Below are 57,671 nucleotides of genomic sequence, written 5' to 3'. Positions count from 1 at the left end.
ATTCGAACCCACGACATAGTGATTATGAATCACTCGCTCTGACCATCTGAGCTACACCGCCACTCATACAGAATGATACCACAACAAACTGATCCGTTCAAGATTCATTTCAGATCTTCAAAGTTCATGATCTCTAAAATGTCGCCCCTCATTACCAATCGCATAGATTCCTTTTCTCTCCAACGACATACCTATCTTGTTCGCCAAGTTATTCCATTGTTTGTTCTTGAACTTTTGTATTCTTTTTTCTGCTGATTATAGACTAGAGTTTCGCCTCAAAAAGATTACACCACCGTTCAACCGACCAGTATCAAGATGAGGTCGTTCACGTTGGTTCCAGTCGGTCCTGTGACGAGGAGATCTTTCGCGATTTTGAGTGCGTTGTAAGAATCGTTCTCCTCCAAAAACTTCATCGGATCAAAGCCTGCTTTCTTGATCCTCTCCACAGTTTTCCCATCCACCAAACCGCCCGCAGCATCGGTGGGACCATCGGTACCGTCGGTGCCAACCGAGCAGATGACGACATCGTCAAGGCCAGCGATCTTGATCGCCGCTGACAATGCGAGCTCTTGATTCCTTCCTCCTTTTCCCCTGCCTTTGACGTGAACGACCGTTTCTCCACCCAAAACGAGTGCGCAAGGTTTTTTCAAAGGTCGATCGTGCAAGACCAACTCTTTCGCGATCGAGGCGATGAAGAAACCTGCCTCTTTCGCCTCACAGTCCAGATTCGTTGTGAGTATAGTACTGTTGTAGCCAAGACCTTCAGCAACTTCGACAGCTTTTTCACACGCGATCTTCACACTCCCAACGATATGGCTCTCCACGTTCGAAAGACTCTTTGGGGTTTCTTCGCTCAGCTCTTTCAAAACATTTTCTTCAACTGAAATGTTGTATTTTTTCAAAATTTCTAACGCCTGTTGACTCGTGCTCGAATCTGGATGTGCTGGACCTGAGGCGATCACATCGAGTTTGTCGCCGAGAACATCCGAAAGGATCAGACAAACAACGCGTGCTGGAAAAACCTTCTGAGCGAATCTGCCTCCTTTCACTTCGGAAAGATGCTTCCTCACAGCGTTGATCTCTTCGATGCTCGCTCCGCTCTTTAGAAGCTGGTTGGTGAGCTTTTGGAGTTGATCGAGCGTGACGCTACCTTTTGGTTTTTCAAACAGTGAAGAACCTCCACCCGAAATGAGTAAAAGTACCGTATCGTTTTGAGTCAAGTTTTTTACCAACTGTAAGGCCCGCTCGGTGGCCTTCATTGTGTTTTCGTCCGGTACTGGATGGCCCGCTTCGTAGATCTCTACTCCGTCTATGTCACCTTCACTGTGGTTGTACTTGGTTATGACGATGCCTTTTTTGATTTCATCCTTCAACACATCCTTGGCAGCTTTGGCCATACGCCAAGCGGCCTTGCCTATGGCCACAAGAACAACGCTTGAAAGTTCGATTTGTTCAAGCTTTTGTTTCACAGCGTTGTCTGGAAGCGCATGTTCAATGGCGCTCTGAACGACCTTTAAAGCATCCTTCCTCAACCGCTCGATCATACCTTTCTCCCCTCTGAACTTTGTAGAGTGCGCATATCAAACGAAAGCATTGTATCATCAAAGCCGTGTGCACGTTCGTCGAACGATAACAACTTGAATCGATCTGATGCAGTGCAGAGTGGACACGGCCCCAAAACGCTTCAAATGGTTTTCTTAACTATTTCTCCCTCTTTCACGACCAAAGAAACGTTCTTTTCATTCAAAAGTGTCTCAACGTTCTCGATGGGATTTTCATTCAGAACTATCAGATCTGCAAATTTACCTTCCTCTATCGTACCCACCTGCTTCGCCAAGCCAACCGCTTCTGCGGCAATCTTTGTGGCCGAGATCAAGGCTTCTTCGGGTTTCATGCCGAGCTTTTCGACAAACAGAACGATTTCGAGTGCGTTGTCACCCTGCTTGAAAGCCTTAACACCTCCAAGGAAGTCTGTACCCGTTGCGAGCTTCACACCACGTTGATAAGCCAATTTGATGTTTTCAACGTGCGCCCTGTAAACCTCTTCAGATTTTTTGAGACCCCATTCTGGAATACCGATCTCTCTTCCATAGCGCATGATGTGCTCGACTATGGAGAGTGTCGGAACGACTATGGCATCTAGTTTCTTCGCTATCTCACAGCATTCTTCGTCTATGTATATTCCGTGTGCGATCACCTTCACACCGGCAAGGAGCGCATTTTTAATGCCTTCTGTACCTTGTGCATGGGCATGAACGAACTTGTTGGCATGCCTCGCTTCTTGGACGATCGCTTCGATCTCTTCTCTGGTGAATTGGATGTACTCAGGTCTGTCGCGCTCGGAAAGCACACCACCTGTCGACATGATCTTGATGAAGTCTGCACCACAACGAAGGGCATACCTGGCAGCCTTGCGACATTCATCCACACCATCGCAGATCAGTGAACCAAAAGGTGTTTTGAATTTCGAATTTCTCGGATCAACATAATCGATGGGCAGATAGTGAGCATCTCCGTGTCCAAAGGTCTGCGAAAGCGAATGACCCGCCGCTACGATCCTTGGTCCCAAGATCGTCTTCTCTTGTACGGCTTTTTTCAAATTCACCGCGATGGATCCGCCCGCATCTGCGATCGTGGTGAAACCAGCGTTGATGAGAGATTCCAAATCCTTCACTGCGCGGGCCACGAGCGTTTCGTAAGGAACTAAAAGATGCTCCTTGATCGAATCACCGCTCCTCATACCAGTGAGATGCAAATGCGCATCGATCAAACCTGGCATGAGGAAACGATCCGAAAGATCGATCTTGGTGAAATCGGCAGGGATCGAGATCGATTGAGACTTTCCCACTTTGACGATGCGTCCCTTCTCAACGAGCACGACACCTTTTTCTACGATTGAGCCGTTGCCAACGAACACGGTGGCGTTGATCAGAGCGAAACGATCCACACGAACACCTCCTTCGATTTGCAGTGCGAACTTTTTAGTTATGATAACCCAGTATAGTTTCTTCGTCAATACCTTTGCAAGCCCATCGAAAACGAGGTGAATCAAGACAACCGTGATCGAACCGAAAAGGCTCGTTCAAAACCATCGCATTCGCTTGCGAAGGTGATAGTGCTGAACAGATGTGCTATACTAAACTAGAAAAATACCTGTTTGGAGGTGGCGAATGTGAAAAATCAACTGTTTCTTTTGATCTGTTGTGTGGCTGTACTTTTCACAACTTTTTCCTGCATGGTCCCGCAGAACGATAACACAATCCAGAACAATCCACCCAACGTACCGAGTAGTCCCAGCCCAGTGGATGGTGCCAAAAATTTATCCAGATACAATGTAATTCTGAGCTGGGAATGTAGCGATCCAGATCTCGATCCATTGACGTTCGAGGTTTACTTCGGCACAGATCCAACACCAACGAATTTGGCCACGATCACCACTCAAAAAAGTTACAGTCTTGGAACGTTGAACTTGGGTACCACTTACTATTGGAGGATCGTTGCTAAAGACGACAAGGGTGCAAAAACGTCTGGCCCCGTTTGGAGATTCACCACCACTTCTTGTCCACTTTGTCAATGAGTTTTGAAAAATTCAGTGCAAGTCGCATGCGATCTTTATAAGTTCGTAGTTGCGACTTCCAAGGCCTATCTGTTCTGCATAGGAAAGTTGCGTTTCCCAATGCACATTTGGGTGGGCTCTGAGGAAAGGATCTTCGTGTGTTGATTTCAAGATCAAGTCCAAGCTGGCTTGATCGATCGCAACGGGATCTGTACTCATGGTGATACCGACATTCGGTGCAACGGCAGGTCTGTTCATATGCCAACAATCGCAGTCTGGAGAGACATCCATGATGAAGTTGATGAAAACAGCTCTTTTGTCTTTCAAAACGGCTTTCGCATACTCGACCATCTTTTTGCTCAAAAGTTCTGTTGAGTTGTCCCAACCGGGATTCACCGCACCGTAATTACACATGGCTATACATTGGCCACAGCCAATACAAAGTTCGTAATTTATCTTCGCCACCTTGGATACACTCATCGCACCTGTGGGGCAGAATTTTTCACACGTTCGACAGGCCACGCAGTGATCCTCTTCAACTTCGGGTTTAGAATCCGAATGTTGTTCCAATTTTCCTTGCCTTGAAGCGCAACCCATACCGACGTTCTTCAACGCTCCGCCGAAGCCAGTCTGCTCGTGACCTTTGAAATGAGTGACGAAGATCAGAACGTCGGCGAGGGCTATGGCTGAAGCGATTTTCGCTTGCTTGATGTAGTTCCCATTCACTTTCACAGGTACATAGTCGCCACCTTTCAAACCGTCGGCTATGATGATTGGTGCTCCCACCACGTCCATGGTGAAACCGTTCAAATAGGCATTCAAAAGATGGTCCACCGCGTTGCTACGATGACCCACGTACAACGTGTTGGCGTCCGTGAGGAACACCCTCGCACCAGTCAACTTGAGCTTGTCCACGATGATCTTCAAATACTGTGGTCTCACGAAAGAAAGGTTCCCATACTCCCCGAAATGCAACTTTATGGCGACGAACTCGTTCTTTTTCACAAGGGAGTTCAACTCGATTTTTTCCAGCAAAATATCGAGCTTCTGTAGCAAATTCAAGTTGCTGTTACTGCTCATATCGGTAAAATAAACGATCGACAAAGATGAACCCTCCTCAGTAGAGTCTATATTCTTCTACCATGCTGGCAAAAAGTTGAGATTCTTCGTTCCAGATTTTATCAAAATCTTTTGACGTGGCCCCTTCATCGATCGCTTTTCTGTAAAGATCATCACCGATGAGAAGATCGAAATAGTACCTCTCCGTCTCATCGTGCACGTAACTGTCCCATCTGAATTGGTCCGGATGGATCCTTTTGAGGATGGCGATCAAATCTATCGCAAGGTGGAGTGGTTTGATCCTCCTTTTGTCCAACACGAAGAACTCTAAACCATGACAAACCTGACCTGCCAACTTGAAAGCGTAGGGGACAAACGTTCTTTCTCTGAAAGCAACACCATCGTGATGAAACTTCCTCATCTCTTTGTAGAGGCGCTGAGAATCGATCCAAGGAGCTCCGATGTACTTGAACGGATGGGTCGTACCACGACCCACAGAAACGTTCACACCCTCAAGCAAGCAGAATCCCACATAAAGGACCGCATGTTCAAAAGAAGGTAAATTCGGTGAAGGTGTGTTCCACAGCAAATTCGTTTCGTCGTAATAGCCGTCTGGATCGTAGTTCTCCATAGTTACAGTTTCAAGTTCTACGTTCATACTGAATCGTTGATTCAAATAATTCGCTAGTTCTGCAGGAGTCAGACCGTATCTGAGCGCTAGTCCATAGCCTCCAACGAAACTTTCAAACTCCCTTTTTATCGTTGGACCCTCAACTTTTCTTGAAAGAGGGTTCGGCCTGTCTAAAACGATGAACTTGACTTTGCTTATTCCACATTCTTCCATACAGTAAGCCATCGTGTAAATGTAAGTGTAGAATCTAAGACCAACATCTTGAATGTCATAGATTAAAACATCCAGATCGGAAATCATCTCTCGTGTGGGTTTGATCCTGTCACCGTAGAGTGAATGGACGACGATACCATACCTTGGCTCAATTGAATCTGAAACTTTCTCACCGTCAGCTGCGGCGGTGAACACACCGTGCTCTGGTCCAAACAACTTCACAAGTTTCAAACCTTTTTCAACGAACAGGTCTATGTTCCTTCTCAATTCACTGTCGATACCCGTTGCGTTGGTGACGAGTCCCACCCTCGAACCTCTGTACCGATCGATGAACCGCTCGAGAAAAACGTCCAAACCGAGTTTCACCTTCTTTTTCACTTGATCGCCCCCTGCGTCATGCCAGCAATGAAGAAGCGTGAGAAGATCAAAAACATTATCACCGTTGGAGCTATGGAGAGTGTCAATCCTGCAAACAAGAGTGGCCATTGGATTGAGTATTCTCCGAAGAAAATGGATACAGCTAGAGTTATCGTCGCTTTTGAACGATCGTTTATCAAGATCAATGGGAAGAAGAAATCGTTCCAAACGTTGACGAAGGTGACTATCGCTATTATGGAGAGTGCCGGTTTTATGAGTGGAAGGATCACTCTGTAATAGATATATCCAACATTCGCACCATCTATACGCGCAGCTTCGCACAGTTCGTTCGGCACCGCATCGATGAAATTCTTGAGGATGAAAATCGAAAACGGTAAATTGACCGAACTGTAAACAAGGATCAATCCTAGCAAGGAGTTCGTCAATCCCATGTTCCTGAGCAAGATGAATATGGGTATGACGGCAAGCCTTGCAGGCAGAGCGAGCCCCAACATGGAATATAAAAAGATGGTCCTTCTGAAATTGAATTCGTATTTCGAGACCATATAGGCGAACATGCTCGCCAACGTTGCAACTATCAAAACCGTGACGCCTGCGACAAACAAGCTGTTTCTATATCCTACACCGATGTTGGCGAACTTCCAAGCTTTGGTGAAGTTGTCGGGACTGAACTTAGACGGTAGTGAAAAAGGTTTTAAAAACAGCTCCCGCATGGTTTTGAAAGAGTTGAGAACCATCATCGTGAAAGGAACGAGTATGATCAAAGCATATATGGAAAGAAACACATAAGAAAAAAGCTTTCCAATCTTGCCGAATCTGATCATGATCTTTCCCTTCTTTCGACGAGAAAAACATAGAGGATCGAAAGTGGCATGACGATTGCAAAGATGAACACCGTAACTGCGGCACCGAGTCCCATATCGATGTAGGCGCTACCGAGCCCCCCAAACGCCGTGCGGTAAAAGACCGTACCAAGAACGTCTGTTCTCCTGAAAGGTCCTGCTTGAACACCAGTCATGGCATAAACCATGTCGAAAACGTTGAAGCTACCTATGAACAGAAGTATGAGCAAAGTTCTGAAAGTTGGTACAACCAAAGGAAAAATTATCTTAGAAGCGATCTTCCAGTTATTCGCACCATCTATGTAAGCTGCTTCGATCAGATCGGGGGATATGTTCAACATCGCCGCCAATATGACCAGCACGTAAAAGCCAAGGTGCCTCCAAGTGTTGACCAAAATGATACTCATCAATGCCGTGGCTGGATCGCCCAACCATGGTCTTGCCAAGCTCTTCAAACCGACAAGTTTGAGAAAACTGTTCACCAGACCAATTTGAGGATTCAAAAACAGATTCCACATGAAACCAACGATGACGAGCGGAATCATGTTCGGCATGTAGACAACCGTTCGAAAAACTTTCGCTCCTCCAAGTTTACTCGCAAGCAAAAAGGCTATCAAGAAACCAAGCCCTAGTTCGAGAGAAGATGCCACGATGAAAAAATAGATGTTGTGAAAAAAGGCGTTGAAAACTTCTTTGGAGAATCCCCCAAAAAACATTTCTTTGAAATTCTTCAAACCCACGAAATTTTTCGGTCCAACGCCTTTCCAGGAATAAAAACTCAAAACGAGACTGTCGAACAGAGGATAAACAACGAAAAGAGAATAAAGCACAAGCGCAGGAACAATGAACAAAAGAACGTACCTCACCTTCACCTTCATTCTTCTTCACCTCAAGAAAACCCCAGCCTTACGGCTGGGGCGTTCACGTTCACTTTCCGAGCCTCTTTTTGAGTGGCTCATACCACTGGGATATGGCTTCTTGAGCCTTCTTGGAGAGATCTTCAGGAGTGATCTTGCCAGCGTACATTTCCTGCATACCAGGGCTCAGAACGTCATCGTAAAGCGAAGGTTTTTGAGTGACGAACACAGAACCAACCCAGTACACGTGAGGAGATGCGTGCTTCTGATAAACCTCCATGACTTCTTCGAACAGAGGATCTCTCGGCAGTTGTGCTCCAGAGACAGCAGGAATGTTGAGGGTGATGTTAGTAAAGATGGTGCCGAATTTCGGTGTTGCGCAGAAGCGGAGTATCTCGATGGAATCTTGTAGATTCTTCACGTTGGATGTGAGCGTTATTGCACCATCCATATAAACGTAAGCGTAAGGTTTTCGATCCTTCGAAAGGGGTGGTACCATGAAGTATCCAACTTTGATGTCTGGGTTCAAATTCCTCCAGTTCTGATATCCCCAAATTCCATAGAAAACCATGGCTGCTTGGCCAAAGGCAAAAGCTGCGTCCATATCGGTGGTGGCGTTCGCAAGAAATCCATCCTGATAATAGACCTTCAATTCGTTGAGCCTTCGGTTCAAATCTGTGAACTTGGGATCCAAAAAGTCCGTTTCACCGTCGATGAGTTTCTTGATCCACTCAGGTCCAAGTACACTGACTCCACACATCGCATGTTGCATCGTCAATGTCCAAGCTTCTTTGCCAGGGATGAAGAATGGTGTTATACCGTTCTTTTTCAGAGTTTTTGCGATTTCGACGAGTTCGTCCCAAGTCTCGGGTTCTTTGAGCTTGAATTTGTCAAAATATTCCTTGTTGTAGAATATCCCAACCACCTGCACAGCGAACGGCACACCGTACTTCTTACCTTGATAAGTCACAGATTTGAGGATCGTTTCAGAGAAATTTGAAAAGTCTACGTACTCATCGACGGGTAGATACAGCTTGTTCTCGATCATCGTCTGAGTTCGACCACCGGGTAACCTTCTGGAATAGACAATGTCTGGACCAGTACCAGTTTGCAGCGCCACAGCGATTTTTGCGTCGTACTCCGTCGGTGTGATGGCCATGAAGTTGATCTTGATGTCTTTACCCATCTTTCTGAGTTCCTGTTCCACCTGTTTCCAAACCTCGGCGTCCTGACTCCTCCAGCTCCAGATCGAAACTTCACCAGCGATCACTACGATGCAAACAAGGGCGGCCACCAAAAATAACAACCTCTTCATACTTTCACCTCCTGAGGGGCAGTTCAGATTTATTATATCAAATGCACAATTGAGTATGTTACGTATATCGAAAAAGCAAAAAGGCGTGCCTCCACACGGCACGCCCGGATCTCACACAAAAACTGATTTAACCTGCGAACTGTATGGCTTGTCCAGCCACTATGTACCAAGTGACAAACAATGCATTGACGAACGCACCGACGTAAATGCTTCCTGTTCTGCGATAGAAGAATGAGGATATCATCCCAGCCACGGCTGTCAAGAAAACGAATTGATAGGCCACAATTCCCAACAGTGGCTGGGTTGGAAAGTACAGTGTTTCCGTCGTGAGAAGCTTTCCAACCTGCAGAGCAACGAGAATAGCTATCCCAAGGCAGTTCGCAAGGGCAGAGGAGAACATCCAAACGGTGGTGGTAACCGCTTCGTTTTTGAATTCCTTGGCTTTGAGTTGTCCGTTCAACACCAAGGAATTCACGAAAGCAAACAATGCAAACGGTGGTAAGAATTTGATGAATATCCAGAACCGAGCGAAGTCCATCGGTTTGAGCGCGATAACCCACCAGCGAAAATCCACTTTGAACGCCCAGTAAACTATGGAAAGAACGATGTGGGTTGCGAACACCACGCAGACCGATAGAGCAAAAGCTTTCCACAGATTGGTCAACCTGAACTTTGGTTTCTCAATGTTCGTAGCAAGACCGTAAGTGACCAAGTTACCGCCGATTCTTCTGTGATAGACGAAGTGCCAGACGATGAACAGAGCTATGGCGATCAGTGCGTTGAACGTCGCCCACCGGGCAAAACCTATCGTCAAAGCCTGTGGCCAAAAGGCATTCGATGTTGGCGTCTTTCCACCAGGTTGCTGGAATTTGAAGAACGTGAATGCAGGTATCGCAGTAACGAGGAAAAATCCAACGAACCAGGTTATCGTACTCAGTACTTTGCTCTTTGAACTGAAAACAGCAGGCTTATAGACGAGAGAAGAGAAGTAATTCATGTTCAACAGACAGGCGCCATAACTGAGTAAAAACATGATGGCTCCGATCAACGCTAGGAGTGTGCCGAATTCCTTCCATGGCCAGATTTGATTCTTCGGATCGATGTATTTAGGTGGCTTGATGGAATCTTGAAGGAATTCGATTGCATTACCTATAGCTTCCGTTGATAAATGATCACCTGGATGCGTACAGTTCGGTATGTAAAGTTTCCTCGCCGATTCATTTTCGAAGCTACCGTAGAGCTTTCCAGGGACCACATCTTCCTGTGTACCAAAGGCAAGTTTGAGTTTCTGCGTTTTGACGATATCTTTAGCTTTTTCTACACCCCACATCAACCTGCTGAATTCATCGTACTTACTGAAAATCACAGCAAAATTGAACTTCGTTTCAGCGATCACTTTTGGTGCACCGTAAGTCTCGGAAGAAGATCCCACCAAAATGACCGTTTTAACAAGATCTGGATATTTACCGGCGGCGCTCAACGTGGACCATCCACCCATTGAATGTCCCTCAACGGCGATGTTGTTCTTGTCGACGAACGGTAAGCTCGCAAGATAAAGTAAACCGTCGTCCGCACCGCGAGCGGGATTCGCAAGGCCTCCTTTGACTTGTTCGGAATAGCCATGCCCCGCCATATCCATCGCGAGTACCACGTAACCCCTACGCGCGAATTCGATGTTGAAACCACTCTGTGTTTCCCTTGAGTTGATATAACCATGCATCGTAAGAACTGCAGGTGCAGGTTTCTCACTGCTCACGCCCTTTGGGATGAACAGCAGAGCGCTGAGAATCCTACCATCCTTGTTTGCGATCCTAACCTCTTTCACCTGCACACGTCCGAAGTCTGTTTGCACCAAGTGAGCGATGAGACTTCCTACGAAGATCAGCGCGAGTGAGACCAACAAGAAGAGTAAACCCCTTCGCACGAGAAACACCCCCTCACAAAGAATAAGGCCACGCCCGAAAAGGCATGGCCTTTCTCCAACTCTCCAAGCCACACTACCAACAAAATTATAACCAACAAAATTATAACTTAACAACCAGTTGTGATGTCAACTATAATTGCTTTTGAAACAAAAGATGTTCGTTCATTCGATGAACTCGAAAGGGGGATGTTTGGATGAAAGGCCTTGTACTCTGCGCTGGAAAAGGTACCAGATTGAGACCTCTCACGTACACAACAGCAAAACATCTCATCCCTGTTGCAAACAAACCGATCATTTTGTACACACTCGAGTTTATGAAGAAAGCCGGTGTGAACGAGATAGGCATCGTCGTGAGCCCTGAAAACGAGAATTTGTTCAGAGAAACACTGAAAGATGGTTCACATTTGAACATGAAAATTGAATATATTGTGCAACCACAACCTAAAGGTATAGCTCACGCTGTGTACATAGCGAGGAATTTTTTGAAAGATGAGCCATTCTTGTTGGTGCTCGGTGACAACCTCGTGTTCGAAGACATCTCGAGCGTTGTATCGCTCTTCGAATCCGAGTGTGTGGATAGCTACATTCTGCTCGCACGTGTGAAGGATCCGAGGGCTTACGGTGTTGCGATCCTCGAAAACGGAAGGATAGTACACGTTGAGGAAAAACCAAAAGAACCAAAGAGTGACCTGGCGATTGTAGGAGTATATCTCTTCAGATCTGGCGTTTTCGAAGCGATTGAAAACATTAAACCATCTTGGAGAGGAGAATTGGAAATCACGGACGCGATAGGCTATTTGATTCAAAAAGGATACACTGTCAAAGCACACATCATACAAGGTTGGTGGAAAGATACAGGAAAACCGGAAGATCTTTTGGAAGCCAACAGGCGTATACTCGACGCCATACGCGAAGACGAGTGCTTTGGAAAAATCGATGAAACGACGGTTATCCAGGGAAGAGTGCGCATCAGCAGAGGATCCATCGTCGCAAATTCTTTGATAAGGGGACCAGTTGTGATCGGTGAAAATTGCAAGATAATGAACTCTTACGTTGGACCATACACCTCGATCGGTAACGAAGTGATCTTAGAAAATTGTGAAGTTGAAAATTCCATACTCATGGACGAGAGTAAGTTGAGTAATCTTTCATCGCGGATAGACTCTTCCCTGATAGGTAAAGGCGTGAAGATCAGTCAAAACGGGAAACTCCCCAAAGCGATGAAATTCATCGTTGGAGATCTCAGCTCACTCGAACTGTGAAAGAACCCCCAGTGAGGCTGGGGGTTCATCTGTATTTTATCCACCTCAACACCAAGGGGACCGCTACGAAGAGCGATGAGTACGTTCCCACTATAACTCCAACGCTCAGTCCAAAGGCGAAGGGTTTGATCGTGTTTCCGGCGAAAAGCAGTAAGACGAACACGACGATGAACGTCGTCAAGGAAGTGTTCAAAGTTCTTGTGAGAACTTGATTTATACTCTCGTCTATCAACGTTGGGATATCTTTACCTTTGAACTTTTTCATGTTTTCTCTGACCCTGTCGTAAACAACTATGGTGTTGTTCAGAGAGTAACCTATGAGCGTCAACAATGCAGCAACTGCAGGAACGTTGATCTCGTATCGGAACATCGAGAAGAATCCCAGCGTAACGAGGACATCATGCACGAGTGCCGCGATCGCTCCAACGCCGAACACAAAATTGAAACGCAACGTTATGTAAGCCAGAATGGCAACCAGGGTGATCAAGATCGCACGCCAGGTGAGTCTTCTGATTTCCTCAGCGGCAGTACCCCCCGTTTCGTTGAAGGAGACCACTTCAGCTTTGAAACCTTTCACGGTCAGTTTCTTCTCCAATTCATTCACAATTTTTTGCTTTTCGTCGACACCGAAGGTCTTTGGAACCGTCACGGAGAATTTCACAACGCCGGCAGGATCTCCAGCCGATCTGACCCTCGTGACTCGCGCACCAGCAAAGTCATTTGAAATCTCAATCAATGCTTGGCGCAAGTCTTGTTCGATCATGTTTCCTTCAGTGCGCACGAGGATCTCACTACCGCCGATGAACTCTACACCGAAATTGAAACCACGGGTGAAAATGAAAACCAACGATAGAGCGACAAAGAATGCCGCAACTCCGAGCCACAGATATCTTTTATTCACAACATTGATCTTTTTCATGACTCTACTCCCCTTTCCGCAGCTTTAGGGATACGTATGAGGGAGTGAAACGCGTCGGTGAGCAACCTGGACAAGACCATGTTCACGAAGAAGCTACCTATGACACCAATGATAAGGGTTGTTGCGAAACCTTTCACAGTACCTGTGCCAAAATAGTAGAGCACCAAACCAGCGATGATCGTGGTGAGGTTAGCATCGAACAACGTGAAAAAGCTCCTATCGAACCCCGCCATGATGGCCGCCTTGACGGACTTGCCAGCTTTGAGCTCCTCCTTTATTCTTTCAGCGATGATGATGTTCCCATCCACAGTGGTACCTATCGTGAAGAGAATACCTGCGATACCCGGTAACGTGAGGATAGAACGGGTTGCCGCCAAAACACCAAACAAAAGGATTGTGTTGTAGACAAGGGCGATGTCTGCCACCACACCTTGCACGCCATAGAAGATAACCATGTAGATCATGACCAGAATGAGGCCTATTACACCTGCCATGAGTGAAGTTCGAACGATATCTGATCCCAACAACGGCGCAACCCATCCAGCAGACACTTTTTCCAGTCTGGCTGGCAACGCGCCACTCCTGAGTATCGCGGCAAGTTGCTGGGCTTCTTCGAGCGAGAAGTTTCCCGTGATCTCTGCCTTGCCGTCTGGTATGACCGAGATGACGTAACCTGCAAATTGAACGACGTCGTCCAGCACTATGGCGAGTCTCTTTTCTCGAGATGGAGCGGTACCCACCGCAGACTCCGGAACAACTAACTGTTGTGTGATTCGCTTGAACACCTCTGCATCTTTGCTCGACAGCTCGAATGTGACTTTGTATCCAAATCGCCCCACACGTGTTTCTGGTACGGGGCTAGCCGTGACTATGCGTGGAGAAACCAGCTTTAGATCCTTCACCAACATAATCTCTTGTCTGACCAGATACCAAACTTTTCCATCCCGCGAAGGTAACCACTGAGCTCTCTTGATGCGTGCCAGATCCATCAACCTCGGATCCGTGGAAGGATCAATTGCACTCTCATCGAGCACTTGACCAAAGTACATGACACCGATCGAACCGAGCAACTTTTCAGCGCTCGTCGTATCGGTAGCTGCAGGTATTTCAACGACGATGAACGAATGATTCTCCCTGAAACTTTTTCTCAAAGTTGCCTCAGTGTAACCCGCAGAATCGAGTCTGTTCCTCAGCACGGTCCAAACGTCGTCCACCACTTGACTTGGATTCTCGACACCAGGTTCGACATCGACCCTGTACTCTAACCTCGCTCCACCCCTTATGTCCAAACCGAGTCGAACGCGCTGAAACAATTTTGCCAGACCTTTATAATTCTGGTCTGGGCTAGGCCAGAGCAAAGCTACCACTGCCAACACGAACACAGCGAGCACTACGACGAGTCTCACGCGTTCTGCTTTCATATCACAAGCCTCCTTCTCAGTCTTGTTTCTCTTCTTCCTTCTGCTCCTCTTCCTTTTCTCTGAACACGGAAGCTATGGCCCGCTTGGTCACCTCAAGCTCAGTGGTCATCGCCGTCTTGATCTTCACTGTATCTTTTTTGATATCAATGACTTTTCCAACGATACCACCGACCGTTATAACGGTATCACCGCGTTTCAACTGAGAAATCATCTGCTGGAACTGTTTTTCTCTCCTTCTCTGGGGCAGGATAATGAGGAAGTAGAACATCGCGAAGAGCATGACCAGAAGGAAGATGAAGCTCCAGCCCGAGCCTGTGGTTGTGGTGGTTCCACTCGGTGCAGTCGCACCTGGTGCCGCACTGTAGATTATGTTCATCCACACTACCTCCTTTCAGGTTCACTCGATTTTACCAGAAGTTTTTTAACCTCAGGTAGCAATATGATATTCAAAACCAAAGCTATCGAAAACAAGAACAACTTGCGCCATTCTAAAGTAAAGGTAAATATGTGCTCAACAAATCGCAAAGTCGTCCAAGACATGACGAACGAAAAAAAGATAGATCTTCTCAAACCTTTTCTTTTTGTAAAAAGAGACAAAAACAAAGAAAGAAGGATCAATTCGAGCATGAAAAGCGGTAACAACTTTGGATCGAACGATCTGAGTGCAAGGTAACTGAGGTTCGGCAAAAAGATCGCAATCAGTACAGCGGTAGAAAAACCATGACAGAGCGTGCTGAGCGCTGTAACGAAATGTTCGGGAAGCACGAGTAACTCGAGCCAATCTGGACCCAGTGAAAGTAGATAACTCACTGCAACACCCAACGAGAGCCAAAGACACACGGCAACGAATTTTTTCATAGCCATCACACCACGTTCATTTCCTTGACGGTTAACTTTTCAAACCTGTCCACGTTCAAACTCGATATATCGACATGCTTAGTCCTACCGAAGAGTATTTTCTCTGCCAACGCTTCGCCGACCGCAGGAGCTAACATGAAACCGTGTCCACTGAAACCCACCGCATAGTAAAAATTAGTCAGTTGTAGTGATTCACCGAGGATCGGCTGAGCATCAGGAGACATGTTGTAATGCCCAGACCAGTGCCTCACTATCCTGAGCTTCCGCATGAACGGAAGCAAACGACACATTTTCAGTGCCAAGTCTTTTTCAAATTTGAACGTTACGTTGTAGTTCAAACCAGCCCTTTCGTCTTTATCGCCTTGACCCATGATGAACTGACCGTGCTTAGTTTGTCTGACGTAGAAGTTACCCGAGAAACTTATGAGCATCGGATCGACGAAGTTCTTCACGGGTTCAGTAACCAAAATCTGGTGTCTATAACTCTCCACAGGAAGATTCAAACCAACCATTGCGGCAACTTGACCAGAATAGTCACCGGCTGCGTTCACGACTATCTTCGCTTTGAACTTACCCCTGTCTGTGTGGAGTATGAACCAAGATGTTCCCACCTCGATACCGAGAACCGCTGTGTGGGTGAGGATCGTTACGCCAAGCTTTCTCGCTGAACGAGCATAAGCAAAGTTCGCAAGGTGGGGATTGGCGTGACCATCGGTCTGGCAAAAAGTAGCGAGTAAGACTCCATTCACATTCACATATTCGAAACGCCTCTTCACTTGTTGGGGCGAAAGTAGCTCAACGTTCAGTCCAAGTGTCCTTTGCATTTTTACATTCTCCTCGAATTGCTTGGCTTCGTTCTCGTCGTAAGAGAGTACGAGATAACCACCTTGCTTGTATTCAATGTCTACGCCGGTTTCTTCGCTCATCTTCTCGAAGAGTTTGACACTTCTCATGGCGAGTAACACGTTGTTCGGTGAGCTCCATTGTTGTCTGATACCACCAGCACATCTACCAGTGGAACCAGAGCTTATGTAACCTTTCTCAAACACAACAACATCGCTCTCTCCGAACTTGGCGAGATGATATGCAATTGAACTGCCGACTATTCCAGCTCCGATGATGGCAACTTTGAATTCATTCTTCATCCGATCCACCCCTCAGGATCGACTCGAATTTGGTTGGCATCACGGGCGGCCTGAAATGACCCTTCAACAATTCTACAGGTGATTTGCCCAACTTCCTGGAAAGGATGGACAAAACAGCCGGTCTGCACGTTCTTCCACCGCACATGCCCATCCCAACACGTAGATACCGCCTCAGTTCTTCATAGTCTGTGAAACCCTCCTCTATAGCCTTCTCGATTTCTTTCAAGGTGATCTCCTCACACTTACACACATATACGTCTTCCTCTTTGAACTGTCGGAAATTCCTCACATGCGAGGCAAAACCGGCTGGCACTTTGAGATAAACCAAGTTGGTCATGTCTGCGAAACGTAAAACTTTCATGACAAATGCTTCACAAACCTTTTTCCCATCCCTGTTCAGTCCCAGCACCTTCTGACCTTCTTTCGGTACAGGCAACATTTCATAGGGTATGACAACTAAGTCATATCCTGGCTCGATATTCTCCTTCACCATGAAGATCGCGAGGCCAGGGCATTTCGAAACACACACACCGCAACCAGTGCATTTACTATAATCGATCCTCGGCAAACTGTTTATGTTACCCGGTACTTCTATGGCACCAGTGGGACACGATGTTTGACAGGGATTGCAAGGAATATTTTCGAAACATTCTATGATCGGTCTAAGCTTACCAACTGGACCCGTGTCGAGTTGCGGTTGGTTTGAATATGTGACCACGAACTGGGGTAAAAACTTCGAAAGACCTTTTCGCACCTTCTCCGAGAATGGACCAGATCTGAATTCAACGAGTTCTTTTTGAAGGGACTCTATCTCCCCAGAAAGATCTTTCCCCGACAAGTCCTGAGCGATCGTGAGGCCCGCTATGCGTCCTTCTATCATAGCCGTCGTAGCTTCTTCAATACCTGCAATATCGCCAGCGATAAAGATGTTTTTCACGTTCGTTCTCATGTTTCGATCTCTGTAAGGTACAAACCCTCCCAGTTCTGCTACGTACTCGATCTTCACACCAGCCATCGCAGCGAGTTCGATCGACGGCACAAGACCTGTAGCGATACAAATCGCATCGACTGCGAATTCCTTTTCTGTTCCTTCTATCGGCTTGAAATCTTCATCCACTTGAACTACGACAGCACCGCTGACCCTATCTTCACCGATCGCCTTTTTGATGGTGTGCCTGAGTAAAACTGGAACATCGAACCTTTTGACTTTCCTCAGATGTACATCATAGCCACCGACTTTATCTGCTATCTCAACGATTGCAGCGACCTCAGCACCAGCTTGAAGCAACTGATAAGAGACTATGAGCCCTATATTTCCAGATCCAACCATGAGAAACCTTTTAGCCGGTAGCACTAAAAATTGGTTCATGAGCGTTTGAACGGCTCCAGCTCCGTAGACACCCGGTAGATGATTGTTCTCGAACTGTACGAATCTTTCGGAAGCTCCGGTTGCCAGCAAAATGTATTGGGGCTGTACTTCAATGACCACATCGTTTCGACGATCGTACAACACCACGACGTCCTCATATATGCCAGTCACTGTGGTTTCGAGCATCACTTTCACACGATCATTCAATTGAGATTTCAACCGTTTCGCGATTTCAAAACCTCTCACGGAAGCGAAGAATCCCTCATGACCGAAGAATTTGTGAGTTTGCTTTACTAATTGTCCACCGAGTTCCACGCCTTCGTCTACAACGAGAGTCTCAACACCTCTTTTTGATGCCTCTATAGCTCCACAGAGCCCTGCGGGTCCTCCACCGACAACGAGCAACTGCACCTTCACCATACGATCTCACTCCGTCCGAACTGCCTTTGGACCTTCATACCTTCCATCACCGGTGTTATGCACACTCTAACGTTTGGTTCACCGTTCACGATCATGAGACACGAAGAACATTTACCTATGGCACAGAAAAAACCTCTAGGTTTACCTCGTTCCGTTTCTCCAAAGATATCGATGCCGTTCGCGATCAATGCCGATGCGATAGTTTCACCTTCCAACGCCTGCAGCTCTCTTCCCTCAAAATAAAACTTTATGACTTTTGTCGATTTCCTCTTGAGTATGGGATGCTCAAATATGCGCTTCAACTTTTCATCCTCCCCGTTACAGATGTATGGGCTTTTCAACAATACCTTCAATCGCACCGAGCATCATTTCACTCAACGTTGGGTGTGGGTGGATAACTTCTTCAAGCTGTTCCGCCGTTAAACCATGTTTAACTGCAATGGCTGCTTCCATGATGAGCTCCGTTGCGTACGGACCAACCACAGTGGCACCGAGGATTTTTCCCGTCCTGGCATCAGCTATGAACTTGGCGAAACCTTCTCTCTCCAACATGGTCCTGGCACGGCCGTTAGCCGTTATGGGGAAGGAAAAAACCTTCACAGCTGATGGATCAACATCTTTTTGTTTAACACCGACGCTCGCCACTTCAGGATCGGTGAATATCACGTTCGGTACAGCTGAATAATCCATCTCTATTGCCTCTCCACAGATGTTCTTGGCAGCTACGATCGCTTCGTACATGGCGACGTGTGCGAGCATGATTTGACCTCTGATGTCACCTACAGCATAGACATTTGGTATATTCGTCCGCATCGTTGCATCCGTTTTGATACCTCTTTCTATGGCTACACCCAGAACTTTTATGTCCTCTGTGACGTTCGGCTTTCTTCCCACTGCGACGATGATCTTTTCAGTCCTTTTCTCCAATTGACCTTCTCTCGTCTCAATGACGGATCTATAGCCATTCTCAACCGGTTGAATCGAAATCAATTTGGAAGATTCGTATATTTCAACACCTTTCCTTTTGAGAGATCTTGCAACAATCTGTGCAGCATCCACATCTTCGTTTGGAAGGATGTGCTCGAGTAGTTCCACCAAAACTACCTTCACATTCAAACTTGAAAAAAATGTCGCCAATTCAACACCGATCACACCACCACCGACTATCAGGACACTCTCGGGGAGTCGATCCATTTTGAACACATCATCGCTCGTCCAAATCCCAGCCACCTCGTTGAACGGTGGAAAGAGGATAGGTACGGAACCAGTCGCTATCACGAGATGCCTGGCCTCGATCTTTTTGCCTGCGACTGAGACTGAATTCGGAGATTCAACGATCGCATCTCCAAGAATCAATTCGACTCCGTTTTTTTTGAAAAGGTACTCTATGCCTTTCCTGGATGCCACCACCGACTTGTTCATGTGGCTCTTGATCTTCGAAAAATCAGGTACAACCCTTTCTGCCGAAACTCCTAGCTCGGCAGCTTTCTCAACCATGCTCTTATACAAATGAGCAGATGTCAACATGGCCTTGGTGGGGATGCAACCCCAGTTGGTACAAGTGCCACCGAGGTGTGACCTTTCAACAACCGCAACATGCTTACCTCGCTGGGCAAGCTTTATCGCCGCAACGTATCCTCCTGGACCTGCTCCAATAACTAAGGCATCGTACATTGAACCACCTCCGTAGCCTTGCATGCCATGAAGATTTTACCAAGGAGAGGGAGAGTTCCAAAATTTACAAAAAACCGAGCAGTATAGCTCGGCAGAACTTTACGAACGACAGTGGCAAATATTATGAACGAAGGGTACAAAACCACAGATTGAGACTCAAGCAAGTTGAATTCTTGTACTAGATCGATGCGGCTAACTACATTCAAGCTACTTCGAGGTCATCAACGTTTCAGTGTGGAAACTGTTCGTAGCATATCATCGGCTGTTTGGATCGTTCTTGCATTCAATTCATACGCGCGCTGAGCGATGATCATGTCCACCATCTCTTTCACAACGTCGACGTTGGATTTTTCAAGGTAACCTTGCTGTATCGCACCGAAGCCATCTTGATTCGGCGTCCCTTCGATCGGTTCACCGGAGGCAACAGTCTGAACGTACAAATTGTCCCCTATGGCTTTCAATCCGGCGGGATTGACGAAGCGAACCAGAACAATCGTTCCAAGGTTTTGGACTGTACCATCTTGCATCTCAGCAGAAACGATACCATCAGGTGATACGTTTATTGCGACAGCATCGTTAGGGACAACGATGTTTGGGACCAAAGTCAAACCATTCGCCGTCACGATTCTGCCTTCACTGTCGATCTTGAAACTACCATCACGCGTATATGCGATCCTACCGTCTTGAAGTTGTATTTGAAAGAATCCATCCCCCGCGATGGCTAAATCCAACGCGTTGCCCGTATGTTCCATGTTTCCAATGGTGAATATCCTAGTTGTAGCGCTCAGTCTCACTCCATGACCGACATATATACCAGTTGGGATGATGGAATTCTGAGCTGTGGGTGTACCAGCGTTCTTGTAGTACTGATAGACCAAATCTTGAAACTCAGCTCTGAGCTTTTTATAGCTCGTAGTATCAACATTTGCGAGATTGTTCGAAACCGTATCAAGTTTGTACTGTTGGGCCCACATTCCTGTCGCTGCGGAATATAAGGAAATCATCATGGTTCACACCTCCATCACCTTAGCGTTGCAACTTGTGAGAACAACTTGGCAAACATTTCATCTTCCGCTAGTACTACCTTTTGTGTGATCTCAAAATGTCTCTGAAGTTCTATCATCTTGACCATTTCCGTCACAGCATTCACGTTTGATAGTTCGACGTGGCCGGAAAGAATCCTAAAGTTGTTCGCAGCCACAGGGGGACCACTCTCTTCCGTTGGTGAGAAAAGCGTGTAACCGTATTTCCTCAAGTCCCGTTCCGATTCGAAACTGTAAACAGCGATTCTCGTGACCGTATTGCCAGCACCATCTCTCACGAATCCCTCTTCGTCGATAGAATAACCGTGTTGAAAAACGATCGGTTGAGCGTTCACATCGAGCAATCTCAGGCCATCGGCGTTAACAATGTAACCTTCAGGATCGAGCTTGAAGTTACCGGCACGAGTGTAGAAAACCTCATTCTGCCTTTGAACGGCGAAATAACCGCTTCCAACTATTGCGAGGTCGAGTGGATTCGCCGTGTAGAGAAGGGCACCTTCACTGGGATCAATATAGACCCTGTCTACCACGCAACTGTATGGTAAAGTTCCTATAGGCGTTTTCCTATCACTCGATAGGTATACTGAACGCTCCTGGTACGCACTGAACGTGGGTATGTCTTTTTTATAACCTGCCGTATCGACGTTGGCTAAATTGTTCGCTGTTGAATCGAGTTTGAAAGCGTCGGACAGCATTCCCATCGCCGCAGTGTAGATAGCCCTTACCATTCGATCACCTCGCGTAGGACACTGCGACGGCTTTGAGAAGCAAAGGATCTTCAAGTAGTACGCCCGTTCCTCTCGCTACACACGTAATAGGATCCTCAGCTATGATGGTTCTGACGCCGAGCTCTTCGCTCATCAACTTGTCGAGCCCCCTCAAGAGTGCCCCGCCTCCCGTAAGTACGATGCCACGCTCTATGATGTCCGCTGCGAGTTCAGGTGGAGTTTTTTCGAGCACCATCTTTATTCTTCCAATTAAGGTTTCAACGAGAGGCTTCAAAGTTTCCATTACATCATCACTCGTTATTATGTCCGTTCTCGGCAAGCCAGTCACAGCATCCCTTCCTTTGATCTCCATTTGATATGTTTCTAAGCTCGGGTGGACTTTTCCTATTTTGATCTTCACCTGTTCTGCCGTGGGTTCGCCAACGACCAAGCCGTGTTTCCTGCGAACGAATTTAACAATCGCTTCATCCATGGCGTTGCCTGCAAGCTTGATCGAATCTCCAACCACAACACCTCCAAGACTCATGACAGCTATGTCTGTTGTACCACCACCTATATCAACGATCATGCTGCCTTCAGACTTCATAACGTCAATCCCTGCACCTATAGCTGCGGCGATAGGTTCGGTCACAACGTGTACTTGTCTTGCGCCAGCGTTCAGTGCCGCTTCAAAAACCGCCCTTCGTTCGACACTCGTGGCCTTGGTGGGGATACCTATCACAAGTTCAGGTTTAAAGAAGAAAGACTTTTTCACAGTTCTGTTAATGAACTCTTTGATCACAGCTTCGATGACTTTGTAGTCGGCTATCACACCATCTTTCATAGGTTTCACAGCCTTGTAAGACTCCGGAGTCTTACCGAGCATCTTTTTGGCTTCCTCACCGATGGCCACAATTTCACCGGTTTTTTCAGATATTGCAACAACTGAAGGCTCGAATATGACTATACCTTTTCCACGCTGGTAAACTATGAAACTCGCTGTTCCAAGATCTATACCCAGATCACCTTTAGGCAAAGATCACACCTCCAATATAGAAGACATTTCTGGCGTGCCTGGCGGGAGTCGAACCCGCAACCTCTGGATCCGGAGTCCAGCGCTCTATCCATTTGAGCTACAGGCACACTATCTTTCCATTTGGACTCAAAAACTTCTTAAGTTCGACAGTTTCTTTCCATGTAACAATGATATCAAACGGTGCAAAGTCTTCCAAGAAACGTTCGTCTCGTTCGACGTGGCAACCTTTTTTGTAAAACAGATAAGCGTAATATGGTTCTTTTTGAAGGACCACACAGTTCTTTCGACAGAGTCTGACATCCGACAAATCAGCGATCAGCAATTTACCAAACAGTTTTGTCACTTCCTCGACGAGTCCTTCTGGTAACAACTGTGGTTTTTTGAGTGAATAGATACCCGAACCTTTCGAGACAAACCTTTCGAATATTTCAACGGCGCTGAGACTGTCCACGTGTTCCCTATTTCGAAACATCTTGCTTGAGAGTCTCTCATCCACCAAGAAAACTTCTTTCCGTAACTTCTTCATGAGCTTTTCAGCAAAGCCAACACACTCGAAAGTCTGTCTTGAATACCTACCAGTCATGGAGAAAGGAATTCCAACCACGATGATATGTGCATCGCATTGTCGCAGAAACTCGAGCAATTTTACCCTATCAACGGTGAAGGCTTCCGATGGCACTCTCTCTCCAATCGCGACACCACACTTTTTCTCACCGTAGTCTACGGCAACGATTTTCATATCACGACCCGCGGGTTTGAAAGAGCTCTGTAGATCCCTTTCGCCCGCTGTGCAAGGAAGTTTTCAACAAACCTCTCAAAGTATTGTCTCTCTAACTCTCCCTCGCTCAACCTGAGTGAGGTTCGAGATACGTCAACGAATGATAAATCCAGTTTCCCTTCTACTTCACGTGCTCCAAGTTCTTTGAATATATGCAAGAGGATCTTGGCGTAAGATCTGTTTCTCGCATAACCATTGACCACGAGTACATCCAGAAATTCATCGACTCGCATCGATCGACCCATTTCGTGCAGTAAGTTACCAACGAACTCTAAGTTTGGAAAAAGTTCTTCTATTTCGTGCTTTCTTTTGCTCACATCTGATTCAGTGAAATTCAAGCTCAACAGTTGAAATGTACCTTCAAATGGTACAGCATCTAAGATCTCAAAGAGCGTCAAAGGGCTGTCAGCCATGATGATCTGGGCTTCCTCTCCTAAAATGTTGGGAAGCCCGTCAGTGTTGGTAGAGCTGAGCAAAAGTTTTGGTTTCTTCTTTTTGAGGAAATTCAGAACAGATAACTTTTGACCAATTTTCATGCTGTGTGAGTAAACGACCACATTCTGGCCCAAAATCGAACACTTTTTGTAAAACTCAGCTAGGTTTTTGCTATTGGAGAACAAAACGCAACTGGTGTCGTTCAAAAAGGTATCGAGCTGACCGGGTGCATCGATCAATCCATAAGTCGGCTTGCACACTCTTTCATAAACTGGTACCAGATTCAAGGCAGCTGCGAGATCATAAAGCCAATCAGGACGCTTAACACTGATGGCTAAGAAACGTTCCGGCATCGTACTAACCACATTGAAAAGGGATGTCACTTGCTCTTCCGTGCGGAATTCTCCCAGCAAGGCCAGTTCATTTATGACGAACAGGTCGTATCTCTTCATTGCGTCATTCAAATTGGCCAGGAAGTAACTCAAAGTCATGAAAGCGTGGTTGGTCTTCGGCTGGAAGTTCAATGAATTGAGGTAGTCTATCGGGCGATCGATATACCTCAATAGAGTGTAATATAACTGCATCGAGAGAATGTTGTTCATTGAGATCACAGCACATTTTTTTCTACTCACCGTGAACAACCAGTAGAAAAATGCGTTTCTGAAGCGCAGGTCCAAAACCAGCAAATTTCCAGTCAAAGGGTCAGGTATAATTTCTTCTAAATGGCTCAATCTGTGCTTCAATTCGGGTTCTTGATAGGTTACATAATCTGAAGAGAGAGCACTCTCATTTATCTCGGCATCCACCACGTACAAGTTGGATATTTTACCTCGCAATGTGAAGACCATGTTCATCTTCATCGGCTCATAGAAATTTGTTCCAAACAGATGACCTATACCGAAACCGGTTGCTTCAAACTTTTTTCCGTTCGAACTCATAATCAGTTTCACATTGGATTGATTCTGCCCAAAGAGTTTAACGGTTTCAACTTTCACGTTCTCACATAGAAATAGCGGTTCCGGATTTCCATGACCGAAAGGCTCAAGTTTTCGAAGTTCATTCACCAAATCTTCATCGATTTCTTCCAATTTCAGTACGGCATCAACTTCAAGACTCGTTGCCCGGTCGTCTTGAGGGATATCATAATTTCTGAGTGCTTCGATGAAATAGTCTACAGTTTCAGAATTCAAGCTGAAACCGACAGCTAAAGAATGACCTCCAAATTCCTCGAAATATTCTAAGAACGGTTGAAGAACATCTATCAAGTTCACACCAGGTACACTTCGGGCCGAAGCTCTAGCACCATCTGGTCCTTCGGATATGACTATCACGGGTTTGTTGTACCTGTGACACAAACGCGCTGCAACGATGCCAATAACACCTACATGCCATTCTCTACCTCTCACAACGATGATCGATCGCTTATCAAGCTTTCCACGCTCTATTTGCTCTACCGCATTTTCAAATATCTGTGCTTCGATTTCTTGCCTAGTAGCGTTGTATTCGAACAAAAGGTCAATCAACTGAACAACCAAGTTGTAATCCCGTGTTGTCAAGAGATCGAAAGCATCATGCGCTGCATCCAGTCTACCAGCCGCATTGATTTTTGGGGCGACACGAAATCCTATGTCCCTCGAATCTGGCTCACTTATTTGAAGTCTCGAGAGTAACATTGCGAGGCCCGGTCGGTCAGTCCTCTTCATTCTTTCAAGACCTTCTTTAACTATGAAACGGTTCTCATCTATCAGTTTGACCATATCAGCAATCGTTCCAAGTGCCACTAGATCCAGATACTTCAAGACTTCTTCCTGATTCATCCTCAGGCGCGATGCTATTGCGCTGATCAATTTGAACGCCACACCAACTCCTGCAAGATCTTTAAACGGATATTCATCATCCTTCCTTTTTGGATCCAATATGGCATCACCAGCGGGAAGAACCTCTCCGGTTTCGTGATGGTCTGTGATGACAACGTCGTACCCCATCGTCTTAGCGAGTCGTACAGCATCAACAGCTGTAACACCGCAATCAACGGTTAGGAGCACCCCTGCGCCTTCCCTTCTGAAATGCTCGAGCACTCCGGGCTGAAGCCCATAACCTTCATCCATACGCTTTGGAATGTAGTGTGAAACGTTCCATCCGTTGTTTTGGAGAAATTCTTTGAGCACGACAGCACCGGTGATTCCGTCCACATCGTAATCACCATAGACCAGAACCATTTTTCCAGTATTTCTAGCACGCACAAGTATATCAACAGCCGTGGTCATATCCTTAAGGAGAAATGGATCGTGCAAATCCTCTTTCGATGGATTCAAAAACTTTAGAGCTTCTTCTGGTTCTTTGATCCCACGGTTTATCAACAATCTTGCCAAAAAACCACTGATATTCAAAGATTCGACAAGCTTGTTCAACTCATTTTGATCAACTTGCTTGACTGTCCACCTCACGAAAATTCAACTACCTTGTTCCGATTGTTTTCATATTCATTCTATTAAACCATAAAATCAGCTGAAAGGTTCGAAATGTTAAAATTTCATAGATTGGGAGGTTCTAGAATGCGCATAAAATTACTGGATGGACATGATTGCATTGGAGGGAACAAGATATTGATTAGCTCAGAAAGCGGTGAAAGTTTTCTACTCGATTTTGGTTTGAACTTCAAACGTTGGTCTTGCTACTTTGAAGAGTATCTGAAACCCAGATCTGGAAAAATTCTTCAAGACCTGCTCAAACTCGATCTCATCCCCAAGATGGACATATACAGAACGGACTTGCTCCCACCCAGATTTGAAAGCAAAGAAAAAATCAAATTCACTTTCTTGAGCCATGCCCACTCAGATCATTCGGGCTTTGTGGGACTGATTCACGAGCATATTCCGCTAGTGATGACCAGTGAAACCTTTGCTTTGTTGAACGTCGCCGATCAATTGAGACCCTTCGTGTGGGAACAGTTAGCGATAAAAACAAGAGCGCCATCGAACGATGAGCACATACGAGAAGACGTACTCATTCCTGATAAAAAGAAGAAGAAAAGGAAAATATGTCTCCAAAATTCGGTGAGTTTTTCTGAAGAAAATTTCGACTTCATAGAATCATCACAATGTTGGCCTTGGTTCATGATGGTCTTACCAGTTTACCATTCGGTACTCGGTGCTGCTGCACTGTGCGTGGAAGTTGACGATATTCTGCTGATCTATACTGGTGATTTGAGAGCTAGTCCTGCACGCGAAGAAAAAGAATTTTGGATTGAAAAACTTGGCGAGAGAAGGTTGGCACTTTCTCAAAGGACAGAAAAATTCGTTGAAGAAGTCAGGCGACTTAGAAGTCTCAAAAGCAAACCTATGGTTCTCATAGTGGAGGGAACCAGAGTCAATCGAGAGAACGATTCTGTGAACGACGAACGTACAGTCTATGAAAACACCTTGGAAGTAACCTCAAAAGCGAGAAAGCTGGTGATAGCGGACTTTCCAACCAAACATTTAGAGAGACTCATGACCTTTTTAAAAGTGGCGCAGGAATGTGACAGAGTGTTAGTGCTTCCACCTAAGGATTTCGCTTATCTGAGATTGATGGGAGAGATCGAAAGTACGTGGAAACTTTCAAGCGAAGAGTTACAAGGTGTGCGTGTTTATCATGTGGCTAAAGTTGAACTTTCAAAACTCGAAAAGGATGCGATCCTTTTCGCTAGAGCTAATGATTTACTGGTTGGACCAAAAGAGTTGAATCGAGATCCACAGAGGTATGTACTCGCGGCTGGATACTTCGACATGTCACAGATACTCGATGTAGACGAGGAGGCACTCAACGGTTCAATCTACATCCATTCCACCAGCGAAGCTTACACAGAAGAGCAACAAATGGATTACAAAAGGCTTAGAAATTGGTTCGCCAAATTTGGAATAAAGCCTTTTGGGCTGATCCTCAACGATGAAGAGTTGGTCTTCACCAAAGAATTTCATGCTTCAGGTCATCTTTCCGCAAAAGATTTAGAGAACCTCATCGATTCACTCAACCCAGATATCATTTTACCCGTACACACTGAGGATAAAAATTGGTTCATCGAGAGGTGGGGTGACAAGGTTCGCGTGCAAGAAGATGTATACTTGTGATTATTCAAACTCCAAAGTTTGGGTGTAAAATCGATTCAGGATCATTTTGGAGGTGGAACTTTTGAAATTCTATATCACGACACCCATATACTATGTGAATTCTGAACCCCATGTAGGCAGTGCTTACACGACAATCATAGCCGACATAATCGCTCGCTACAAGCGCATGATGGGCTTCAAAGTTTTTTTCCTCACGGGAACCGACGAGCATGGACAAAAAGTTTTTCAAGCTGCCAAGATGGCCAACAAAGAACCACAAGAATTCTGTGACGAACTCGCGGCAAAATTCAAAAAACTCTGGGAGAAACTGCAGATAACCAACGATGGTTTCATAAGGACCACAGATCCAAATCACATGGCTGTGGTGCAGTACTTCGTTAAGAAAATGATCCAGAATGGTGACGTGTACAAAGGAATCTACGAGGGTTGGTACTGCGTTCCTTGTGAAAGTTATTGGAGCGAGGATGAGGTGGGACCAAACCACACTTGTCCTAGCTGTGGGAGAGAAGTGAAGTTCGTCAGTGAAGAAAACTATTTCTTTAGGCTTTCGAAGTACCGTGATGCACTCTTGGAGCACTACAGAAAGCATCCAGAATTTGTGCAACCTGATTTCCGAAGGAATGAAATGCTGAAGATTCTTGAGTCAGGGCTCAAGGATTTGAGTATAACAAGGACAACATTCAGTTGGGGTGTTCCAATGCCGGATGATCCACAACATGTCATTTACGTGTGGGTAGATGCACTCATAAATTATGTTTCAGCCATAGGCTATCCTGCAGATATCGAGAAGTTCAACGAATTTTGGCCCGCCGATTTGCACTTGATAGGTAAGGAGATAAACAGGTTCCATTCCATCATTTGGCCTGCGATGTTGATGTCTGTGGGACTACCTTTACCTAAAACTGTATTCGCGCATGGATGGCTCACGGTGGATGGTCAGAAAATTTCTAAATCTTTGGGTAACGCCATAGATCCAAAATACTTCGTTGAAAAGTACGGCAACGATGTGTTGAGGTTCTATCTAGTCAGAGAGATCGTCTTTGGTAAAGATGGAGATTTCTCGGAGAAAGGACTCATAAACAGGCTCAACTCGGACCTCGCAAACGATTATGGAAATTTGTTACATAGAACTTCAGCAATGATTGAAAAACATTTTGATTCCTCAATGCCCAAACCTGGGCGATTCGATACCGAGGATGAACGGTTCATAAAACAGGTGCTTGCTAAGATTGAACAATATTTATCTCAAATGGATAGCTATCAAATAACTGAAGCCGTTGCAACCGTTATGGAAATCTTGGCTCTGGCCAACAAGTACTTCGATGAGTGCAAACCGTGGCTTTTAGTGAAACAAGGTCAAACGGAGAAACTCGCAACAGTTCTTTACAACGTTTGTGAAACCATCAAAAAGGTTGCGATCATGTTCTATCCAATCATGCCAAACTCTTCACAAGAAGTGCTGCGTAGGCTCGGCGAAAGGATCGAACCTGAAGCAGCGCATTTGAAGGTGTGGAACACGATAAACAGTGGGCAGAAAATCAATCATGGTGCCCCTCTCTTTCAAAAAGTAGAATTGAAAGCCGATCAAAAAGTTCAATCTGAGGAAAAAAGCACCGATGTTGCACTCTTGGATATCAACGATTTTAAAAAGGTCGATCTCAGGGTGGCGAAAATACTTTCAGCTGAGAGGATCAAGGGATCAGAAAAGTTGCTCAAACTTTTGGTGGATCTTGGGGAACTTGGTGTGAGACAGATCGTCGCGGGCATCGCGAAGTATTATGAACCGGATCAACTGATCGGTAAGAACATTGTGGTCGTTGCGAACCTTAAACCAGCCAAACTTATGGGTGTAGAGTCACAGGGCATGCTTTTGGCAGCGCACGATAAGGATCAAGTCAGATTGATCACCATCGATGGTGGTGCGGCCCCCGGTTCGAAAGTTTCATAGGAGGTAAGAGAGATGTCTGAGATCCTCACGAAGAACATAGAAGACGAGCTGGTACAACAGTACATGAATTATTCCATGAGCGTCATTATAGGACGTGCTATACCCGATGTTCGAGATGGTCTGAAGCCCGTTCAAAGAAGGATACTTTATGTAATGCATGAACTTGGCCTCTCACACAATTCACAATCGAAGAAATGCGCAAGGATCGTGGGTGAAGTACTCGGAAAGTACCACCCACACGGTGACATGGCTGTTTACGATGCGCTAGTAAGATTGGCACAGCCCTTCACGATGAGATATCCTCTGGTCATAGGACAGGGAAACTTTGGTTCTATAGATAAAGATCCACCGGCAGCCATGAGGTACACTGAAGCCAAGTTGTCTAAGATCGCGGAAGAAATGCTCGAAGATATCGATAAAGATACGATCGAAATGGAGAACAATTTCGATGGTACCCTGAAAGAACCGAAAGTTCTCCCATCGAAGATTCCAAACCTATTACTGAACGGTGCGTCTGGCATAGCGGTAGGCATGGCAACGAACATCCCTCCCCACAACTTAATCGAAGTTGTGAATGCAATACAGTTCTTTATACGGAATCCTAACTGCAGCGTTGACGATCTATTGACCCACATAAAAGGACCAGATTTCCCTACAGGTGGTATCGTAGTGAACGCTGGCAGTTTGAGAGAGATCTACTCAACAGGTAGGGGCAAGATCGTCATGCGCAGTAAGATCCATTTTGAGGAAGGGAAGAAACACGATCAAATAGTGATCAGTGAGATTCCGTATGGAGTCAGCAAGGCGGCACTCATCGAAGAGATAGTACGATACGCTGAGAAGAACCCAAAGATTCAGATAAAAAACGTAAGGGATGAATCTGACAAGAAAGGCTTGAGGATCGTCATAGAAATTCCAAAGAATGGGAATTATAAGCTTGTTCTGAACAACCTTTATAAACACACTTCCTTGCAAGCAAGTTTCAACGTTCAAATGCTGGTAATAGACAACAACCGTCCCAAGTTGATGAATTTGCATCAATTGATACGCGCTTTCGTGCAGCATCGGTTCAATGTAATAAGGAGAAAAGCAGAGTATGAACTGAAGATCTATTCAAAGAGAGCTCACGTACTGGAAGGCTTAATGAAAGCGGCAAGATCTATAGGAAGTGTTGTGGATATCATCAGAAACAGTAAAAGCAACGAAGAAGCTATTAAAAACTTGGTCAATCTTCTCGCCGTGACTGAAGAGCAGGCCAAGGCTATTCTAGACATGCGCCTTGGAAGGCTGACTAGTTTGGAGATCGAGAAGCTAAAGTCCGAATACTCCGATCTCATAAAAAGAATTGAGCTCGTCAAGCAAATCATATCAAACGATGCGAAAGTATACGAAGTTATAAACGATGAACTTGAGGAGCTGAAACGCAAGCATGGTGATGAGCGGCGGACACAAATTGTGAACATCGATGAGGATCTCGATTACGCCCCTGAAGATCTCATCCCAGATGAAGACATCGTCATCGTGCTCACAGAGAAAGGTTACGTAAAAGCGAGTAGCCTGAACGATTATAAAAGTCAAAAGAGGGGAGGAAAAGGCATCCTGGGTGCAAGGATTGCCGAAGATGATGAAATAGCGCTGGTGTGTGCCAGCCGTATTCACTCCAAAACAATTTTTGTCAGCTCACATGGCAGAGCATTCGTTCTCAAGAACCACGAATTTGAACTCAGTAGCAGAGATAGCAAAGGTAAACCTATCAGAGCTTATCTGAACTTGGAAGAAGGCGAAACAGTATTGACAATAATACCGTTCAACAACTGGTACGGTGATCTTGTACTTGTGACAAAAAAAGGCAAGATCAAGAGGACCCCTCTTTTGGAATTTGAGAATGCGACGGCACGCGGTATTAGGGCTATAACTTTTGATGATGGAGATTCTGTTGTGGCTGCGAGCGTTTGTAATGAAGAAGATAGGGAAGTTTTGATCATAACGAAAAAAGGTATGTCGATCAGATTTCCAATCAAAGAAGTGCGTCAAATGGGGCGTTCCGCCATGGGTGTCAATGCCATCTCACTCCGCGATGATGACGAAGTTGTCGGAATGGTTGTGCTGTCAAACGATGAGGGAGAAATATTAACAATAACAACAAAAGGTTTTGGCAAACGGACGCCTTTGAATGAATACAGGTTACAGAGTCGCGGGGGAGTCGGTATCAAAACGATGCCAAGTGTTGAGAAAGTCGGCTTTCTTTGTGGTGCCGAACTCATCAAAAACTCAGAATCTGATGTGATCGTACTCACCAAAAATGGTCATTCAATACGCTTCAGAGTTTCAAGTATAAGTGTAGTGGGTCGTACTGCCAAAGGGGTCAAGGTTCTAGAGCTCTCCGATGCCGACGAGGTGTCTCATTTTGCGGTGGTGGAAACGTGTATCGACAGCTGAACCACACAGCTGATGTTCGTTACGAGATAGTGTGCCACAGCGAAGAACAACTTTTCAAGGAATTCATCAACATCTTCAAAGACCACTACTCGGTGCAATTGAAGGAACGTGAAGTCGTTGTTGAGTATGATTTGCCAGAAAGTCTAGAGGATGCTGTGTTTGACATCGTGAATGATTGGATATACCTACTGGAGTCGAAGAAATTGTTCCCGGAGGATTGTTACGTTGAAGATGAGAAACTCGTATGTAAATTCCGAGAATTTGAAAGAATCGATGGCACGGAACTTAAGGCCGTCACGTACCACGGTTTGAGTGTCGAGAAATCCGACAAAATCGTTTTGAGGGTGGTGTTTGATACGTGAGACAATTGACTGAAAGGCAAAAGAAGGTTCTGGATTTCATAATTTCTTACGTTGAAAGCCATGGTTACTCACCAAGTATTAGAGACGTAGCTAAAGCTTTTCGCATAACTCCGCGTGGAGCTATGATGCATTTGGTTGCATTGGAAAAGAAAGGTTACATCTCGCGTTCTAAAAAAGCAAGGAGCATAAAACTCCTCAACATGGGGGAAGCTGTCAAATTACCAGTCGTCGGCACCATCGCTGCTGGCACAGCAATTGAAGCGATCGAACACGCTATTGAAATGATCGAGGTTCCAAAACAGATAATCAAGGTTGGTTTTGAGTATTACGTCCTCAAAGTTAAAGGAGACAGCATGATCGATGAACATATCATTGAAAATGATTATGTCGTGATGAGAAAACAGGAAACCGCAGAAAATGGAGATATAGTTTCGGTGCTAGTGGACAATGATCAAGCAACTTTAAAGAAGATATATTTCAAGTCAGGAAAAGTGTTGCTTAAACCAGCGAATGCTTCAATGCAAACAATAGAAGTTGAACCTTCGCGTGTGAAGATCACTGGGAAGGTCGTGGGAGTGATCCGTATATATGAATGACAGAAATTGGACAGCGGTTGAGCTCAAAAACGTTGTTGTCATTAAACTTCATGGGGAGATGGACATGAGTAATTCTCCTCACTTAAAAAATTTCGTTAAGGATACATACATAAATGTTGGAAAGAGCAACATAATCATGGATCTTTCAGACGTAGACTATATAGACAGCTCAGCGCTCGGAGCTCTTTTAGGTTTACAACGCGCCGCAAGGTTGAACGGTGGATCTCTCGTGCTCTGTGGCCTCCACGATAATCTGAAACGAATCTTCAAAATAACATCGCTTGAAGGGGTTTTCAAAATTTATTCGAGCGTTGAGGAAGCTTTGAAATTTTTCTTGGAGGGCAATGGATGAGAATCGCTATTGGTTGCGATCATGCAGGTTTTAGATTAAAAGAAGCCGTCAAAGCTTATTTGATTGATAAAGGGATCAAAGTTATCGATGAGGGAACCTATTCGGAAGATGCCGCAGACTATCCAGATTTCGCTAAAAAAGTGGTTCAAGATATAAAGGAGAACAAGACAGATTTTGGTATACTCATCTGCGGTACTGGTATAGGTATGAGCATCGCAGCCAACAGGGTCAAGGGTATAAGAGCTGCTTTGTGTTTGTTTCCCGAGATGGCTAGACTCGCAAGGGCGCACAACAACGCGAACGTACTCGTGCTACCAGGTAGGTTCTTAGGAATTGAACTGGCTCATTGGATTGTAGACGCTTTTCTCTCGTCGAATTTTGAAGGTGGCAGGCACTCTGAGAGGATACAAAAGATTGAAAGGATGATGGGAGACTGAAAATCGTTTACGATCCCAAACACGTTTTACATAGACCTTCGAAAGAGATCGACAAGGGCAGGTTCATAGAAAATCCAGAAAAACCTGATCGTATTGAATCAATTAAAGATGCTTTGATCATGAATGGTTTCGACAACATACATTCCCCAAACACTTTTCCTATGAGCTATATCTATCTAGTCCATGAAGAGCGTTACGTGAAATGGTTGAAGAACAAGTGCGCCTCGCTTCAGCCAAACGAAGAATATATAGCAGAGTTGTTTGGATACGATCTTTGCTTCGACACGGGTACACCAATTTCCAGCACTACTTTTGAATCTGCTAAGAGGGCCGTTGATGTAACATTAACGGCAGCGACGTTGCTCACTGGAAGGACAAATTTGGTTTATGCACTCGTACGACCACCTGGGCATCATGCGACGCGCAGCGCTTGTGGTGGATATTGCTATTTCAACAACGCCGCGGTTGCAGCAGTTTATTTTCTGAAGGACGGAGCCGATGGGATAGCGATACTGGATCTGGATTTCCACCACGGAAATGGGACACAAGATATTTTTTATAGTACTGATCGCGTTCTGTACGTATCGATACACGGAGATCCAGATATTTTCTACCCGTGGATCAGCGGCCGAGAAAGCGAGACCGGTGAAGGTCCAGGGGAAGGCTTCAACATCAACTTGCCGCTACCTGCCAAATCCGATTGGTCGAAGTACTCAGAAGCGCTCGACCAAGCGCTCAGAGAGGTAAAAGACTACTACCCAGATGTACTCATAGTGTCTCTCGGTTTTGATACACACAAGGACGATCCGGTCGGAGGATTCTCCCTTAACGACGATGATTTTGCCCGAATAGGAAAAGCGATAGGAAAACTTAAAATACCAACTTTAGTTGTTCAAGAAGGTGGTTACAACCCGCAAGCCAACATATCAGCTGCGGTCAAATTTTTCTCAGCTATCGCTTGAACAAAGTTTCAACTTGTCAAAAAGATCGAGATTTCTCTCGTGCAATTCGAGATAAATTTGATACAGCTTGTCATAAATAGCGTTCTTCTTTTCGTCAGGAATGAAGTGTTTCTTCACCTTTACAAGTCTCTGTGCTATTTGCATGAAAGGTTCCTCAATCAAGTAAGATGCAGCCAATATCGCACAGCCGAGCAATTCGGCATCGGGTTGAACGACCTCTACATTCATTCCGAGTACGTCAGCCTTTATTTGATTCCAAAGTTCATTGCTGGCTTGCCCACCAGTCGTTCTAATGGTCACAATTTTTGCCCCAGCTTTTTTCATCTCGTCGATGATGTGCTTCACAGCAAAAGCAACACCTTCCGCGGCAGAAACAATCAAGCTTTTCGCGTTCACTTCCAGCCCTAGTCCGAAGAGAACCCCTCTCAGGTTTTCGTTCCAGTATGGGCTCCTTTCTCCAACGAGATGTGGTAGAAAAATCACTCCGGTGGGTCTTCGGATACTCGATAAGGAAAGTTCTTCGATACTCCTAAAACGCGCCACGCTGTTTGCAACCCACTCGATAGCTTTCCCAGAAGAAGTCAAAACACCACTGATTTTCCAAAAATTGCCCATGAAGAAAGGTGTTGTGATCAACCCAGGAACATCTATCTTTGCATCGCTGCAGAGAGTTACTCCCTCTGAGGTGCCTGCCCTATCACATACGATACCCGGTCTGAGTGTACCAGTACCTATAAGGGCTGCTGCAAAATCTGGCGCACCCGCTACAACGATCGTTTCCTCAGGTAATCGAAAATGTTTGGCAACCCTTTTGATAATTCTTCCGATCGCCTTCGAAGGTTCAACTAGGCTTGGAATCAAGAAAGTATCACTGAGCTCGAACTTCTCTAGAACTTCCTTGTACCAAGGAGAATAACCATACTGGTGAAAGGTAGCATTGACGAACAAACCTGTCAGTTTCAAAATAAGGTAATCACTCGGTTGAAGCAGATAGGTTCTACCGTTTACAATCTTCGCTAACTCGAGCAGTTTGGCTGTGGTTGAGGCTGTTTGTTCATCTAAGCCTTGTGTTCTTAGCCAATGAATACGTTCTGCTCCCCTGTTATCAAGCCAGCTCACAGCTTTATGAACCAGCCTTCCATTCTCGTCGACGAGCACGATCGTTGGTCCTTGACTACTGATACATATGGCTCGAATGTGCCTTTTCATTTTCTCTTCGACACTGTTCACACCTATTGAAAAAGCCACCCACCACTTCCTGGGATCTATCTCGTGCCTTCCATTGAAAGTGCTTTCAGTGCACCTCCTTTCAAAATGAAACGTTTTATTCCCATCCAAATCGAATAGCGCAATTTTGACATTTGTCGTTCCAATATCTACTGTCATGATAAGGTCAGAAGACACCTCGATCTCCCCTCCTCTTGTACCTCAATACCTCCTCAAAGTGTGCGTACAAATCTTTAAACCTTTGCTTGTTCATATCGATCATTTTCAAAAGCAACAAGTCTACAATGAAAAGTTGGACGAATCTGGTTAGAAAACCACCCTCAGACAGTACCTCAGTTTTTACATACACCGGTAATGACACGTCCGCCAGATCCATCACAGTTGAGCTTGGAGGTGCCACAGCTATCACAGTCGCCCCGGCTTTTTTCGCATAGTTGACTGCATCCAGAAGATCACGTGAGGAATGACTACTGGATATAGCCACAAGAGAAGACTCTTTGTTGAGAAAAGATGCTGATATACTCTGCAAGAATGGGTTCTCAAAGAAATTCACATGGAATCCGAACTGTTTGAGTTTGAGGAATAAATCACGTGCAGCCACTGTATCAAAACCGTACGCTACTATTTCGATGATCGAACTGTTCATCAGCACGCTCGCGGCCTTCGTAACCGCCTCGTCATTGACAAGCTCCAATGATTCTCTAACTTCACTCACAGCGAAATCAAAATAATTACGAAATACATCCGATATTCTCTCCATATCAGGTTTCATGGATTCAAGTAAACTTATTTCCTGTGCGAGAGCTAGACGAAATTCTTTAAAACCACTAAAGCCCAATTTCTTGCAGAAATCTACCAACGAAGCTGGAGACACACGAATGACTTTGGCAAAGTCCGTTATCTTCATTTCGATTACCATGTTGGGGTTCTCCACAATATGCCGCGCGATTTCTCCGTAGACACCTTTCATTTCAGGTAGGAAATCTTTAAGCCGGTGATAAACGCTTTTTTTCACCTTGATCAACTCCTTCTGACAGTTTTTAAAATATTGTGGAGCAGCACAACGCACAGGGTCAGGATGAGTGGTAGGGATAGAACAATCTCTGCGGGCAATCTCAAAAAGATTTGCAATCTGTTTGAAAGTGACATTGTTAAACCAAGAACGAGGGACACGATGAACACCGTTGAAGGATTCTCCCCACCCAGAACAGTTGCAACCAGTGCGAGCCAACCTCTGTTATTGGTCATGCCTGTCACAAACAAACCCAAAGGTAGGGAAAGCATGGCACCAGCTAATCCGCAAAAAAGACCGCAAAGAACAAAGCTTGCCAATCTGATCACGTTGACGTTCAATCCAAGATGGCTCGCTACTGTTTCACTCTTTCCCAAAACTCTCAAGCGTAATCCGAAAGGCGTCTTTCTAACGACCAACCAAGAAACAACTATTAAACTCAAGGCAAATAATTCAAGCACATTGTAACCAGAAAACACAGCCTGAAGCAACGAATTTTTCTCAAAGAACTTAGCACGTATAATGGGAATCTTCTGGATGTTTTCAAAGAAAACGGTACCCTTTGAACCAAGTACTGTAGAGGAGAGCAGCACAACAAATCCTGAGGTTAGGATATTGATACCAACACCCACGACGAAGATGTTCGCCATCAAATATCTGTGAAGTAACCAAACCACAACCGATATCAAACAGGAGACGAGCATGGCACTCAAAACTGCGATGAGCAGGCCGATTCTATCCGCAACGTAAACCGCAACGAAGCAAGAGAGAAGCATCAAACCCTCTATCGCTATGTTCAGTTTTCCAGCCAACTGCGTGTATAAAGCACCCACGGCCGCGATTGCTATAGGCAAAGCAGATGAAATCGATGCTCTAAGCAGTTGAATCAAGATCATACTTTTTCCTCCACAACAGTACATTTTCGGCAGTAACCAAGCAAAAAACAACCCCTTGAATGACTTTGGAAATTTCGGGTGGTGTTTGGACCATCATGGAAGCTATCTCCGCACCACTTTCCATGTAGGCAAAAAACAAAGCTGAAAAAACGATCAACAAAGGTTTGTTCTTCACCAACAGTGAAACCGCTATCCCATTGAATCCGTTACCGTGCGAAAAGCCCCGCACAACTCTTCCGTGTACGCCCAACACATCGATCATTCCTCCCATCGCAGCGAGTCCTCCACTGAATATCGCAGCTATCGACAAAATCTTTGCCACATTCATACCGGATACGTTAGCAAAGCGGGGATTTCCTCTCACCATTTTGAATTCGTAACCTATCACAGCATGCTTGTACAACGAATGTGCAAGAAAGCACAAACCAATTCCTATTACATATCCAACATGCAAATTAGACGGTGGCAAAATCTTCGGGAGTCTAGCGGTTTCGTCGAGGTACTTCGTAGCTGACAAAGCAGCTTGAGGGTCTCTGAGAGGACCATTCAGAAAGAAATCTCCCACATAAATGAAAATCTGTCCTATCATGAATGAACTTATGAGCTCGCTGAAACCAAACTTCAATCTCAACAAAACCGAAGGTAAAAACAGTAAAGAACCAATAGAGAAAGACATCAAGATGATGAATGGTATCGAAAACAAACCAAGTTTTGATACATTCAAGCCGATGACTGTCCCAACGATCGCTCCAAAATAGTACTGACCCTCTAAGCCGAGATTGAACACATTTGCGTGGAAACCAACAGAAGCTGCCAACCCAGTAAAAATGAGTGGGATCGATGCGGCAAGCATGTTTCCGAAAAAATAGAAATTTGTGAAAGGACCAAGAAAGAACCATTTAAGAGTCGCGATGGGTTCCTTCGAAATGAAGAGCAGTACAACCATACCTACAAGCAAGGCCAACAAGATGTTCAACATCGAAGAAAAAACTAGTTTTAGATTTTTCATCTTTTATCACCAACGAGCGAGGCAAAAACGTCTTGCTTGACAAAACTCCCACTGACAAGCACGATCCTTTTAACCTTTCCCTTAGAAAACACGATCACTCTATCACAGAGATTCGCAACTTCTTCGATATCATTCGTAGCGATCAAAACAGCTCCATTCAAGCTGATTTCTCGGAATTTTTCCGATGCATAACTTTGAAATTGTATGTCGAGCCCAGCAGTAGGTTTACAAGCTAAAACGAGTTTTGGTTTTTGAGCTAATTCACGAGCGAGAATCAACCTCTGTAGATTTCCCCCCGAAAGTGTACTCACAGGTTGCCAGAGCGATTGAAACTTCACGCCGAATTCTTGTAACATGGAGAGTGCACATCGTTGAAGAGATTGCCAGTTTAAAAATCCAAATCTAGAATAAGGTTTTTCGTGATATACATTCACCACAGTGTTTTCTAAGACCGAAGCGGTTGGGTTCACTGCTTCGCTTAAGCGATCTTCTGGTATATAAGCTATACCAAGTTTTCTTCTCTCTCGGACTGAAAGATTCGTTATCTCTAGTCCTTTGAAGATCACCTTTCCAGAAGATGGTTTTTTCAAGCCCATGATCACATCTAAAAAATCAAAATGACCGTCCTTTCCAAGACCAAAGAGCCCGACGATTTCTCCCTCTTTGAAACTGAGAGAAAATCTGTCCAGAACGAGCTTGCCCTTAACCTTCACTGAAAGATCGAGAACTTCTAGAAGATTTTCTCCCCCCCTTGGAATCCGCTTTGATTCCACTTTCGTTGAAGATAGCCCCATTGCGTTCAAAACCTGCTGAATGGTAAAACGTGAAACTTCACCGCTCAGAGCCACTTCACCTTCTCTCAGCACCGTCAAAAAATCAGCTATTTTCAAAGCTTGATAAATATCATGCGTTATTAGTAAGATGGCACAACCTGATCTTTTCAAAGTTTGCATAATCTTGAACAACTTTGATTGTTCTTCCTCGTCCAAATAAACTGTCGGTTCATCAAAAATCAAAATTCTCGCACCAGATATTAAGGCACGTGCTATCTCAATCTTCTGCTTCTCAGACATACTTAAATTCTCCACCCTGAGGTTGAGAGGGGGCAACGCAAATTCCTCGGAGAATTTCTTGATCATGCTTTCAGCTTTTTTCTTGCTGAGAAAGATTGATCTACTTGGTTCTCGTCCAACAAAAATATTTTCAAAAATAGTCAAATCGTCTACCAAATGTAAATCTTGATGAACTAAAACTATACCGTTGTGCATCGCGTCTCTCGGTTTTTTGAAATTGACAGTTTTTCCATTCAGTAAGATCCGACCCGTTTCGGGTCGTAATTCACCACATAGAATTCTGGCCAGCGTCGTTTTCCCCGCGCCGTTCGCGCCAAGCAACACATGGATAGTTCCAGCATGTAAAGAAAGGTTCACTGCCTTTAAGGCGTTCACACCTGACATGTGAAAAGTTTTATGAATATCCAACATTTGAACCAATGGTTCTTGCTTCACGGTAATGGTGCGATCAACCCCTCTTTTAGCTTCTCATACACTCTCAACATTTGTAAATTGATTTCCTTCGGTACATTCTTCAAATAGTTCGGATCATCGAACGTGAAACCTATCATTCCTTCTTTAATTCCCCACACTTCACTTGTACCGAACTTCAGCTGATTTTTCACCGCCTTCGCCAGAATCTCATAGATGGCTCGGTCGATGTGCTTCAGTGCACACGCAAGGATCACCTCAGGATCTCTCTCAATATAGTTCGAATCGACACCTATCACGTATTTTCTCATTTCTCTTGCTTTTCTGACAGCACCCATGCCCGAACCTCCGGCTACGAGGAATATAACATCGACACCCTGTTCATACTGAACTTGTGCAAGTTCAGCTCCCTTACTTGGATCAGCCCAACTACCGACAACTGAAAAGATCACGCGTGCGTTAGGATCGACATCTTTCACACCTTTCTCATATGCAGGTTTAATCTTATTCATCATGGCAGGATAAACATCTCCTGCGATCATGCCCACTTTGAGATCTTCATTGGCGTTAGGCATGTCACTTTTAGTCACCAAGGCGGCAAAATAACCTGCAAGGTATGCCATTTCCTCGTCTTTGAAAGCTACAGAATACACGTTTGGCAGTATCGGTGCTATAGCATCTACCAATACTATCTTTTGATTCGGAAAAGCTCTGGCCGTGGTTTCAACGTTTTTCGGCATGCCCTCAGTGAACGTCACTATGAGATCGTAACTTCGCGAAGCAGCCAGGCTTGTGAGTAAAGTTGCCCAACGAGCAGGGTTGTACCCACCTTCGACTACCTTCACTTCGAATCCAAAATCTTGTGCTGCTCTCTTCGCACCAGATACGGCCATCTCGTAAATAGCATTTCCGGCCACTTCACCCGTGATGAGAAGAACCACCGAATAAGCGTATAAAAAGCTTGAAATCATTAAGAGGATCAACGTTAGACTCTTCATCCTCATCACCCCGCGCTGCTATAATATGTTCGTGTTCACACAATAGAGTGGAGCTTGAAATCATTTTGATTCTTTTCGAAATTATTTTACCACACGATTCACAGCTTTCCTCATCTTTTCTGATTTCTTAACTGAATCTTTATCTTGTACACTCTCGAGCGCTTCCTTTGAAAGTGTGGTATTATTTAGTTACTGTTCGGTTTGAAGGGAGCTGGTAACATGAGAGAAGAGGATCTAGACGTGTTCGTGTTGACAGATGAACAAGGTCATGAGCATCATTTTGTGGTGCTTGCAGAAATTGAAGATGGAACGAAGAAGTACTGGATCTGTGAGGAAATCATGGTAAACGAGGAAGGAGAAATCCAGCAGTTCGGTGATATCTACCCGTTCGAAGTTAAAGAGGCCGAGGATGGTGGACTCTACATAAATTCGGTGGAATCTGAAGAAGAGTTCGAACGGGTGTCCAAAGCCTGGGAAGATTTGCTAGAAAAGGATGAAGAACTCAGAAAACTCGTTGAACCTGAAGAACAGCAAGAAAAGTGAGCCGGCCTTAAAGGCCGGCTTTATTTTTCACCCACACCTTGACCAACCACAGCTTCTACACGAGATACAACCTTCTTGTTTGAACAAAGAGTTTTTACTCAGGCATGCAGGACAATAAACGTTTCCCAGAGAATCAACGTAGTAACCCTCTCGCCATTCGAGTTTGTTTGCTTCCACAAATCTTTCTATCTCCTCATTGCTTTTGAAAGTCCCTGTTGAAACGTTATTTTCAGAAGAAGATGGCCAGAGCAATGAAAAATCTTCTATCGCTTTCTTGATCTCCATACCAACGTTCCTCACGTACCCGCCTTTCACTTTGATTAACTGTTCTATGATCTCATCCGGTGAAACCCCTGCTCTGAGGGCTATTGAGCAAAGTCTTCCTATGGCTTCAGCTATCTCTGTGCCGTTGGAGAGAAAGATTTCTATGGCTTCTCCGTTATCATCGAAAGAAACAGTTATGTAAGTTGTCCCTTCGGGCGTTCTGTACTTCCTCGTTACACTCCTCAACGTTTCTTTCCTTGGGCGCGGTCTGAGCTTGTGCTTCTCATCTACAATGAAGAATTGTAACTTGCTTTCTTTCTTTTGTGCCGCCTTAGTTGCCGTAAGAACCTGTGTTCTCAATGAACCATCGCGATACACAGTCAAACCGCGTATTCTATGCTTTAAAGCCTCGACATAGATGTCCAAAACATCTTGAACTGTTGAAGAGTTTGGCATGTTAATGGTCTTTGAAATATTGTTATCGACATAACATTGGAACGCTTCCTGCATGAGCAGATGATCCTTCGGGCTTATATCCAGTGCCACCACAAAGATGCTCTTCCATTTTTCGTCCACGTCAAGATTTTTCAGAGTCCCCTGTTCTATAAGTTTGTCTTCTATTCTTTTCAAAACCTCTCCGTTCAACTTTTTCCTCAAAACTTCATTCACATAGAGCAAGGGTTCTCGCTCTCCACTGTTCTGCTTGTTCACGTACCTAACGTAAGCCAGCAGAAAATTTGGTTCCAAACCTGAAGAGGTATCAGCTATGTTGGAAATAGACCCTGTGGGCGCAATCGCTAGCACTGCAACGTTTCTCTTGAATCTCTTTGCTCTGGTTTTGAAATGTTCCTTTATCTCTTCGTCGTAATCACTCATGTCCATCGAGAAGGGTATGAAATCTTCTTGTTGCACAAACCTGCTCTGAGAAAAGAGAGGGAAGTTTCCCTTCTCTTCACCAAGATCCGAAGAAGCTTCATGTGCATGGAAGGAGATGAAAGCCATCAAATTCTTTGCAAAACAGCGAGCTTCTTCAGAATTGTAAGGTATCTCCATTTGATAAAGTAAATCTGCAAAACCCATGATACCCAAACCGAGCCTTCTTGATTCTTTCACTGCTCGTTCGATTTTATCGATTGGAAAAACATTCACATCTATGACGTTATCCAAGAATCTGACGGCCACCCTGACAATTTTCTCAAGCACTTCCCAGTAAAACTTCGTACCATCGAAGAGCTTTGCAACATCTATGGATCCAAGGTTGCACGCTTCGTATGGACCCAATCCAATCTCACCACACGGATTTGTAGAAATGATTTGCCTCACCGGGTAAAGTGCGTAGTACTTGTTCATCTCACCAAGAAACACCATGCCCGGATCGCCCGTTTCCCAAGCATTTCTTGCTATCATTTCGAAGATCTCTCTAACCCTAATACGTTTCTCTCCAGACCATTTTGGATGTTGAAGCTCGATGTAACCATCTTTCTCGTAGAGTTTCAGCAGCTCCTCACGTTCCATGGGAATACCCACTGATATGTTGAAAAACTTGAGTATGCGTTCACCATCGTTACCACGTTTGGCGTGTATGAAATCAACGATATCGGGATGATCGATGTTCAAAATTCCCATCAAAGCTCCTCTTCTTCTGTAACCTTGCTCAACAACAGAAACGGCAGAGTTGAACACGTGCATGAAACTTATTGGCCCAGAGGCTTTACCATGCGTTCCAGCAACGAAACTACCGTTTGGTCTCAACGTACTGAAATTGCTTCCAATACCTCCTCCCACCTTTGTGATCAAAGCGAATTCCTTCACCGCCGTAAAAATACCATCTATACTGTCTTCAACAGGTACAACGAAGCAGGCCGAGAGCATATGAAGATGGTTCCTTTGACGAACTATTTGCTCGTAATCTTCAAGTTTCATGTTCTCGATTGGCTTGTAGAGTAATTCAAAATCGACACCCATTCCTGCGTTGAAAAGTGTCGGACTGTTCGGAATGAAAATTCGACTCGAAAGTAACTCATAAAACGATTCCTCCCAATATTTGATGTGATCCAAGCACTCAGCGGGAGACATGCTCTTCAAGCGCGGATTGTTCACAAGCTCGGCACTGGCTATGACACGCGCAACTCTCCTCGAAAGCTCATTCCAACTATTTTCGATGTATTCTCCCTCACGGTTTTTCAAATAGTACCTCTCCCTAAGAATCTTTTCAGCATTCTGAGACGGAGAGATACTCTGCCACCTTTTCACAAGCTCGTGCATAAAAAAACCCCCTTTCCAGGGGTGATTATACTACTTATTGTGTCTTTGATCAATAGTATACTATATGTTGTATGAACTGTTCACAATGGTGTGCGCCAGTGTCTTGAAAAACACAGTTATGTCGACATACTCCACGGGAATCTTACAACTCAAAGTTGTCGGAGCAAAACATATTATACCTTTCACCCCAGAAATCTCCAAGCGGTTGGCGAGCTCGTTCGCGACGTCTGCAGGTACAGCAAGCACTGCTATATCTACCCCATTCTGCCTCACAAAATGTTCGAGCTCGTCGACATTCTTGACAATCAAACCAGGTGCGATTTGCTTACCTATCTTTCGTTTATCTATATCGAAGACAGCCTTCACTTTGAAATTGTTTTGCTCTAAACGCCTATGATTTGCTAAAGCTCTTCCTATGTTACCTGCACCGAGAATTATCACTGACCAAATTTTGTACAAACCGAGCACCTCACGCAACTTTCTTGCCAACCCCTTAACGTCGTAGCCAATGCCCCTGTGACCAAGATTACCGAAATAAGAAAGATCCTTCCTCACCTGGGAGTCTTTTATGTGTAACATGGACGCAAGTTGTTTTGAGGATACAAGCTTGATGCCTTTCTCTTCCAACTCCGAGAGGCACCTCAAATAAACCGCGAGTCTTCTTATGACAGGCTTTGGAATTTTACTCAAAAGTACCCCTCCAAGTGCAATTTTTCTCAAGCTTATTCTACCTCAAATTTCAAATGTTCCTTTAACAAGCTGTTGTTTATTGAGCATCAAAACCTTGCCTTTTGCTATGACTGTGTCTATATTGAAGTCTTGATCTAGAAGGACTATATCTCCATCCATTCCCTCAGAAATTAGACCCTTCCTATTCAGCTTCAGCATTCTCGCAACATTTTGCGTGACAGGCAATAAAGCCTTTTCGAGCGAAACCCCGTTCTTCACAGCCAACACCATTTGTTCATAGAGCGTGCGAACTTTTCCAACGTCAAGCCCTACGAAACTTCCACCCTCATCGAAACGAGGTAGACTCCCTTGGCCATCAGAACTGAAAGTGATTTGATTTTCAAAACCTTCTTTCAAAAGTTCGCTGAAAATGTACCAAGGTTGCAATCTTTTTTCGAGCAAATCAGATACACTCGTGGTCAAATCTATCGTGCCACCTATCGCTAACCATTTTGCTGATTCTGCCAGCAGTTTAAGATTCCTGTTGATGTGTGTTGGCAAAAATTGGGTGACAGGTATTTCAGTGGTTTCGATCAAGTGAAAAAGAGGTTCTAACATAGCAGATCCGTCTCCGACATGAACATTGACCAATCCAGCTTTACCACTCAGCATACCACCCACTCTTGCATCTGACACGAGGCGTTTCAATTCGTCCATCGTTGGTTGAGAGGACCTGTGATCGCTGATGGCAATCTCTCCAACACCTATGACCTTATCGATCAAGACGAGATCTTTAATGATACTACCTGTGAAAGTCACTGGTGGGACTCGGTAGGAACCAACGTAAATGTAACTCGAAACACCTTCCTCCTCTAAAGCTTTGGCTTTTGCATAGAGCGACTCTAAACTTCTAGTTACGCCGTCCGTCCCAAGACATCCAACGACTGTAGTCGTTCCAGAGCGCACCAATTCTGAGAAAGAAAGTTCTGGGGTTCGAGTTCTAAAACCTCCTTCACCACCTCCACCTAACAGATGTACATGATTGTCGATGAAACCAGGAACCGCTATTTTACTGGTACAATCTATTGTCTTGAGATGAGGGAGATTGACAGTCAAACGTTCATCGATCGCAGCGATTTTATCAGCAACGATTAAAATATCCCTAATTCCAATGGGATGTGGCGAATAAACAACAACGTTTCTTAACAGAATCATGTTTCACACCTCAGTCTTCATCTTCGTAGTCAGACAGATCGTGAAAATCTTCAAGATCCTCGTAATCGTAATCCTCCTCGTACTCGTCGAAAAATTCTTCAGAAAACAACCAACCGCAAATGGGGCATTCATCGATGTCATCATCGATCACAGCCCCGCAATCTGGACACTCTTTTTTCTCGAAAGGTGTACCGCAAGCTGGGCACTTTCTCGCGTCATTTTTGCACTTCTCGCCGCAATTTGTACACCTTTTCCAACCGTTCATAATCTTACCTCCCTTTCTGCGAGTTCCCTCAATTCGACTTCATGAAAAGTTCAATCGTTCTACTTTCATGTTTCGTTCTATGAGATTATAATGCAGTGTTGATCAAATCGGCTTCGACATCCTCACAAAATGGAAAATGTTCTTCCCTAACTTTATCGTTGATTTTCTTTCGAATTGAAAACCCATCTTTGTGTAAAGCTTGATCGCTACTTCGTTTTCTTCTTCAACATCCAAAGTCACCTTGGTACTGAGCGCCCGTTTAGCAGCCTCAAAACAATACTGTAGAAGTCCACGTGCAAGACCTTTATTTCGGAAATCAGGATAGACAGCAAGGTTACTGATATAAAACTCGTTCTTACCGTGTTTACCAATGGCTCTGTCCACGCTTAACAAGCGGAGTACACTTGAAATTCCCATCTCTTTGATCAGAAGAAAACCGGTTCTCAACCTAAATTTGGCACTGTATTCATAAGGATAAGCTAACACCATTCCTGCGATGTGGTTACCAAACTTCGCAAACATACAACATTCATGACTGAAAAGATTCCCCTTTTCGATATAAAGTGCCTCGAGAATTTTTCTACTTTGATCTTCGAAAAGAACTTCGAGGAATCCCCTTCCACTCATCAACGCAAGTTCAACAAAGTGTTGTGCTTCCTCGATCCGTGCAGGTGTGATCGCCAAATCCAAGCGTCCCATCCTTTCTGTAACAATCACATTCCAGCAATGTTTTTTTATCCATCCTCAGAGTGCCTTCTCTAAAAGCATGATATATTAAATCAGCACGGTGCAGAAAGCACCAAGTATTAGGAGGTTAGAAGCATGTACAACGGTACAGTTAAGTGGTTCGATGCTAAGAAAGGTTACGGCTTCATCACAAGGGACAACGGAGAAGATGTGTTTGTACACTTTTCCGCGATCAGAACTGACGGATTCAAGACTCTCAGAGAAGGTCAAAAAGTACAGTTCGAAATCCAGCAAGGAAGTAAGGGACCACAAGCCGTCAATGTGACTCCCATAAATTGAGAGCCGAACCGAAATGAAGCGGAGCCGAAAGGCTCCGCTTTTTGTTTTACAAAAGTGTAGCTATCATGAGCGCCTTTATCGTATGTTTTCTGTTTTCAGCCTCATCCCAGACTTTACTTTGTTTTCCTTCAATGACTTCGAACGTGACTTCTTGGCCCTTTATTGCTGGTAAACAGTGCATAAAGATGGTCTCACTTTTCGCAGTCTTCTTCATCAGCTGTTCATTCACTTGATATGGCCTCAAAAGTCTTTCGCGCTCGGCTTGCTTGTCTTCTTCCCCCATGGAAGCCCAAACATCGGTGTAAATGACATCAGCTCCTTCAACGGCTTTTTCAGGGTTTTCTTCTATCTGAATCGTTGCCCCCGTTTCCTTCGCAACCTCTAAGCAAGTCTTTACAAGTTTTTCATCAGGTCTGAGTTCTTTCGGTGAACATACGACGTAGTGCATACCCATTTTGGCGCAACCGATCATGAGGGAATTGGCCATGTTGTTCCTTCCATCACCCACGAACACGAGCTTAATACCCTTGAGCCTACCGAAGACTTCCTGTACTGTCATGAGATCAGCAAGCACTTGTGTTGGGTGGAAAACATCGGTTAGGCCATTGTAAACGGGTACACCTGAGTATTTGGCGAGAGCTTCGACGGTTTCCTGCTTGAACCCTCTAAACATGATGGCGTCAACCATTCTGCCGAGGACCCTTGCGGTATCTTCAATGGATTCTTTGGCACCGAGCTGTATGTCCTGAATCGAAAGGAAAATGGGATGTCCACCTTCTTCAGCAAAGGCTGTTTCGAAAGCAAGCCTTGTTCTGGTGGATCTTTTTTCGAAGATCATGGCAAGAGTTTTGCCAACAAACCTTCTGTGTACAACCTTGGCTCTACTTTCCCTTTTCACTTGGAAAGAAAGATCCAGTAAGTAGCTTATTTCCTCTGGTGTGTACTCTAAAAGTGTGAGAAGTGATCTTCCTGTCAAATTCACCGCCATGTTGATACCTCCTCATTCATGAAATACGACAATCTCTCCCAAAGATCTTCTCGGTCTATCTTTCCTTGGCTCTGCGGCATAGCCTATGGGAATCATAGCAACGCACCTTTGTCCTGCTGGAAGATCTAGAATTTCATTCGCTCTGTTTTCGTCGAAAGCTCCCACCCAGCAAGTATCGAGATTGAACTCACGTGCGATCAGCATAATGTATGTCACGAGTGCAGCTGTATCCTGAATGCAATAAAGGTTTCTGCCCCTATCACCGTACCTCGCAGCGCTCTCTTCAGGTACGGCTACCACACATATGACCCAAGGCGCCTCTTCCAAGAATTTCTGACCAAAAGCGGCTTCACACAGTGCTTTTTTGGTGAGTTGGTTTTTCACAACATGCAGTCTCCAAGGCTGTCTGTTCCCTGCACTGGGTGCATTCAAAGCAAGTTCAAGAATTTTTTGTATCGTTTCTTTCGAAACGTCCTTCCCCACCTCGTATTTTCGAATACTCCTCCTAGTTCTTATGGCATCGAGCAATTCCATGCCTAATCCCCCTCCTCATAGAGCGATGATCTCATCTACTTTGGAACCTGTAGATACATAACTGATTCTGACCCCAACTTCTTGCTCCATTTTCTTGAGAAATTTAGTGAAAGCGCGCGAGTTGATATCTTTCCATCCTTCCATTTCTTCATAAACCGGTTTAACTCTGTGGATGTCCTTCAAATTTTTCAATTCGTGTACTTTGATGCCATCCACTTCGTAAGCAACACACACGGCTATTTTTTCAAAGTTTTTCAGTATATCCGCTTTTGTTACAATCAGTTCATCACAACCGCTCACCTTAACAGCATATCTGAGCAACACAAAATCCAACCAACCACACCGCCTGGGTCTCCCCGTTGTGGCTCCGTACTCGCCGCCGAGTTTTCTGATCCTTTCACCTTCTTCGCCTTTCAGCTCCGTCGGAAACGGTCCCTCACCAACCCTCGTGGTATAGGCTTTCGTTACCCCAATGACTTTGTCGATTTTTATAGGATAACCAAAACCCGATTGAACACCACTACTCGAGCAATTCGTTGACGTTACGAATGGATAAGTTCCAACATCCACATCGAGTAAAACACCTTGAGTACCCTCGAACAACAGGTTTTTGTTTTTCAAATTCTCAAAAGCTTCAACATTATCAATCAACAAGTGTGAGATTCTCTCATAAGCTTCACGAAGATGTTCCAAGACGGTTTCTATGCTCAGTTCAAGGTTCCATAACTTTGCAAGCTCTCTCAACCTCTCTTTAACAGTTTGGTCGTCCTCAAAATCCTCGAGTCTCAAGCCGAAACGCAATGCTCGGTTAGCGTAACAAAGACCTATGCCACGACGCGTAGTGCCAACAGGTTCATTGCGAGCGGCATCGATTCTACCATCCAATTCCCTGTAAAAAGGGAGCACCAAGTGTGATTGTTTACATACTCTCAACAACGTGCTGCTTTCTGGGAACAAGTTGTTCAATTGCTCAAGCTCTCTCAAAAGCACGTCCAAATCGATGACAACACCTACACCGATGTACATGTTCTTTTTGAATCTTCCGTCGGCTGATGGTATCAAGTGATGAACAATTTTGAAATCACCGTAATCAACGGTATGACCGGCATTACTTCCCCCGCAATATCGAACAACACAATCGTAGTAGCGCGAAAGATAGGTCACTATCTTGCCTTTACCTTCGTCTCCCCATTGAAGTCCTATCACTACGGTATTCAACTAGTTCACTCCCCCTCGAATCTCGAGAAAATCTGATCAACCCATTTAAGAAAGTCCCTCGAATCGAAAATCTGCTCCAGTTCTTCCTTGCTCAGAGTGGGTATATTCTGTTCGACCAAGCTTTTGAAATCTCCTTTTGTTTTCCAACATCTCAGGGCTAAAGATTGCACCAAGTCATAAGCTTCGTTTCGTTTCATCCCCTTCTCAACAAGCTTGAGCATCACTTTTTCGGAGTATATCAATCCACGCGTCAGGTTCAAATTCTCCAGCATCTTCTCTTCGTCAACGGAGAGGTTCTGGATCAAATAGTTTGCCTTCACGAGCATATAGTGAAGCGTTTGCGTGATGTCAGGGAAGATGTAGCGTTCTGCAGATGAGTGGGATATATCCCTTTCGTGCCAGAGGTTGTTATTTTCCAAAGCCGTGATCACGAAAGATCTAACTATCCTGGAAAGTCCACATAATCTTTCGCACAGAATTGGATTTTGCTTGTGAGGCATCGCACTGGAGCCTTTCTGCCCTTCTTTGAAAGGTTCTCGCGCTTCGAGTACTTCTGTACGCTGAAGGTGCCTTATTTCAGTCGATATCCTCTCAATACCACTCGCAATCAAAGCGAGTACCATCACTAGCAGTGCATGATGATCTCTGTTAACGATTTGACTTGACACTGGAGTTGGCTTCAAGCCAAGTTTTTTCAAAGCTAATTCTTCTACTTGTGGAGGAACATTTGCATAGTTACCGACAGCACCGCTGATTTTACCAACTTTCGTATGCTCCTTCACCATTTCGAGACGTTCTTGATTCCTCTTCATTTCAGCATACCAGTTTAGAACTTTCAGACCGAAACTGGTTGGTTCAGCGTGTACCCCATGCGTTCTGCCGATAGTTATAGTGTATCTATGCCTATTGGCAAGTCTCCAAAGAGATTTCAGAAGTTTTCGTAATTCTTCGAGCAAGATTTCGCAAGCTTCCACAAGTGCGAGCGAAAGAGCTGTGTCGATCACATCTGAAGATGTGAGGCCGTAGTGGAAATACCTTGCCTCATCTCCCATGTTTTTCGTTGCCATTTTGATGAAAGCGACGATTTCATGGTCCGTCTCGCGTTCGTATTTCTCAAAAAGAGAAAGATCCAACAATGCGTTTGCTCTTGCTCTTTCTGTTGTGTTGGGTGGTATAAAACCGAGCTGTTCATAAGCCTCCATGACAGCGAATTCGACGCTGAGCCATCTTCTAAGATTCGATTCGACAGTCCATAGTTCTTTCATAGGTGACAGCGCATACCTTTCGACCACACTGCTCACATCCTTTCAGGAGTGCTAACTTTAAGCAAAGATAAGCCTTTTCTGAGCACTAACAAGGTCGCATAAGCAAGGTTCAACCTCGCGTTGGACAAACTAGGATTCTCAGGATCGAGTATCAAGCATTTGGTGTAAAAGCTATGAAAATCATAAGCGAGTGCTTCCAAATACTGCGTCAATTTGTTGGGAGACAGTGTTTTTTCGACCTCGTATAGGGTATCCTCAAAAAGATCCAGCCTCCTTATCACGGCAAACTCGGATGGATCTGTGAGCAACTCCAAATCTGAGCCTTTACGAAACTGGACCGATTTGATTTTGGCCTGTTCAAAGAGGCTGCAGATCCTAGCGTGAGCATACTGAACATAGTAAACTGGATTATCCATGCTTTTTGCTTTCGCAAGCTCCAGATCAAAAACCATATGAGTGTTTGGATCTATCATGGCGAAGAAATAACGCGTCGCGTCTTTGCCAACTTCTTCGATTAACTGTCGAAGCGTGATGAATTCGCCTGCTCTCGTCGACATGCGTACGATCTCATTACCACGCTTGAGTGTGACGAATTGGTGGAGTATAACGTTGAAAAATCCATCCTCAATGCCCAAGGCTTTCATCGCCGCGGTCATCCTTGGTATGTGACCGTGGTGATCACTGCCCCATATGTCGTAAACCTTTTCAAAACCTCTCTTGTACTTGTTGAAGTGATAAGCAATATCCGTCAGGAAATATGTATAACTTCCATCTCTCTTGATGAGAACTTTGTCGTCTTCCTCGACGAACTGTGAAACTTTAAGCCAAACAGCACCGTCTTTGTCATAGATGAAACCTTTTTCTCTAAGAATCCTGAGCACATCCTGCACCGTTCCATCTTCTATCAAGCTCGTCTCGGAGAAATAAACATCGAAGGAACAATCCAGCAGAGAAAGATCTTCCTTCATACCTTTCAGTATATTTTGTACAGCATAGAGCTTGAAGAATCTTTCTATCTCGTTATCCCAACGGTTTTTATAAACATCACCAATCTGCCGAACAAGTTCTGCGGCAATGTCTATCAAATATTCTCCTCTGTAACCATCTTCGGGTATCTCCAAATCACTCAAGCCAAGCAATTGGTTGTACCTCACCCACAGAGATCTTGCGAGCAGATTGATTTGTCTTCCGGCATCGTTAATGTACATCTCTCGTATTACTTCGTAGCCGAGCTCCTTGAAAACATTTGAAAGTACATCGCCTATGACTAATTGCCTACCATGTCCGACCGTGTACGGGCCCGTTGGATTTGCACTACCGTACTCAAACTGGATCTTCCCTCGCTTGCTTTTCTCTATTGGATAACCCTCGCTATCTATTATTTTTTTTAAAACGTTTAAATAAGCTTTCTTGCTGAGCTTGAAATTAATGAACCCTGGTTTGGCAACTTCCACGGATTCGAAAATCTCTGATTTTCTCAATATCTCAGCGAGTTGTTGTGCTAGTTCCATGGGAGAACGTTTTGCATGTTTGGCACCGACCAAGGCGGCGTTGGTTGAGAAATCACCAAAACCTTCTGGCGGAACATCAATCTCAAAATGATACGATAGACCTAGGCTTTCCAATGCATTCTGTACCCTTTCACGTACAGCTTTTCTGAGCAAGCACATCACCTCACAAGAATTTGCTCTTACTCGTCTTGTTTTTCACGTTGGTTGTGATTTCGAGATCTCCATCCTTTGAATCTGTGACAACTGCGTAGAACAACTCCGCTTTCTTTTGAAAACCGTACTTCTTTTTGCCGTTCACTTTCTCTACAACGGGTCTCCAAGTACCGCAGTTTATGTAAAATTTGTTCTGCCCATTGACGTGGATTATCCGAAACGAATGATGATGTATGTGTCCAAAGACGACGACGTTCAATTTTGGTAAGTAAACTTTCTCATCGAGATAACCTGTGAGGTCATCGCTACTCAACGTTCTTTCCTTGAAGAGTTTCCTTGCCCTCTTGAAAAGATAATCACTTCGGCGTAAATTTCTGGCCTTCATGACACCTCTAACGAGTAAAGAACCTATGGTTATGCCACCCCATTTGTTGAGAAACAGTTTTGAAAAACATCTCAAGTATGGGAAATTCTTCTTGAGCCAGGTGCGAGCTTCAGCTGTGCGCATCATTTTTAAAAAAGCGGCGATCCAAAGCTCAAGGATATCCACGCTCAGATCGTAAACCTCTAAGACTCTCTCGAACCAATGAAAGACATCCAAACTCGGCCTCACATTGTCATAATCGGCCAAGATTTCTTTTGGTACAAATGATTCGAGATATTCATCGAAGTAGAACATCATGTACCTCACCATGTATTCGCCGAGTGGTGGGATAAGGTTGCCGTCGGAATCTTTCGAAAATTTATTGATCAGATCGAATTGGTTACCATGCATCGCCAAAATGCCGGCATTTTCATCGTAATAGTATGGTACCACTTCACAGCCCATGATGCTCTGAGTTTCATTTTTGAGTTGCTCGTTTGCAAGTAAGTAATAGTCGTGATTACCCACAACGTACACGATTCTGTGTCGCTTGGAAAACTGCCTGAAGCTTTCGAAAAGTTTTGGATGCCTCTTTTCTATCTCAGACAAAGCTTTCCCATCGAGCGAAGTCACAAGAACTTGAAATGGAGCCAAGCCAAAATCTTTAATAACTCTGCTTTCAAGCAATTCGAGGCCATCACCAACGATGACTAGCTCTACATCTGTTTGTACCGAAAAATTGTTGAGCAGCTCTATGAGTTCTTCATCGAACTCGAAATCATCCTTTGCTGAACCGTCCCCTACGTGTAGATCACTGATGAAAATCCGTTTCATCTCGTTTTATCCTCAACTTTCGACGTTCCCTCACAGGGGGATTATACACTAAGCTCAACCAAATGAAAAGCGCCGCAAGCGCGGCGCTTTTTGAATTACATTTCTGATTCACATTTTAAATTTCTCGAGTGATTCTAGAAGCTTGTGTGAAATTTGCCTGAGCTCATCTCCAATCTGTCGAGTCCGCATAACCATTTCAGCTTGTTTTTTGATACTGCGAACCATTTCTTCAATTTGCACAGCCACGTCGGCGATCGATTTCGTTGCTCCATCAACTGCGCTCGCCATCTCCTCGGCAGCTGCACTTTGTTCTTGGGCACTGGCTGCAGTTGATTCAACCATGCTGGTCATGGAATCAACCTCTGAGAGGATATCTTTCAATTTTCTACCGACAGCAGTCGCTTGATTTGCTGCTTCGTCAACAACTTTGGCAGTTTCGCTTGTTTTTTCATCGGCGTCTTTCGCGCCTTGTTGGATTTTTTTGAGGATGTTCGCGATGTTGTCCGTTGCTTGCTTACTCTGTTCTGCAAGTTTTCTTATTTCATCAGCCACAACAGCAAAACCCCGTCCAGCCTCACCAGCTCTAGCAGCTTCGATTGCAGCATTCAAAGCGAGTAAATTCGTTTGCTCAGCGATCGCGTTGATAGTCTCAAGAACCGTTGCCACATTTTTGGCATCTTCCGCCAGCTTACCAACGGTTTGAACTGTCGAGCTGGCCATTTGTTTTGCCATGTTCACGATTTGAATGATCTTTTCAACAGATTGTTCACCCTCTTTTGCGGCTTTCGATACTTTATCAGCTTTTTCACTCAATTGCTGTGCAGACTTTGACACGTTCTGGGCACTCGCCGCAACCTCTTCGACGCCTGAGCCAACCTCTTGCATGGAAGCGGAAACGTTCTGCACGTTTTTGTTCAACTGATCGGCTTTTTCACTGATCTGAGTGGCGAGCTTCTCACTTTCCCTCGCAACGGTCTCAAGCTCGTTGGAAAAGTTGTCGAGTTCAACTGCGGAATTCTTGGTAAGAGCGAGCGAATTTCTCAAAGACTCAGCCATTTTATTCAGCGCTGAAGCTATCTGGAAAGTCTCGTCCCTTGTTTTCACAGTGAACTCAGTTTTCAAATCTCCAGAACCAAATTTCTGAACGGATTGTGCCATGATTTTGATCGGCTTAGATATGCTCTGACCCAGTACAAAAGAAACAACCACGACTGCTACAACTATCACCGCGAGGACCACCAAAACCATCATGATCATCCTGTTGGCTCTCGCGAACAGATCAGATTCAGGTATCGCTAATCCCAAAGTCCAGCCCGGCGTATTTGGGACCGGTGTGAAAGCTAAAAAAAGCCTGCGACCATCCGGTGAGACGATAGTTCCAAAACCAGACTGACCCTTCACCATTTTGGACCCAAGTTCCTCTAATCCCTTGTAACCCGCTTGAGAACTTCTGAGTATGTTGAATTGTCCCACCATCGATTTTTCTGGATGTGCGAGTACCAAGCCGCTGCCGTCGACGATCCAACCGTATCCAACTTCTCCCATCGCGATACGAGAGGTCATCTGCGACAATCTTTCCAAAGCTATCGTGGCGCCGAACACGCCCACAACGTCTCCGTACGAATCGACCACTTTGTGTGCGATGATGAAAACGGGCCGTTTGGTCAACATGGATACGTGGAGTTCACCTATGAAGGAATCTTGCTTTTCTACAATTATTTTTCGGTAAAACTCACGATCCTTCGCTGTGGAAGAAGTGATAGAAGCACTGTCTGTCTCGTACATCAAGCCTTCACGATAATCGGCAACGAAGTATGTGTCATACACCTCTTTTCTTTCCTTCAACTTTCCAGACAGTTGCAGAATGATTGAATAGAGAGTGCCAGAAACGATGTCTTTTTGTTGGAGTATCTTTATTGCTACCATGCTTTCCAGACCCATAGCGATGGATTTGAGTTCAAAGGATCGTCCACTCAACCATTCAGACACCATTCGAGCGTTTCCATCAACAACTTCTAGTGCTAGTTCCTGAGTGAGAGGGAGTACAGTGCTCTTTGTTTGAAAATAAATAAACAATCCTAAAATCGCTAAAAGAGCCATAGTTGTTGTTAAAAACCAAAGCAGTATTCTTGATCGTATGGATTTCATAAAAAACACCTCCATTTATAATCGTAAAAGTTTTTTTCCGCCAAATTATATCATAACCTTTAAGTTGACCCTTTCAGGTTATAAAAAGTTTATCATGAACCGAGTACCGAATGCACTCAAAAAAAGACTTGCAAGCAGAAGCTCGTTATGATATATTGTATATGTGGGGTGCGTAGCTCAGTGGGAGAGCGCTTCCTTGACGAGGAAGAGGTCGTAGGTTCAATCCCTGCCGCACCCACCAACGGGGTCCTGATGGACCCCTTATTCTTTCATGGGAGGCGATCTTGTTGGATAGACTCGATTTCTCTATAAAACTTGTTCGGAGAGTGGGATTGTATTTGCTGCAACATTGGGGAAACGCTTTGAACGTAAGAGAGAAGACCTCTTTTCAAGATATCGTTAGCGATTGCGACAAGCATGCTCAGCAAATAATCGTAAATGATATTCAGAAACACTTTCCAAACGAAGCGATACTCGCTGAAGAAGACCATTTTGAAATTGGAAAAAAACTTTGGATCGTTGATCCTATAGACGGTACCATGAACTTCGTGCACGGATTACCATCCTTCGGAGTGGGAATAGCTTACGCAGAGAACAATCAGATCCTCTTTGGAGTCGTTCACGATCCCGTGCTGAATGAAACTTTCTATGCGCTCAAAAACCAAGGTGCTTACAAGAACGGTGAGAAAATCGAAGTGTCTTCGAACGCTTCATTGAAAGAATCCATAGGGAATGT

52 protein-coding genes and 3 tRNA genes (2 of these 55 cut by a window edge) are annotated in these 57,671 nt (G+C 44.8%); 14 read left to right on the top strand and 41 right to left on the bottom strand.

Annotation, left to right across the window (positions count from 1 at the left end; translation table 11 throughout):
* The 3 genes from NZ875_01650 to NZ875_01640 form a co-directional block, all read right to left on the bottom strand.
* Positions 1-61, bottom strand: a tRNA-Met gene (locus NZ875_01650); it reaches 16 nt to the left of the window's first position.
* 235 nt (positions 62-296) lie between these two features.
* A complete protein-coding gene (locus NZ875_01645) occupies positions 297-1,544 on the bottom strand; it encodes a glycerate kinase (protein MCS7174441.1) in 1,248 nt (415 codons plus the stop codon).
* A 140-nt stretch (positions 1,545-1,684) separates the two neighbouring features.
* Complete coding sequence (locus NZ875_01640) at positions 1,685-3,052, bottom strand: amidohydrolase family protein (GenBank protein MCS7174440.1); 1,368 nt, start codon at positions 3,050-3,052, stop codon at positions 1,685-1,687.
* Between the two features lie 120 nt (positions 3,053-3,172).
* Between NZ875_01640 and NZ875_01635 the strand changes: the two genes are divergently transcribed.
* Entirely contained in the window at positions 3,173-3,577 is a 405-nt protein-coding gene (locus NZ875_01635) for a hypothetical protein (GenBank protein ID MCS7174439.1), read from the top strand.
* A gap of 12 nt (positions 3,578-3,589) precedes the next feature.
* Here the strand turns inward: NZ875_01635 and NZ875_01630 are convergent, their stop codons facing one another.
* From NZ875_01630 to NZ875_01605, 6 genes are all read right to left on the bottom strand, one after another.
* The gene (locus NZ875_01630; protein MCS7174438.1) at positions 3,590-4,660 is read right to left on the bottom strand and encodes a DUF362 domain-containing protein; all 1,071 of its coding nucleotides are present in this window, start codon (positions 4,658-4,660) and stop codon (positions 3,590-3,592) included.
* 13 nt (positions 4,661-4,673) lie between these two features.
* Positions 4,674-5,837 (bottom strand): DUF1343 domain-containing protein, encoded by a 1,164-nt coding sequence (locus tag NZ875_01625; GenBank protein ID MCS7174437.1) that lies wholly within the window; start codon positions 5,835-5,837, stop codon positions 4,674-4,676.
* Positions 5,834-6,661, bottom strand: a complete 828-nt coding sequence (locus NZ875_01620) for a carbohydrate ABC transporter permease (GenBank protein MCS7174436.1) — start codon at positions 6,659-6,661, stop codon at positions 5,834-5,836. Before NZ875_01620 ends, NZ875_01625 begins: the two co-directional genes overlap by 4 nt.
* A complete protein-coding gene (locus NZ875_01615; protein ID MCS7174435.1) occupies positions 6,658-7,557 on the bottom strand; it encodes a sugar ABC transporter permease in 900 nt (299 codons plus the stop codon). Before NZ875_01615 ends, NZ875_01620 begins: the two co-directional genes overlap by 4 nt.
* A gap of 49 nt (positions 7,558-7,606) precedes the next feature.
* Complete coding sequence (locus NZ875_01610) at positions 7,607-8,851, bottom strand: extracellular solute-binding protein (GenBank protein ID MCS7174434.1); 1,245 nt, start codon at positions 8,849-8,851, stop codon at positions 7,607-7,609.
* Between the two features lie 127 nt (positions 8,852-8,978).
* Positions 8,979-10,775 carry an alpha/beta fold hydrolase gene (locus NZ875_01605; GenBank protein ID MCS7174433.1) on the bottom strand — a complete coding sequence of 599 codons (1,797 nt, stop codon included), beginning with the start codon at positions 10,773-10,775 and terminating at the stop codon, positions 8,979-8,981.
* 194 nt (positions 10,776-10,969) lie between these two features.
* Between NZ875_01605 and NZ875_01600 the strand changes: the two genes are divergently transcribed.
* Complete coding sequence (locus NZ875_01600) at positions 10,970-12,037, top strand: glucose-1-phosphate thymidylyltransferase (protein ID MCS7174432.1); 1,068 nt, start codon at positions 10,970-10,972, stop codon at positions 12,035-12,037.
* 25 nt (positions 12,038-12,062) lie between these two features.
* Here the strand turns inward: NZ875_01600 and secF are convergent, their stop codons facing one another.
* From secF to recJ, 14 genes are all read right to left on the bottom strand, one after another.
* Positions 12,063-12,956, bottom strand: coding sequence for a protein translocase subunit SecF (gene secF, locus NZ875_01595; GenBank protein ID MCS7174431.1), 894 nt, complete (start codon positions 12,954-12,956; stop codon positions 12,063-12,065).
* Positions 12,953-14,377, bottom strand: a complete 1,425-nt coding sequence (secD, locus tag NZ875_01590) for a protein translocase subunit SecD (protein ID MCS7174430.1) — start codon at positions 14,375-14,377, stop codon at positions 12,953-12,955. The genes secF and secD overlap by 4 nt, the downstream gene beginning before the upstream one ends.
* A gap of 16 nt (positions 14,378-14,393) precedes the next feature.
* Positions 14,394-14,753: a preprotein translocase subunit YajC gene (yajC, locus tag NZ875_01585; GenBank protein ID MCS7174429.1), complete on the bottom strand. Its 360-nt coding sequence runs from the start codon at positions 14,751-14,753 to the stop codon at positions 14,394-14,396.
* A gap of 5 nt (positions 14,754-14,758) precedes the next feature.
* Positions 14,759-15,235, bottom strand: a complete 477-nt coding sequence (locus tag NZ875_01580; GenBank protein ID MCS7174428.1) for a hypothetical protein — start codon at positions 15,233-15,235, stop codon at positions 14,759-14,761.
* A gap of 5 nt (positions 15,236-15,240) precedes the next feature.
* On the bottom strand, positions 15,241-16,380 hold the full coding sequence (locus tag NZ875_01575; GenBank protein ID MCS7174427.1) for an FAD-binding oxidoreductase: 1,140 nt from the start codon (positions 16,378-16,380) through the stop codon (positions 15,241-15,243).
* The gene (locus NZ875_01570) at positions 16,370-18,169 is read right to left on the bottom strand and encodes an FAD-dependent oxidoreductase (protein MCS7174426.1); all 1,800 of its coding nucleotides are present in this window, start codon (positions 18,167-18,169) and stop codon (positions 16,370-16,372) included. The genes NZ875_01575 and NZ875_01570 overlap by 11 nt, the downstream gene beginning before the upstream one ends.
* The gene (locus NZ875_01565) at positions 18,163-18,471 is read right to left on the bottom strand and encodes a (2Fe-2S)-binding protein (GenBank protein MCS7174425.1); all 309 of its coding nucleotides are present in this window, start codon (positions 18,469-18,471) and stop codon (positions 18,163-18,165) included. The genes NZ875_01570 and NZ875_01565 overlap by 7 nt, the downstream gene beginning before the upstream one ends.
* A gap of 16 nt (positions 18,472-18,487) precedes the next feature.
* Entirely contained in the window at positions 18,488-19,843 is a 1,356-nt protein-coding gene (gene lpdA / locus NZ875_01560) for a dihydrolipoyl dehydrogenase (protein ID MCS7174424.1), read from the bottom strand.
* Positions 19,844-20,064: 221 nt separating this feature from the next.
* Positions 20,065-20,850: a flagellar basal-body rod protein FlgG gene (flgG, locus tag NZ875_01555; GenBank protein MCS7174423.1), complete on the bottom strand. Its 786-nt coding sequence runs from the start codon at positions 20,848-20,850 to the stop codon at positions 20,065-20,067.
* Between the two features lie 14 nt (positions 20,851-20,864).
* Positions 20,865-21,614, bottom strand: a complete 750-nt coding sequence (gene flgF, locus NZ875_01550; protein MCS7174422.1) for a flagellar basal-body rod protein FlgF — start codon at positions 21,612-21,614, stop codon at positions 20,865-20,867.
* A gap of 4 nt (positions 21,615-21,618) precedes the next feature.
* Positions 21,619-22,629 (bottom strand): rod shape-determining protein, encoded by a 1,011-nt coding sequence (locus NZ875_01545; protein MCS7174421.1) that lies wholly within the window; start codon positions 22,627-22,629, stop codon positions 21,619-21,621.
* Positions 22,630-22,659: 30 nt separating this feature from the next.
* A tRNA-Arg gene (locus tag NZ875_01540) sits at positions 22,660-22,736 on the bottom strand.
* Complete coding sequence (locus NZ875_01535) at positions 22,727-23,368, bottom strand: RuvX/YqgF family protein (GenBank protein MCS7174420.1); 642 nt, start codon at positions 23,366-23,368, stop codon at positions 22,727-22,729. Before NZ875_01535 ends, NZ875_01540 begins: the two co-directional genes overlap by 10 nt.
* Positions 23,365-26,289: a single-stranded-DNA-specific exonuclease RecJ gene (gene recJ / locus NZ875_01530; GenBank protein ID MCS7174419.1), complete on the bottom strand. Its 2,925-nt coding sequence runs from the start codon at positions 26,287-26,289 to the stop codon at positions 23,365-23,367. The genes NZ875_01535 and recJ overlap by 4 nt, the downstream gene beginning before the upstream one ends.
* Before the next feature lie 108 nt (positions 26,290-26,397).
* Between recJ and NZ875_01525 the strand changes: the two genes are divergently transcribed.
* The 8 genes from NZ875_01525 to NZ875_01490 all read left to right on the top strand — a co-directional run bounded on the left by NZ875_01525 (position 26,398) and on the right by NZ875_01490 (position 35,047).
* A complete protein-coding gene (locus tag NZ875_01525) occupies positions 26,398-27,951 on the top strand; it encodes a ribonuclease J (GenBank protein MCS7174418.1) in 1,554 nt (517 codons plus the stop codon).
* Positions 27,952-28,012: 61 nt separating this feature from the next.
* Positions 28,013-29,899: a methionine--tRNA ligase gene (gene metG, locus NZ875_01520; GenBank protein ID MCS7174417.1), complete on the top strand. Its 1,887-nt coding sequence runs from the start codon at positions 28,013-28,015 to the stop codon at positions 29,897-29,899.
* A 12-nt stretch (positions 29,900-29,911) separates the two neighbouring features.
* The gene (gyrA, locus tag NZ875_01515) at positions 29,912-32,338 is read left to right on the top strand and encodes a DNA gyrase subunit A (GenBank protein ID MCS7174416.1); all 2,427 of its coding nucleotides are present in this window, start codon (positions 29,912-29,914) and stop codon (positions 32,336-32,338) included.
* On the top strand, positions 32,323-32,700 hold the full coding sequence (locus NZ875_01510) for an archease (protein ID MCS7174415.1): 378 nt from the start codon (positions 32,323-32,325) through the stop codon (positions 32,698-32,700). The genes gyrA and NZ875_01510 overlap by 16 nt, the downstream gene beginning before the upstream one ends.
* Positions 32,697-33,296, top strand: a complete 600-nt coding sequence (gene lexA, locus NZ875_01505; GenBank protein ID MCS7174414.1) for a transcriptional repressor LexA — start codon at positions 32,697-32,699, stop codon at positions 33,294-33,296. Before NZ875_01510 ends, lexA begins: the two co-directional genes overlap by 4 nt.
* Positions 33,289-33,648: an STAS domain-containing protein gene (locus NZ875_01500; GenBank protein ID MCS7174413.1), complete on the top strand. Its 360-nt coding sequence runs from the start codon at positions 33,289-33,291 to the stop codon at positions 33,646-33,648. Before lexA ends, NZ875_01500 begins: the two co-directional genes overlap by 8 nt.
* Positions 33,645-34,085 (top strand): ribose 5-phosphate isomerase B, encoded by a 441-nt coding sequence (gene rpiB / locus NZ875_01495; protein MCS7174412.1) that lies wholly within the window; start codon positions 33,645-33,647, stop codon positions 34,083-34,085. The genes NZ875_01500 and rpiB overlap by 4 nt, the downstream gene beginning before the upstream one ends.
* Positions 34,082-35,047 (top strand): histone deacetylase family protein, encoded by a 966-nt coding sequence (locus tag NZ875_01490; protein MCS7174411.1) that lies wholly within the window; start codon positions 34,082-34,084, stop codon positions 35,045-35,047. Before rpiB ends, NZ875_01490 begins: the two co-directional genes overlap by 4 nt.
* Here NZ875_01490 and NZ875_01485 read toward each other — a convergent pair.
* The 6 genes from NZ875_01485 to NZ875_01460 are packed head-to-tail and all read right to left on the bottom strand — an operon-like array spanning position 35,033 to position 41,673.
* Positions 35,033-36,451 carry an FGGY-family carbohydrate kinase gene (locus NZ875_01485; protein MCS7174410.1) on the bottom strand — a complete coding sequence of 473 codons (1,419 nt, stop codon included), beginning with the start codon at positions 36,449-36,451 and terminating at the stop codon, positions 35,033-35,035. The genes NZ875_01490 and NZ875_01485 overlap by 15 nt on opposite strands.
* Positions 36,441-37,289, bottom strand: a complete 849-nt coding sequence (locus NZ875_01480; GenBank protein MCS7174409.1) for a MurR/RpiR family transcriptional regulator — start codon at positions 37,287-37,289, stop codon at positions 36,441-36,443. The genes NZ875_01485 and NZ875_01480 overlap by 11 nt, the downstream gene beginning before the upstream one ends.
* 5 nt (positions 37,290-37,294) lie before the next feature.
* Positions 37,295-38,182 (bottom strand): ABC transporter permease, encoded by an 888-nt coding sequence (locus NZ875_01475; protein ID MCS7174408.1) that lies wholly within the window; start codon positions 38,180-38,182, stop codon positions 37,295-37,297.
* Entirely contained in the window at positions 38,160-39,161 is a 1,002-nt protein-coding gene (locus NZ875_01470; GenBank protein MCS7174407.1) for an ABC transporter permease, read from the bottom strand. The genes NZ875_01475 and NZ875_01470 overlap by 23 nt, the downstream gene beginning before the upstream one ends.
* A 26-nt stretch (positions 39,162-39,187) precedes the next feature.
* A complete protein-coding gene (locus tag NZ875_01465) occupies positions 39,188-40,639 on the bottom strand; it encodes an ATP-binding cassette domain-containing protein (GenBank protein ID MCS7174406.1) in 1,452 nt (483 codons plus the stop codon).
* A gap of 56 nt (positions 40,640-40,695) precedes the next feature.
* Positions 40,696-41,673, bottom strand: a complete 978-nt coding sequence (locus NZ875_01460; GenBank protein MCS7174405.1) for a BMP family ABC transporter substrate-binding protein — start codon at positions 41,671-41,673, stop codon at positions 40,696-40,698.
* 219 nt (positions 41,674-41,892) lie between these two features.
* On the opposite strand from NZ875_01460, the gene NZ875_01455 reads away from it, so the two are divergent.
* The gene (locus NZ875_01455) at positions 41,893-42,216 is read left to right on the top strand and encodes a DUF1292 domain-containing protein (protein MCS7174404.1); all 324 of its coding nucleotides are present in this window, start codon (positions 41,893-41,895) and stop codon (positions 42,214-42,216) included.
* Positions 42,217-42,243: 27 nt separating this feature from the next.
* Here the strand turns inward: NZ875_01455 and NZ875_01450 are convergent, their stop codons facing one another.
* The 5 genes from NZ875_01450 to NZ875_01430 all read right to left on the bottom strand — a co-directional run bounded on the left by NZ875_01450 (position 42,244) and on the right by NZ875_01430 (position 47,611).
* Complete coding sequence (locus tag NZ875_01450; protein ID MCS7174403.1) at positions 42,244-44,745, bottom strand: adenosylcobalamin-dependent ribonucleoside-diphosphate reductase; 2,502 nt, start codon at positions 44,743-44,745, stop codon at positions 42,244-42,246.
* A 60-nt stretch (positions 44,746-44,805) separates the two neighbouring features.
* Positions 44,806-45,435 carry a redox-sensing transcriptional repressor Rex gene (locus tag NZ875_01445; protein ID MCS7174402.1) on the bottom strand — a complete coding sequence of 210 codons (630 nt, stop codon included), beginning with the start codon at positions 45,433-45,435 and terminating at the stop codon, positions 44,806-44,808.
* Positions 45,436-45,477: 42 nt separating this feature from the next.
* Positions 45,478-46,629, bottom strand: a complete 1,152-nt coding sequence (gene iadA / locus NZ875_01440; GenBank protein ID MCS7174401.1) for a beta-aspartyl-peptidase — start codon at positions 46,627-46,629, stop codon at positions 45,478-45,480.
* Positions 46,630-46,639: 10 nt separating this feature from the next.
* Positions 46,640-46,894 (bottom strand): zinc-ribbon domain-containing protein, encoded by a 255-nt coding sequence (locus NZ875_01435; GenBank protein ID MCS7174400.1) that lies wholly within the window; start codon positions 46,892-46,894, stop codon positions 46,640-46,642.
* A gap of 102 nt (positions 46,895-46,996) precedes the next feature.
* Positions 46,997-47,611, bottom strand: a complete 615-nt coding sequence (locus NZ875_01430) for a GNAT family N-acetyltransferase (protein ID MCS7174399.1) — start codon at positions 47,609-47,611, stop codon at positions 46,997-46,999.
* Positions 47,612-47,716: 105 nt separating this feature from the next.
* Here NZ875_01430 and NZ875_01425 point away from each other — a divergent pair, with 105 nt between their 5' ends.
* A complete protein-coding gene (locus NZ875_01425) occupies positions 47,717-47,920 on the top strand; it encodes a cold-shock protein (GenBank protein MCS7174398.1) in 204 nt (67 codons plus the stop codon).
* A gap of 46 nt (positions 47,921-47,966) precedes the next feature.
* On the opposite strand, the gene argF is transcribed toward NZ875_01425, so the two are convergent.
* The 7 genes from argF to NZ875_01390 form a co-directional block, all read right to left on the bottom strand.
* Entirely contained in the window at positions 47,967-48,908 is a 942-nt protein-coding gene (argF, locus tag NZ875_01420; GenBank protein MCS7174397.1) for an ornithine carbamoyltransferase, read from the bottom strand.
* A 12-nt stretch (positions 48,909-48,920) separates the two neighbouring features.
* Positions 48,921-49,442, bottom strand: a complete 522-nt coding sequence (locus NZ875_01415; protein ID MCS7174396.1) for a nitroreductase family protein — start codon at positions 49,440-49,442, stop codon at positions 48,921-48,923.
* 15 nt (positions 49,443-49,457) lie between these two features.
* Entirely contained in the window at positions 49,458-50,660 is a 1,203-nt protein-coding gene (locus NZ875_01410; protein ID MCS7174395.1) for an adenylosuccinate synthase, read from the bottom strand.
* A gap of 5 nt (positions 50,661-50,665) precedes the next feature.
* Positions 50,666-51,952, bottom strand: a complete 1,287-nt coding sequence (gene purB, locus NZ875_01405) for an adenylosuccinate lyase (protein MCS7174394.1) — start codon at positions 51,950-51,952, stop codon at positions 50,666-50,668.
* Between the two features lie 5 nt (positions 51,953-51,957).
* Positions 51,958-53,589 (bottom strand): arginine--tRNA ligase, encoded by a 1,632-nt coding sequence (gene argS, locus NZ875_01400; GenBank protein ID MCS7174393.1) that lies wholly within the window; start codon positions 53,587-53,589, stop codon positions 51,958-51,960.
* A 10-nt stretch (positions 53,590-53,599) separates the two neighbouring features.
* A complete protein-coding gene (locus tag NZ875_01395; GenBank protein MCS7174392.1) occupies positions 53,600-54,787 on the bottom strand; it encodes a metallophosphoesterase in 1,188 nt (395 codons plus the stop codon).
* A 108-nt stretch (positions 54,788-54,895) separates the two neighbouring features.
* Positions 54,896-56,935, bottom strand: a complete 2,040-nt coding sequence (locus NZ875_01390) for a methyl-accepting chemotaxis protein (protein ID MCS7174391.1) — start codon at positions 56,933-56,935, stop codon at positions 54,896-54,898.
* Positions 56,936-57,101: 166 nt separating this feature from the next.
* Here NZ875_01390 and NZ875_01385 point away from each other — a divergent pair.
* Positions 57,102-57,176 (top strand) — tRNA-Val (locus tag NZ875_01385).
* A 46-nt stretch (positions 57,177-57,222) separates the two neighbouring features.
* A protein-coding gene (locus tag NZ875_01380; GenBank protein ID MCS7174390.1) for an inositol monophosphatase crosses the window boundary here: on the top strand, positions 57,223-57,671 show its 5' portion. 316 nt of this gene lie beyond the right edge of the window; the window shows 449 of its 765 coding nt (coding positions 1-449); the start codon lies at positions 57,223-57,225; its stop codon lies beyond the right edge, outside the window.

The sequence above is a fragment of the Pseudothermotoga sp. genome (genome assembly GCA_025060105.1).
Lineage (GTDB): Bacteria > Thermotogota > Thermotogae > Thermotogales > DSM-5069 > Pseudothermotoga_A.
Note: the sequence above shows the minus strand (reverse complement) of the source record. Positions and strands in the feature narration are given on the sequence as shown.

Bases quoted from the DNA above. Each gene is read 5' to 3' on its own strand.
- NZ875_01645 (MCS7174441.1), bottom strand. From the start codon at position 1,544: ATGATCGAGCGGTTGAGGAAGGATGCTTTAAAGGTCGTTCAGAGCGCC.
- NZ875_01620 (MCS7174436.1), bottom strand. From the start codon at position 6,661: ATGATCAGATTCGGCAAGATTGGAAAGCTTTTTTCTTATGTGTTTCTT.
- NZ875_01615 (MCS7174435.1), bottom strand. From the start codon at position 7,557: ATGAAGGTGAAGGTGAGGTACGTTCTTTTGTTCATTGTTCCTGCGCTT.
- NZ875_01610 (MCS7174434.1), bottom strand. From the start codon at position 8,851: ATGAAGAGGTTGTTATTTTTGGTGGCCGCCCTTGTTTGCATCGTAGTG.
- NZ875_01600 (MCS7174432.1), top strand. From the start codon at position 10,970: ATGAAAGGCCTTGTACTCTGCGCTGGAAAAGGTACCAGATTGAGACCT.
- secF (MCS7174431.1), bottom strand. From the start codon at position 12,956: ATGAAAAAGATCAATGTTGTGAATAAAAGATATCTGTGGCTCGGAGTT.
- secD (MCS7174430.1), bottom strand. From the start codon at position 14,377: ATGAAAGCAGAACGCGTGAGACTCGTCGTAGTGCTCGCTGTGTTCGTG.
- yajC (MCS7174429.1), bottom strand. From the start codon at position 14,753: ATGAACATAATCTACAGTGCGGCACCAGGTGCGACTGCACCGAGTGGA.
- NZ875_01580 (MCS7174428.1), bottom strand. From the start codon at position 15,235: ATGAAAAAATTCGTTGCCGTGTGTCTTTGGCTCTCGTTGGGTGTTGCA.
- NZ875_01575 (MCS7174427.1), bottom strand. From the start codon at position 16,380: ATGAAGAATGAATTCAAAGTTGCCATCATCGGAGCTGGAATAGTCGGC.
- NZ875_01570 (MCS7174426.1), bottom strand. From the start codon at position 18,169: ATGGTGAAGGTGCAGTTGCTCGTTGTCGGTGGAGGACCCGCAGGGCTC.
- lpdA (MCS7174424.1), bottom strand. From the start codon at position 19,843: ATGTACGATGCCTTAGTTATTGGAGCAGGTCCAGGAGGATACGTTGCG.
- flgG (MCS7174423.1), bottom strand. From the start codon at position 20,850: ATGATGATTTCCTTATATTCCGCAGCGACAGGAATGTGGGCCCAACAG.
- flgF (MCS7174422.1), bottom strand. From the start codon at position 21,614: ATGGTAAGGGCTATCTACACTGCGGCGATGGGAATGCTGTCCGACGCT.
- NZ875_01535 (MCS7174420.1), bottom strand. From the start codon at position 23,368: ATGAAAATCGTTGCCGTAGACTACGGTGAGAAAAAGTGTGGTGTCGCG.
- NZ875_01525 (MCS7174418.1), top strand. From the start codon at position 26,398: ATGCGCATAAAATTACTGGATGGACATGATTGCATTGGAGGGAACAAG.
- gyrA (MCS7174416.1), top strand. From the start codon at position 29,912: ATGTCTGAGATCCTCACGAAGAACATAGAAGACGAGCTGGTACAACAG.
- NZ875_01500 (MCS7174413.1), top strand. From the start codon at position 33,289: ATGAATGACAGAAATTGGACAGCGGTTGAGCTCAAAAACGTTGTTGTC.
- rpiB (MCS7174412.1), top strand. From the start codon at position 33,645: ATGAGAATCGCTATTGGTTGCGATCATGCAGGTTTTAGATTAAAAGAA.
- NZ875_01475 (MCS7174408.1), bottom strand. From the start codon at position 38,182: ATGATCTTGATTCAACTGCTTAGAGCATCGATTTCATCTGCTTTGCCT.
- NZ875_01470 (MCS7174407.1), bottom strand. From the start codon at position 39,161: ATGTTGAACATCTTGTTGGCCTTGCTTGTAGGTATGGTTGTACTGCTC.
- NZ875_01460 (MCS7174405.1), bottom strand. From the start codon at position 41,673: ATGAAGAGTCTAACGTTGATCCTCTTAATGATTTCAAGCTTTTTATAC.
- NZ875_01455 (MCS7174404.1), top strand. From the start codon at position 41,893: ATGAGAGAAGAGGATCTAGACGTGTTCGTGTTGACAGATGAACAAGGT.
- NZ875_01450 (MCS7174403.1), bottom strand. From the start codon at position 44,745: ATGCACGAGCTTGTGAAAAGGTGGCAGAGTATCTCTCCGTCTCAGAAT.
- iadA (MCS7174401.1), bottom strand. From the start codon at position 46,629: ATGATTCTGTTAAGAAACGTTGTTGTTTATTCGCCACATCCCATTGGA.
- NZ875_01435 (MCS7174400.1), bottom strand. From the start codon at position 46,894: ATGAACGGTTGGAAAAGGTGTACAAATTGCGGCGAGAAGTGCAAAAAT.
- NZ875_01425 (MCS7174398.1), top strand. From the start codon at position 47,717: ATGTACAACGGTACAGTTAAGTGGTTCGATGCTAAGAAAGGTTACGGC.
- argF (MCS7174397.1), bottom strand. From the start codon at position 48,908: ATGGCGGTGAATTTGACAGGAAGATCACTTCTCACACTTTTAGAGTAC.
- NZ875_01415 (MCS7174396.1), bottom strand. From the start codon at position 49,442: ATGGAATTGCTCGATGCCATAAGAACTAGGAGGAGTATTCGAAAATAC.
- NZ875_01395 (MCS7174392.1), bottom strand. From the start codon at position 54,787: ATGAAACGGATTTTCATCAGTGATCTACACGTAGGGGACGGTTCAGCA.
- NZ875_01390 (MCS7174391.1), bottom strand. From the start codon at position 56,935: ATGAAATCCATACGATCAAGAATACTGCTTTGGTTTTTAACAACAACT.